Annotated in this window: 62 protein-coding genes and 2 tRNA genes (2 of these 64 cut by a window edge); 39 read left to right on the forward strand and 25 right to left on the reverse strand. The window is 53.6% G+C overall.

The window, feature by feature from the left end; all coding sequences use genetic code 11:
• The 4 genes from mnmL to mtgA form a co-directional block, all read left to right on the forward strand.
• A protein-coding gene (mnmL, locus tag RW65_RS10965) for a tRNA modification radical SAM protein MnmL/YtqA (RefSeq protein ID WP_039056777.1) crosses the window boundary here: on the forward strand, positions 1–583 show its 3' portion. Its footprint begins 344 nt before the window's first position; 583 of the gene's 927 nt are visible here — the last part of the coding sequence; its start codon lies off the left edge, out of view; the stop codon is at positions 581–583.
• A gap of 102 nt (positions 584–685) precedes the next feature.
• Positions 686–3022 carry an aerobic respiration two-component sensor histidine kinase ArcB gene (gene arcB, locus RW65_RS10970; RefSeq protein ID WP_039056778.1) on the forward strand — a complete coding sequence of 779 codons (2337 nt, stop codon included), beginning with the start codon at positions 686–688 and terminating at the stop codon, positions 3020–3022.
• Positions 3023–3248: 226 nt separating this feature from the next.
• Entirely contained in the window at positions 3249–3902 is a 654-nt protein-coding gene (gene elbB, locus RW65_RS10975; RefSeq protein ID WP_039056779.1) for an isoprenoid biosynthesis glyoxalase ElbB, read from the forward strand.
• On the forward strand, positions 3899–4630 hold the full coding sequence (gene mtgA / locus RW65_RS10980) for a monofunctional biosynthetic peptidoglycan transglycosylase (RefSeq protein ID WP_039056780.1): 732 nt from the start codon (positions 3899–3901) through the stop codon (positions 4628–4630). The genes elbB and mtgA overlap by 4 nt, the downstream gene beginning before the upstream one ends.
• Position 4631: 1 nt before the next feature.
• Here mtgA and npr read toward each other — a convergent pair whose 3' ends face one another.
• From npr to RW65_RS11035, 11 genes are all read right to left on the reverse strand, one after another.
• Positions 4632–4904 (reverse strand): PTS phosphocarrier protein NPr, encoded by a 273-nt coding sequence (gene npr / locus RW65_RS10985; protein WP_007369893.1) that lies wholly within the window; start codon positions 4902–4904, stop codon positions 4632–4634.
• A complete protein-coding gene (gene rapZ / locus RW65_RS10990; protein ID WP_039056781.1) occupies positions 4901–5755 on the reverse strand; it encodes an RNase adapter RapZ in 855 nt (284 codons plus the stop codon). Before rapZ ends, npr begins: the two co-directional genes overlap by 4 nt.
• A 45-nt stretch (positions 5756–5800) precedes the next feature.
• Entirely contained in the window at positions 5801–6292 is a 492-nt protein-coding gene (gene ptsN / locus RW65_RS10995; protein WP_039056782.1) for a PTS IIA-like nitrogen regulatory protein PtsN, read from the reverse strand.
• 80 nt (positions 6293–6372) lie between these two features.
• On the reverse strand, positions 6373–6660 hold the full coding sequence (gene hpf / locus RW65_RS11000; RefSeq protein WP_039056783.1) for a ribosome hibernation promoting factor: 288 nt from the start codon (positions 6658–6660) through the stop codon (positions 6373–6375).
• Between the two features lie 22 nt (positions 6661–6682).
• Complete coding sequence (gene rpoN, locus RW65_RS11005) at positions 6683–8116, reverse strand: RNA polymerase factor sigma-54 (protein ID WP_039056784.1); 1434 nt, start codon at positions 8114–8116, stop codon at positions 6683–6685.
• Between the two features lie 48 nt (positions 8117–8164).
• On the reverse strand, positions 8165–8890 hold the full coding sequence (gene lptB, locus RW65_RS11010; RefSeq protein ID WP_039056785.1) for an LPS export ABC transporter ATP-binding protein: 726 nt from the start codon (positions 8888–8890) through the stop codon (positions 8165–8167).
• 6 nt (positions 8891–8896) lie between these two features.
• Positions 8897–9457, reverse strand: coding sequence for a lipopolysaccharide ABC transporter substrate-binding protein LptA (lptA, locus tag RW65_RS11015; RefSeq protein ID WP_039056786.1), 561 nt, complete (start codon positions 9455–9457; stop codon positions 8897–8899).
• The gene (gene lptC / locus RW65_RS11020; protein ID WP_039056787.1) at positions 9426–10001 is read right to left on the reverse strand and encodes an LPS export ABC transporter periplasmic protein LptC; all 576 of its coding nucleotides are present in this window, start codon (positions 9999–10001) and stop codon (positions 9426–9428) included. The genes lptA and lptC overlap by 32 nt, the downstream gene beginning before the upstream one ends.
• Positions 9998–10564 (reverse strand): 3-deoxy-manno-octulosonate-8-phosphatase KdsC, encoded by a 567-nt coding sequence (gene kdsC, locus RW65_RS11025; protein ID WP_039056789.1) that lies wholly within the window; start codon positions 10562–10564, stop codon positions 9998–10000. The genes lptC and kdsC overlap by 4 nt, the downstream gene beginning before the upstream one ends.
• Positions 10565–10578: 14 nt before the next feature.
• Positions 10579–11565 (reverse strand): arabinose-5-phosphate isomerase KdsD, encoded by a 987-nt coding sequence (gene kdsD, locus RW65_RS11030; protein ID WP_039056790.1) that lies wholly within the window; start codon positions 11563–11565, stop codon positions 10579–10581.
• Between the two features lie 13 nt (positions 11566–11578).
• On the reverse strand, positions 11579–12553 hold the full coding sequence (locus RW65_RS11035; RefSeq protein ID WP_039056791.1) for a calcium/sodium antiporter: 975 nt from the start codon (positions 12551–12553) through the stop codon (positions 11579–11581).
• A 230-nt stretch (positions 12554–12783) separates the two neighbouring features.
• Between RW65_RS11035 and mlaF the strand changes: the two genes are divergently transcribed.
• The 7 genes from mlaF (at position 12784) to murA (ending at position 17580) form a co-directional block, all read left to right on the forward strand.
• The gene (gene mlaF, locus RW65_RS11040; RefSeq protein WP_039056792.1) at positions 12784–13596 is read left to right on the forward strand and encodes a phospholipid ABC transporter ATP-binding protein MlaF; all 813 of its coding nucleotides are present in this window, start codon (positions 12784–12786) and stop codon (positions 13594–13596) included.
• Positions 13597–13603: 7 nt separating this feature from the next.
• Entirely contained in the window at positions 13604–14386 is a 783-nt protein-coding gene (gene mlaE / locus RW65_RS11045; protein WP_039056793.1) for a lipid asymmetry maintenance ABC transporter permease subunit MlaE, read from the forward strand.
• A 4-nt stretch (positions 14387–14390) separates the two neighbouring features.
• Positions 14391–14942, forward strand: coding sequence for an outer membrane lipid asymmetry maintenance protein MlaD (gene mlaD / locus RW65_RS11050; RefSeq protein WP_039056794.1), 552 nt, complete (start codon positions 14391–14393; stop codon positions 14940–14942).
• A gap of 16 nt (positions 14943–14958) precedes the next feature.
• Positions 14959–15597, forward strand: coding sequence for a phospholipid-binding protein MlaC (gene mlaC / locus RW65_RS11055; protein ID WP_039056795.1), 639 nt, complete (start codon positions 14959–14961; stop codon positions 15595–15597).
• The gene (gene mlaB, locus RW65_RS11060; protein WP_039056796.1) at positions 15594–15887 is read left to right on the forward strand and encodes a lipid asymmetry maintenance protein MlaB; all 294 of its coding nucleotides are present in this window, start codon (positions 15594–15596) and stop codon (positions 15885–15887) included. The genes mlaC and mlaB overlap by 4 nt, the downstream gene beginning before the upstream one ends.
• 127 nt (positions 15888–16014) lie before the next feature.
• Positions 16015–16269 (forward strand): BolA family iron metabolism protein IbaG, encoded by a 255-nt coding sequence (gene ibaG / locus RW65_RS11065; RefSeq protein ID WP_039056797.1) that lies wholly within the window; start codon positions 16015–16017, stop codon positions 16267–16269.
• Between the two features lie 51 nt (positions 16270–16320).
• A complete protein-coding gene (gene murA / locus RW65_RS11070; protein ID WP_039056798.1) occupies positions 16321–17580 on the forward strand; it encodes a UDP-N-acetylglucosamine 1-carboxyvinyltransferase in 1260 nt (419 codons plus the stop codon).
• 85 nt (positions 17581–17665) lie between these two features.
• Here murA and sfsB read toward each other — a convergent pair whose 3' ends face one another.
• Both sfsB and ispB read right to left on the reverse strand, forming a co-directional pair.
• Entirely contained in the window at positions 17666–17947 is a 282-nt protein-coding gene (sfsB, locus tag RW65_RS11075) for a DNA-binding transcriptional regulator SfsB (RefSeq protein WP_039056799.1), read from the reverse strand.
• Between the two features lie 213 nt (positions 17948–18160).
• A complete protein-coding gene (gene ispB, locus RW65_RS11080) occupies positions 18161–19132 on the reverse strand; it encodes an octaprenyl diphosphate synthase (RefSeq protein WP_039056800.1) in 972 nt (323 codons plus the stop codon).
• 259 nt (positions 19133–19391) lie between these two features.
• On the opposite strand from ispB, the gene rplU reads away from it, so the two are divergent.
• The 4 genes from rplU (at position 19392) to cgtA (ending at position 22225) form a co-directional block, all read left to right on the forward strand.
• On the forward strand, positions 19392–19703 hold the full coding sequence (rplU, locus tag RW65_RS11085; RefSeq protein WP_003025032.1) for a 50S ribosomal protein L21: 312 nt from the start codon (positions 19392–19394) through the stop codon (positions 19701–19703).
• A gap of 19 nt (positions 19704–19722) precedes the next feature.
• Positions 19723–19980: a 50S ribosomal protein L27 gene (gene rpmA / locus RW65_RS11090; RefSeq protein ID WP_035887967.1), complete on the forward strand. Its 258-nt coding sequence runs from the start codon at positions 19723–19725 to the stop codon at positions 19978–19980.
• A gap of 94 nt (positions 19981–20074) precedes the next feature.
• On the forward strand, positions 20075–21034 hold the full coding sequence (locus tag RW65_RS11095; RefSeq protein ID WP_039056802.1) for a DMT family transporter: 960 nt from the start codon (positions 20075–20077) through the stop codon (positions 21032–21034).
• 15 nt (positions 21035–21049) lie between these two features.
• Positions 21050–22225, forward strand: coding sequence for an Obg family GTPase CgtA (gene cgtA / locus RW65_RS11100; RefSeq protein WP_039056803.1), 1176 nt, complete (start codon positions 21050–21052; stop codon positions 22223–22225).
• Positions 22226–22304: 79 nt separating this feature from the next.
• Here cgtA and dacB read toward each other — a convergent pair whose 3' ends face one another.
• A complete protein-coding gene (dacB, locus tag RW65_RS11105) occupies positions 22305–23738 on the reverse strand; it encodes a serine-type D-Ala-D-Ala carboxypeptidase (protein ID WP_039056804.1) in 1434 nt (477 codons plus the stop codon).
• A gap of 247 nt (positions 23739–23985) precedes the next feature.
• Here dacB and greA point away from each other — a divergent pair, with 247 nt between their 5' ends.
• Positions 23986–24462 carry a transcription elongation factor GreA gene (gene greA / locus RW65_RS11110; protein WP_039056805.1) on the forward strand — a complete coding sequence of 159 codons (477 nt, stop codon included), beginning with the start codon at positions 23986–23988 and terminating at the stop codon, positions 24460–24462.
• Positions 24463–24614: 152 nt separating this feature from the next.
• On the opposite strand, the gene yhbY is transcribed toward greA, so the two are convergent.
• Positions 24615–24908, reverse strand: coding sequence for a ribosome assembly RNA-binding protein YhbY (yhbY, locus tag RW65_RS11115; RefSeq protein ID WP_007369919.1), 294 nt, complete (start codon positions 24906–24908; stop codon positions 24615–24617).
• A 119-nt stretch (positions 24909–25027) separates the two neighbouring features.
• Here yhbY and rlmE point away from each other — a divergent pair, with 119 nt between their 5' ends.
• The 6 genes from rlmE (at position 25028) to RW65_RS11145 (ending at position 30623) form a co-directional block, all read left to right on the forward strand.
• Positions 25028–25654 carry a 23S rRNA (uridine(2552)-2'-O)-methyltransferase RlmE gene (rlmE, locus tag RW65_RS11120; protein WP_039056806.1) on the forward strand — a complete coding sequence of 209 codons (627 nt, stop codon included), beginning with the start codon at positions 25028–25030 and terminating at the stop codon, positions 25652–25654.
• Between the two features lie 102 nt (positions 25655–25756).
• Positions 25757–27688, forward strand: a complete 1932-nt coding sequence (ftsH, locus tag RW65_RS11125; RefSeq protein WP_039056807.1) for an ATP-dependent zinc metalloprotease FtsH — start codon at positions 25757–25759, stop codon at positions 27686–27688.
• A 98-nt stretch (positions 27689–27786) separates the two neighbouring features.
• Positions 27787–28635, forward strand: coding sequence for a dihydropteroate synthase (folP, locus tag RW65_RS11130; RefSeq protein ID WP_039056808.1), 849 nt, complete (start codon positions 27787–27789; stop codon positions 28633–28635).
• The gene (gene glmM, locus RW65_RS11135; RefSeq protein WP_039056809.1) at positions 28628–29968 is read left to right on the forward strand and encodes a phosphoglucosamine mutase; all 1341 of its coding nucleotides are present in this window, start codon (positions 28628–28630) and stop codon (positions 29966–29968) included. Before folP ends, glmM begins: the two co-directional genes overlap by 8 nt.
• Before the next feature lie 223 nt (positions 29969–30191).
• Positions 30192–30524: a preprotein translocase subunit SecG gene (gene secG / locus RW65_RS11140; RefSeq protein ID WP_039056810.1), complete on the forward strand. Its 333-nt coding sequence runs from the start codon at positions 30192–30194 to the stop codon at positions 30522–30524.
• 12 nt (positions 30525–30536) lie between these two features.
• Positions 30537–30623 (forward strand) — tRNA-Leu (locus RW65_RS11145).
• A gap of 292 nt (positions 30624–30915) precedes the next feature.
• On the opposite strand, the gene argG is transcribed toward RW65_RS11145, so the two are convergent.
• Positions 30916–32262 (reverse strand): argininosuccinate synthase, encoded by a 1347-nt coding sequence (argG, locus tag RW65_RS11150; protein WP_039056811.1) that lies wholly within the window; start codon positions 32260–32262, stop codon positions 30916–30918.
• 377 nt (positions 32263–32639) lie between these two features.
• On the opposite strand from argG, the gene RW65_RS11155 reads away from it, so the two are divergent.
• From RW65_RS11155 to mtr, 12 genes are all read left to right on the forward strand, one after another.
• Positions 32640–32716 (forward strand) — tRNA-Met (locus RW65_RS11155).
• A gap of 208 nt (positions 32717–32924) precedes the next feature.
• Positions 32925–33377: a ribosome maturation factor RimP gene (gene rimP, locus RW65_RS11160; protein ID WP_039056812.1), complete on the forward strand. Its 453-nt coding sequence runs from the start codon at positions 32925–32927 to the stop codon at positions 33375–33377.
• A gap of 29 nt (positions 33378–33406) precedes the next feature.
• The gene (gene nusA / locus RW65_RS11165) at positions 33407–34894 is read left to right on the forward strand and encodes a transcription termination factor NusA (RefSeq protein ID WP_039056813.1); all 1488 of its coding nucleotides are present in this window, start codon (positions 33407–33409) and stop codon (positions 34892–34894) included.
• Positions 34895–34918: 24 nt separating this feature from the next.
• On the forward strand, positions 34919–37633 hold the full coding sequence (gene infB / locus RW65_RS11170; protein WP_039056814.1) for a translation initiation factor IF-2: 2715 nt from the start codon (positions 34919–34921) through the stop codon (positions 37631–37633).
• 134 nt (positions 37634–37767) lie between these two features.
• Positions 37768–38169, forward strand: a complete 402-nt coding sequence (gene rbfA, locus RW65_RS11175) for a 30S ribosome-binding factor RbfA (protein WP_039056815.1) — start codon at positions 37768–37770, stop codon at positions 38167–38169.
• Complete coding sequence (gene truB, locus RW65_RS11180; RefSeq protein ID WP_039056816.1) at positions 38169–39116, forward strand: tRNA pseudouridine(55) synthase TruB; 948 nt, start codon at positions 38169–38171, stop codon at positions 39114–39116. The genes rbfA and truB overlap by 1 nt, the downstream gene beginning before the upstream one ends.
• Positions 39117–39262: 146 nt before the next feature.
• Complete coding sequence (gene rpsO, locus RW65_RS11185) at positions 39263–39532, forward strand: 30S ribosomal protein S15 (protein ID WP_003861789.1); 270 nt, start codon at positions 39263–39265, stop codon at positions 39530–39532.
• A gap of 242 nt (positions 39533–39774) precedes the next feature.
• Positions 39775–41910 carry a polyribonucleotide nucleotidyltransferase gene (gene pnp, locus RW65_RS11190; RefSeq protein WP_039056817.1) on the forward strand — a complete coding sequence of 712 codons (2136 nt, stop codon included), beginning with the start codon at positions 39775–39777 and terminating at the stop codon, positions 41908–41910.
• 108 nt (positions 41911–42018) lie between these two features.
• Entirely contained in the window at positions 42019–42903 is an 885-nt protein-coding gene (gene nlpI, locus RW65_RS11195; protein WP_039056818.1) for a lipoprotein NlpI, read from the forward strand.
• Between the two features lie 107 nt (positions 42904–43010).
• A complete protein-coding gene (gene yrbN / locus RW65_RS23225; RefSeq protein ID WP_097400725.1) occupies positions 43011–43091 on the forward strand; it encodes a protein YrbN in 81 nt (26 codons plus the stop codon).
• Positions 43084–45009, forward strand: a complete 1926-nt coding sequence (locus tag RW65_RS11200; RefSeq protein WP_039056819.1) for a DEAD/DEAH family ATP-dependent RNA helicase — start codon at positions 43084–43086, stop codon at positions 45007–45009. Before yrbN ends, RW65_RS11200 begins: the two co-directional genes overlap by 8 nt.
• A gap of 141 nt (positions 45010–45150) precedes the next feature.
• Positions 45151–46395, forward strand: a complete 1245-nt coding sequence (gene mtr, locus RW65_RS11205; protein WP_039056820.1) for a tryptophan permease — start codon at positions 45151–45153, stop codon at positions 46393–46395.
• A gap of 41 nt (positions 46396–46436) precedes the next feature.
• On the opposite strand, the gene RW65_RS11210 is transcribed toward mtr, so the two are convergent.
• From RW65_RS11210 to ubiU, 3 genes are all read right to left on the reverse strand, one after another.
• Complete coding sequence (locus RW65_RS11210; protein ID WP_039056821.1) at positions 46437–47444, reverse strand: luciferase-like monooxygenase; 1008 nt, start codon at positions 47442–47444, stop codon at positions 46437–46439.
• 141 nt (positions 47445–47585) lie between these two features.
• Positions 47586–48464, reverse strand: coding sequence for a U32 family peptidase (locus tag RW65_RS11215; protein ID WP_039056822.1), 879 nt, complete (start codon positions 48462–48464; stop codon positions 47586–47588).
• Between the two features lie 7 nt (positions 48465–48471).
• A complete protein-coding gene (ubiU, locus tag RW65_RS11220) occupies positions 48472–49467 on the reverse strand; it encodes a ubiquinone anaerobic biosynthesis protein UbiU (RefSeq protein WP_039056823.1) in 996 nt (331 codons plus the stop codon).
• 240 nt (positions 49468–49707) lie between these two features.
• On the opposite strand from ubiU, the gene ubiT reads away from it, so the two are divergent.
• Together ubiT and RW65_RS11230 are read left to right on the forward strand one after the other, a co-directional pair.
• Positions 49708–50232, forward strand: a complete 525-nt coding sequence (gene ubiT, locus RW65_RS11225; RefSeq protein ID WP_039056824.1) for a ubiquinone anaerobic biosynthesis accessory factor UbiT — start codon at positions 49708–49710, stop codon at positions 50230–50232.
• Positions 50226–50729 (forward strand): GNAT family N-acetyltransferase, encoded by a 504-nt coding sequence (locus RW65_RS11230; RefSeq protein ID WP_039056825.1) that lies wholly within the window; start codon positions 50226–50228, stop codon positions 50727–50729. The genes ubiT and RW65_RS11230 overlap by 7 nt, the downstream gene beginning before the upstream one ends.
• Here RW65_RS11230 and RW65_RS11235 read toward each other — a convergent pair.
• Entirely contained in the window at positions 50716–51057 is a 342-nt protein-coding gene (locus RW65_RS11235; RefSeq protein WP_082022437.1) for a GIY-YIG nuclease family protein, read from the reverse strand. The genes RW65_RS11230 and RW65_RS11235 overlap by 14 nt on opposite strands.
• Before the next feature lie 14 nt (positions 51058–51071).
• On the opposite strand from RW65_RS11235, the gene RW65_RS11240 reads away from it, so the two are divergent.
• Complete coding sequence (locus RW65_RS11240; RefSeq protein WP_039056827.1) at positions 51072–51509, forward strand: YhbP family protein; 438 nt, start codon at positions 51072–51074, stop codon at positions 51507–51509.
• Here RW65_RS11240 and RW65_RS11245 read toward each other — a convergent pair.
• Positions 51495–52013 carry a type 1 glutamine amidotransferase domain-containing protein gene (locus RW65_RS11245; protein WP_039056828.1) on the reverse strand — a complete coding sequence of 173 codons (519 nt, stop codon included), beginning with the start codon at positions 52011–52013 and terminating at the stop codon, positions 51495–51497. The two genes, RW65_RS11240 and RW65_RS11245, sit on opposite strands and share 15 nt — an antisense overlap.
• Positions 52014–52132: 119 nt before the next feature.
• Between RW65_RS11245 and RW65_RS11250 the strand changes: the two genes are divergently transcribed.
• A complete protein-coding gene (locus RW65_RS11250; protein WP_039056829.1) occupies positions 52133–52786 on the forward strand; it encodes an NAD(P)H-binding protein in 654 nt (217 codons plus the stop codon).
• A 51-nt stretch (positions 52787–52837) separates the two neighbouring features.
• Positions 52838–53875, forward strand: a complete 1038-nt coding sequence (locus RW65_RS11255) for a permease (protein WP_039056830.1) — start codon at positions 52838–52840, stop codon at positions 53873–53875.
• Between the two features lie 59 nt (positions 53876–53934).
• Here the strand turns inward: RW65_RS11255 and dolP are convergent, their stop codons facing one another.
• The 4 genes in view from dolP to RW65_RS11275 are tightly spaced (at most 22 nt apart) and all read right to left on the reverse strand, a layout consistent with a single transcriptional unit that may run on beyond the window.
• On the reverse strand, positions 53935–54510 hold the full coding sequence (dolP, locus tag RW65_RS11260; RefSeq protein ID WP_039056831.1) for a division/outer membrane stress-associated lipid-binding lipoprotein: 576 nt from the start codon (positions 54508–54510) through the stop codon (positions 53935–53937).
• A gap of 9 nt (positions 54511–54519) precedes the next feature.
• A complete protein-coding gene (diaA, locus tag RW65_RS11265; RefSeq protein WP_039056832.1) occupies positions 54520–55110 on the reverse strand; it encodes a DnaA initiator-associating protein DiaA in 591 nt (196 codons plus the stop codon).
• A 22-nt stretch (positions 55111–55132) separates the two neighbouring features.
• Positions 55133–55528: a YraN family protein gene (locus tag RW65_RS11270; protein WP_039056833.1), complete on the reverse strand. Its 396-nt coding sequence runs from the start codon at positions 55526–55528 to the stop codon at positions 55133–55135.
• On the reverse strand, positions 55486–55709 hold the final stretch of the coding sequence (locus tag RW65_RS11275; RefSeq protein WP_039056835.1) for a penicillin-binding protein activator. Its footprint extends 1906 nt past the window's final position; only the last 224 of its 2130 coding nucleotides appear in the window; the start codon falls outside the window, past its right edge; it ends in the stop codon at positions 55486–55488. Before RW65_RS11275 ends, RW65_RS11270 begins: the two co-directional genes overlap by 43 nt.

Consider the following 55709-nt stretch of genomic DNA (forward strand, 5'->3'; position numbering starts at 1 on the left):
CGGCACGCGACCGGATTGCGTTCCGCCAGCGGTGCTGGATCTGCTCAGTGAATACCGCGAGCAGGGCTACGAAGTGTGGCTGGAGCTGGGGCTACAAACCGCCCACGATAAAACCCTGCATCGCATTAATCGCGGGCACGATTTCGCCTGTTACCAACAGACGGCACAGCAAGCCCGTCAACGCGGTCTGAAAGTGTGCACGCACCTGATTGTCGGCTTGCCCGGCGAGGAGCAAACCGCATGCCTTGAGACGATACAGCGCGTTGTAGAGTCTGGCGTTGACGGCATCAAGCTTCATCCGCTGCATATTGTTACCGGCAGTATTATGGCGAAGGCCTGGCAAGCGGGGCGGCTGAACGGCATCGAACTGGACCAGTACACCGTTATTGCCGGGGAGATGATCCGCCATACGCCGCCGGAAGTGATTTTTCATCGCGTATCCGCCAGCGCACGCCGCCCGACCCTGCTGGCACCGCTATGGTGTGAAAACCGCTGGACCGGCATGGTCGAGCTGGATCGCTATCTTTCAGCGCAGGGGGCGCAAGGTTCAGCCCTGGGACGCAGCTGGCAATTACCGCTCTGAAGAAACCGCTGAAAGGCTAATTATCCCAGCATTTTTCGCACAAGCTTCAACGCCTTGCTCAGAATTGAGTATTATTGAGCGGACTTGTTCGAGGAAACCTCTATGAAGCAAATCCGTTTACTGGCGCAATATTATGTCGACCTGATGATGAAGCTGGGCCTTGTGCGCTTCTCCTTACTGCTTGCGCTGGCGCTGGTGGTTCTGGCGATCGTAGTGCAGATGGCCGTTACCATGGTGTTACAAGGGCAGGTGGAGCGCATTGATGTGATCCGTTCCATCTTTTTTGGCCTGCTTATCACGCCCTGGGCGGTTTATTTTCTCTCGGTGGTGGTTGAACAGCTCGAAGAGTCGCGCCAGCGCTTGTCGCGTCTGGTGGAAAAACTGGAAGAGATGCGCGAGCGCGATCTGAAGCTTAACGTGAAGCTGAAAGATAATATTACGCAGCTTAACCAGGAGATTAGCGACCGTGAGAAAGCGGAAGCGGAGCGCCAGGCCACCTTTGAACAGTTAAAAATAGAGATGCAGGAGCGCGAGCAGACGCAAATCCAGCTCGAACAACAATCCTCTTTTCTGCGCTCCTTCCTCGACGCCTCGCCGGATCTGGTGTTTTACCGTAACGAAGATAAAGAGTTCTCCGGCTGTAACCGGGCAATGGAGCTGCTGACCGGTAAGAGCGAGAAGCAGCTTATCCATCTCAAGCCTCAGGATGTCTATTCGCCGGAGGCGGCGGAGAAAGTGAACGAGACCGATGAAAAGGTCTTTCGCCACAACGTTTCGTTGACCTACGAACAGTGGCTCGATTACCCGGACGGGCGCAAAGCCTGTTTTGAAATCCGCAAAGTGCCCTATTACGATCGCGTCGGTAAACGCCACGGGCTGATGGGCTTTGGCCGCGATATCACCGAGCGCAAACGCTATCAGGATGCGCTGGAGCGCGCCAGCCGGGATAAAACCACCTTTATCTCCACCATTAGCCATGAACTGCGTACGCCGCTAAACGGCATCGTTGGGCTGAGCCGTATTCTGCTCGACACCGAGTTAACGGATGAGCAAGAAAAATACCTGAAAACCATCCACGTTTCTGCCGTCACTCTTGGCAATATCTTCAACGATATTATCGATATGGATAAGATGGAGCGGCGTAAAGTGCAGCTGGATAATCAGCCTGTCGACTTCACGGGCTTCCTGGCCGATCTGGAGAACCTTTCGGCGCTACAGGCGCACCAGAAAGGGCTGCGCTTTATCCTCGAACCGGCGCGGCCGCTGCCGCATCAGGTAATTACTGACGGTACGCGCCTGCGACAGATCTTGTGGAACCTTATCAGCAACGCCGTCAAATTTACCCGTGAAGGGCAGGTGGTGGTGCGCGTGCGTTACGGCAAAGACGAGATGCTCCACTTCGAAGTGCAGGATTCCGGCATCGGTATTCCTCGCGATGAACAGGACAAAATCTTCGCCATGTATTACCAGGTGAAAGATAGCCATGGCGGTAAACCGGCGACGGGTACCGGGATTGGCCTTGCGGTTTCACGCCGGCTGGCAAAAAACATGGGCGGCGATATTACGGTGAGCAGCGAACCCGGCGCGGGCTCGTTGTTTACGCTGACCATTCACGCGCCGGCGGTAGCGGAAGAGGTTGAAGACGCGTTTGAAGATGATGATATGCCGCTTCCGGCACTGCATGTGCTGTTGGTGGAAGATATCGAACTGAACGTTATTGTCGCCCGTTCGGTGCTGGAAAAACTGGGCAGCAGCGTCGATGTGGCCATGACCGGCACCGCCGCGCTGGAGATGTTTACGCCGGGAGAATATGACCTCGTGTTGCTGGATATTCAGTTGCCCGACATGACCGGGCTGGATATCTCGCGCGAGTTGACCACTCGCTACGCGCGTGAAGATCTCCCCCCGCTGGTGGCGTTGACCGCCAACGTGCTGAAAGACAAGCAGGAATATCTCGATGCGGGCATGGATGATGTATTAAGTAAACCGCTGGCGGTCCCGGCATTAACTGCCATGATTAAAAAGTTCTGGGATGCGAGTGAAGAGGAGGAGGAATCCGTGACAACCATCGACAACAGTAAAGCGCAAGCGCTGCTTGATACCGCCATGCTTGAGCAATATATCGATCTGGTCGGGCCGAAGCTGATCACCGATGGGCTTGAGGTATTTGAAAAGATGATGCCGGGCTATTTGAGCGTGCTCGAATCAAACCTGACCGCGCGCGATCAAAAAGGGATCGTGGAAGAGGGCCATAAAATCAAGGGCGCGGCAGGCTCTGTCGGGCTGCGCCATTTACAACAGTTGGGACAGCAGATTCAATCTCCCGACCTTCCTGCGTGGTGGGATAACGTCGGCGATTGGGTTGAAGAGATGAAGCAGGAGTGGCGTAACGATGTGGCGGTATTAAAAGCCTGGGTAGCGGACGCTGGAAAAAAATGACCCCGGATAAACCGGGGTGCGCGAATACTGCGCCAACACCAGGGAAACTGTGGCTGCGCCGTAATAATTGTTTTTTGCCAGGGCGTAGCTTCAAAAATTCGACCACACGCACATAAGATAGCAAATCTTAAAGAGATTGTTACATCAATCAGTGAAATGTGTGAAGCAAGACTCCCTTATCGAAATTTTTAATTATTGTCAGTAAGTTGCATAAAGGATGAGCAAAATGAAAAAAGTCGGGGTTATCTTAAGCGGCGCGGGCGTTTATGACGGAAGTGAAATTCATGAGGCGGTGATTACGCTATTAGCGATTGCCCGCCATGGCGCGCTGGCCGTTTGTTTTGCCCCTGACAAGCCGCAGAGCGATGTCATCAATCATCTAACGGGCGAGCCCCTCAACGAGCGCCGTAATGTGCTTTATGAGTCTGCCCGTATCGCCCGCGGCCATGTACAGCCGCTGGGGAGCGCATCAGCCAACGATCTGGATGCACTGATTGTGCCGGGTGGTTTTGGCGCAGCAAAAAACCTGAGTAATTTCGCCGACAAGGGCAGTGACTGTCACGTTGACGAAGAGTTGAAGAAACTGGTGCTGGAGATGCACCAGGCCGGTAAACCTCTCGGTTTTATGTGCATCGCACCGGCGATGTTGCCAAAAATTTTCGATTTCCCGCTGCGTCTGACTATCGGTACCGATATTGATACAGCCGACGTGCTGGAAGAGATGGGGGCGCAACATGTACCTTGTCCGGTCGACGATATCGTGATCGATGAAGAGCACAAAGTGGTGACCACGCCCGCGTATATGCTGGCTGAGGATATCGCTCAGGCGGCGACGGGGATTGAAAAGCTGGTGGCGCGCGTTATGGTGCTGGCTGAATGAGAAAAGGGTTTCGCGGCCCGCTGAAGGCCACGCTTAAGCGTATTTTCCTGCGCACGATTTTGGGGCTGGCAATTTTTTGGGGTGGCAGCATTGTGCTGTTCAGTTTTCTGCCGGTGCCATTTTCTGCGGTGATGGTGGAGCGCCAGCTTGGGGCGTGGTTGAGCGGTGACTTTAGCTATGTTGCGCACTCAGACTGGGTCAGCATGGATGATATCTCACCGTGGATGGCCCTTGCGGTGGTGGCAGCGGAAGATCAGCGTTTTCCCGATCACTGGGGGCTGGATGTCAGCGCCATTCAGAAAGCGCTTTCCCACAACGAACGCCATGAAAATCGGATTCGCGGTGCATCGACCCTTTCGCAGCAGACGGTAAAAAATCTACTGTTATGGGACGGTAAAAGCTGGCTGCGTAAAGGGCTGGAAGCCGGGTTGACGCTTGGGATGGAAACGGTATGGACCAAGCGGCGCATCCTGACGGTATATCTGAATATCGCGGAGTTTGGTGATGGGGTATTTGGTGTCGAAGAGGCTTCGCAGCGCTATTTTCATAAACCGGCGAGCCGTTTAACCATGTCGGAAGCGGCGCTGCTGGCGGCGGTGTTGCCAAACCCGATTCGTTTTCAGGCCGCCGCGCCGTCTGGCTATGTACGTAGCCGCCAGGCGTGGATCTCACGCCAGATGCGGCAACTCGGCGGGGAAGGGTTTTTAGAGCGCAACAACCTGCGCTGAGTTAATCTTCGTCAAACCCGGCGTTAAACAAGGCAATCACCGCGGCCAGCGCCTCTTCTTCCTGCGGGCCGCTGGCTTCTACTTCAATTTGCCGCCCTTTTGCCGAATCCAGCATTAGCAACGCAATCACGCTGCTGGCTTCTGCCTCGGTGCCTTCATCGTTGCGCAGCAGCACTTCCGCATCGAAGCCTTGTACCAGTTCAAACAGTTTCATCGCCGGGCGCGCATGCATTCCCAGCTTGTTGGTGATCTCAACGGTTTGTTTTACGGTCATGTTTTGCGTTTTTCCAGCGTACGGTGACGGGATTGAACATTTTTACCGCGCGAGCGGAAATAATCCGCTAACTGTTCGGCGACGTAAACGGAGCGGTGTTTACCCCCGGTACAACCAATCGCCACCGTCAGGTAACTACGGTTGTTGGTCTCCAGCATCGGCAGCCACAGCTCGAGGTAGCTGCGCGTCTGGTAGATAAAGTTGTGCACTTCCGTATGCCGGTCGAGGAACGCGGCAACGGGTTTGTCGAGGCCGGTCATCGGACGCAGTTTCGGATCCCAGTGCGGGTTCGGTAAGAAACGCACGTCAAACACGTAATCCGCATCGATAGGAATACCGTGTTTGAAACCAAAGGATTCGAAAACCATGGTCAGCTCGCGCTCACGCTTGCCGAGCAAACGCGTACGCAGCATTTCCGCCAGTTCATGCACGGACATTTCCGAGGTGTCGACAATCAGATCGGCGCGGGAGCGCAGCGGCTCCAGCAGATTGCTCTCTGCATCGATTGCGCTTTCAAGGGAGAGGTTTTTGCTGGACAGCGGATGCAGCCGACGCGTATCGCTATAGCGGCGAATCAGCGTGTTACGATCGGCATCGAGAAACAATAGCTGCGGAGAAAAACTATCCGGCAGATTGCTCATCGCCTGTTCAAAAATTTCCGGCGACTCCGGCATATTACGTACATCAATACTGACGGCGGCGGAGGTCTGGCGTTCGGCAAGTGTTTGCGCCAGCTCCGGCAATAGCACAACCGGCAGGTTGTCTACGCAGTAAAAACCCATATCCTCCAGGGCGCGCAGGGCGACGGATTTCCCTGAACCCGAACGACCACTGACGATCATCAGGACCATGAACCAGTTCTCCTCAGTCCGACTGATAAAAGGGCTTCCTTCCCGTTACGCATCGTCGCTTTCGCCTTCCGTCTGCGTGATGAGCTGATACAGCTCTTCATCACTTTGCGCGCTGCGCAGGCGCCGACAAATGGTCTTGTCCGCCAGACGCTTAGCGACCAGCGAGAGCGTATGCAGATGCGTTTTGGTTTGATCCGCCGGCACTAACAGTGCAAACAGCAGGTCGACAGGCTGATTATCGATAGCGTCGAAGGCAATGGGCGTTTCGAGCTGCACGAAAACGCCAACGGCGCGAAGCGTGTCTTCTTCAAGCTTGCCATGAGGAATAGCGATACCGTTACCAATGCCGGTACTGCCCATTTTCTCACGCGTAAGAATCGCTTCAAAGACGACTTGTGGCGGTAAGCCTAACTGTTTTGCCGCCAGTTCACTGATTATCTCCAGAGCGCGTTTTTTACTCTGGCAGTGAACGCCGCTACGGGTACATTCCTGGTTAAGGACATTGCTCAATTGAAGAGCGGAATCGTTATTCATCATAATTTCACCTAAGCGACGCCAGAGCCAGCACCCTACCGGGTTACGGGAGGGTGCAACGCGCCAGACGGACGCTCGGACAATTAGTGTTGTTTCAGTTTATCTTTATGCTTCGTGAGCTGCCGCGCCAGTTTATCAATCAAACTGTCGATAGCAGCATACATATCCTGCCCTTCCGCACTGGCATGCAGTTCACCACCATTAACATGGAGTGTCGCATCCGAGGTGTGAGTCACTTTCTCCACTTTTAACACAATATAGACCTGATTGATCCTGTCGAAATAGTGTTCAAGTTTGGCGAATTTCGTGGTCACAAATTCACGCAGAGCATCGGTGATCTCAACGTTTTGTCCTGTGATGTTCAGCTGCATAGTGTCTTCCTTATCGGTTGGGTCAAACCAGCTGTTTACGCTGATTAGACGGCGGAATGGATAAAGATTCTCGATACTTCGCAACGGTACGCCGTGCCACCATGATTCCCTGATCGGAAAGCAGGGTCGTCAGTTTACTGTCGCTCAGCGGTTTTGCAGGGTTTTCTGCGGCGATTAATTTCTTCACTAGCGCGCGGATAGCCGTAGAGGAGGCTTCGCCACCGCCTTCGGTATTCACATGGCTTGAAAAGAAATACTTTAGTTCAAAAATGCCGCGAGGACTGTGCAGGTACTTCTGGGTCGTAACACGAGAGATGGTCGACTCGTGCATCTCGACGGCCTGGGCGATATCGGCCAGCACCATCGGTTTCATAAATTCTTCGCCTTGCTCAAAGAAAGCCTGCTGCTGTTCAACGATGCAGCGGCTTACGCGCAATAGTGTGTCGTTGCGGCTCTCCAGACTTTTGATCAACCACTTCGCTTCTTGCAAATTGCTGCGGATAAACTGGCTGTCGGCATCATTACGCGCGCCGCCGCCCATTGCGGCATAATGCTGGTTGATTTGCAGACGTGGAATGCTGTCGGAGTTCAGCTCGACCATCCAGTGACCGTTGTGCTTGCGCACCAGCACATCCGGAATCACATATTCTGGTTCGCTGGTCTGTATCGACTGGCCAGGACGCGGATCCAACGACTGGATCAGATTCACCGCCTCTTTCAGCACCTCTTCTTTCAGGCGCGTTACGCGCATCAGGGTACGGAAATCATGATTGGCGAGCAGATCGAGATGTTCGCGAATGATAAGCCTGGCTTCTTCGCACCATGGCGTATCTTTGACAAACTGCGAGAGCTGGATCAGCAGGCAATCGCGCAGATCGCGCGCGGCGACGCCAACGGGATCAAAACGCTGAATGCGTTTTAGCACCGCTTCGACCTCATCAAGCCCGACCTCATCGTTGCCCATGCTCTCCAGCACCTCTTCCAGCGAAACGGTAAGATAACCGGTTTCGTCAACGGCATCGACAATAGACGTTGCGATAGCACGGTCGGTGTCCGAGAAGGGCGTAAGCCCCACTTGCCACATCAGATAGTCCTGTAAAGACTGCGTGGTTTCGCCCTGGTAAACAGGCAGTTCATCATCGATATAATCGCTGCTGCTGCCGGAAGGAGTGCCTGCGGTATAGATTTCATCCCAGCTGGCATCCAGCGGCAGCTCATCCGGCATCTCTTTTTGTTCAAGCGCGTCAACGCTATCCAGACCGTCATTTTCCTCAGACGGCTGGCTTTCGACTTCTTCGTGAAGATCGGTTTGTTCCAGCAGCGGGTTACTATCCAGCGCCTGCTGAAGTTCCTGCTGCAGTTCCAACGTGGACAACTGCAGCAGACGGATGGCCTGTTGCAGTTGTGGCGTCATGGCTAGCTGTTGGCTGAGCCGTAGTTGCAAACCTTGCTTCATATTCAGAGCAGCACTCTCCGACAAAAAACGTCAATAAACCCTACCCTATCAGAGTCTGAAGTCTTCCCCAAGATACACGCGCTTAACCTGTTCGTCCTCAAGGATTTGCTGCGGGGTGCCATGGGCAATCAGATGCCCCTGGCTAACAATGTAAGCGCGCTCGCACACCGCCAGGGTTTCACGGACGTTATGGTCAGTAATCAACACGCCTAACCCGCTGTCACGCAGGTGTTCAATGATACGTTTAATATCGATAACGGAAATCGGGTCAACGCCCGCAAAGGGTTCATCAAGCAGAATGAATTTTGGATTTGCCGCCAGCGCTCGGGCAATTTCCACGCGGCGACGTTCACCGCCGGAGAGAGATTGACCCATATTGTCGCGCAGATGTTCGATATGGAACTCTTCCATCAGCTCAATGGCGCGATCTTCACGCTGCTCCGGCGTAAGATCGTCACGGATTTGCAGCACCGCCATCAGGTTGTCATAGACGCTGAGGCGGCGGAAAATCGAGGCTTCCTGCGGCAGATAACCAATCCCGCGGCGCGCGCGCGCATGCAGGGGCAGCAGGCTGATATCTTCATCATCAATAATAATATTGCCAGCGTCACGAGAGACAATGCCGACAACCATATAGAAAGTGGTGGTTTTCCCTGCGCCGTTAGGACCAAGCAGCCCGACGATTTCGCCAGAGTTGACGGTCAGACTAACATCCTCAACGACGCGGCGGCCTTTATAAGCCTTGGCGAGATTCTTTGCGGTTAATGTTGCCATAACGGATTAATTACTCTTTTTTGGCGCCGGAGCCGGGGTTTGTTTGTTGTTTTTATCCTGCAACTGCGAAGGCACCAGCACGGTGGTGACGCGTTTGCCTTTATCGCTGAATGCCTGCATTTTTTGCTCTTTCACCAGATAGGTAATTTTGTCACCGGTGATATTGCTATCCAGCTGTTCGAGATAGGCATTGCCGGTCAGCACAACGAAATCGTTTTCCAGTTCGTAATGCATCTTTGAGGAGTGGCCTTTAACGGGTTTGCCATTGTCCTGCATCTGGTAAAACGTGGCCGGATTGCCGTAACCGTCAATGATCTCTTTGCCCTGCTGGCCACCCGGGCGGGTGACCACGACTTTATCGGCATTGATTTTAATCGTTCCCTGGGTGACCACGACGTTGCCGGTGAAGGTCACGACGTTACCCTGCATATCCAGCGACTGTTGATCGGAGTCGATGTGGATTGGCTGATCCGTATCACCGGTCACGGCGAGTGCCGGAAGCGCGGCGGCCAAAAGCGTAGTGGCCAATACAAGATTAAGGCTGCGTTTGTTTGTTTTGAATTTCATAGGAGCTTCTAACCTTTTCAATCAGCTCGGCGTTTTTGCTGCGTAAATTGCCGCGCATTTTCAGGCCGGTGGAATTAAATGTTGTGCCGTATAACGTGACCTGATCGTCCGAGGCAACATCCTGTGTCACCAGGTTGATCCGGGCGTTATCCGTGGTGATTTTTCGCAGTTGGGCATCCGCCGTCAGTGCGTTGACTTCAACATGTCCATAGAGATAAAGCATTTTGTCATCGGTCAGCTTCGCTTTATCTGACTTTATCGACCAGGTGGGGATCTTATTCTCGTCGAAAGTTGTCAGTAGCGGCTGCGTGAACCAACTTACGCCTTCTGCAGAAAAGTACTCTACGTTCTGCGCAATCAATCGGTAGTTCAGTGCCCCTTCCGGGCTATAAACCACGGTATCCGTGTGTTGGCTTTTGTAAGTCGGATCGGCATTGTTGTTCGCCACCGGACCCGCGTTATCCTGAGAAGTGAGGTTGATACCTATCAATATCAAGGCGGCTAGCGCCAGTAAAATGATCGCCCAACGTCTGGTTTTACTCATAGCGATTGCCCTTTGGCCTCATCCAGCTTGCCCTGCGCCAGCAGCAACAAATCACAGACTTCACGCACCGCGCCTCGTCCGCCATCAATATGCGTAACGTAATCGACACGAGATAGCAGTAACGGGTGAGCATCTGCGACGGCGACGCTTAAACCGATTTCCGCCATCACTGGCCAGTCGATCAAATCATCACCAATATAAGCCACCTGATCCGGCGTGAGCGCAAGCTTTGCCAGTAACTCACGGTAAGCGAGCAGCTTATCCGACTGACCCTGATACAAATGCTTAATCTTCAGGGTCTCGCAGCGATCTTCCACTAGTTTAGCCTTTCGGCCGGTAATGATGGCAACTTCAATGTCGGAAGTGAGTGCACAGCGAATTCCATAGCCATCGCGTACGTTGAACGCCTTTAGCTCTTCGCCGTTGTTGCCCATATAGATGAGCCCATCGGAGAGCACGCCGTCCACGTCGAGAATCAACAGGCGTATTTTTTCCGCTTTTGCCATAACTTGCGTGCTTACCGGCCCATAACAGGTAGCAAGCGACGCGCCAGCATTACTCATTCTTATGTCCTTCTTTACACTACGCCAGCGCGCAGGAGATCATGCATATGTAACACACCGAGTAACTGGTCGCCATCAGCAACCAGTACGGAAGTAATGTGGCGGGATTGCATCAGATTAAGCGCATCCACCGCCAGCGTGTTGGGACGTACGCGCACGCCGCCGGGGGTCATCACATCGGCAATGCCCATCTGGCGGACATCGCCGCCCATATCAAACACGCGGCGCAGGTCACCGTCGGTGAAGATGCCTTCAATCTTCATCAGGTCGTCGCAGATCACCGTCATGCCCAGATTTTTACGCGTAATTTCCAGCAACGCATCGCGCAGGCTGGCCTCTTTGCTGACATGAGGGATCTCGTCGCCAGTGTGCATGATGTCATTTACGCGTAACAATAGTTTGCGTCCCAGTGCGCCGCCTGGGTGGGATAAGGCAAAATCTTCTGCGGTAAAACCGCGCGCTTTCAACAGCGCCACCGCCAGTGCATCACCCATCACCAGCGCGGCCGTGGTGCTGGAAGTGGGTGCCAGACCCAGCGGACACGCCTCTTTTGGAACCTTGACGCACAGATGAATATCGGCGGCGCGCGCCATAGTGCTTTCAGGACGGCTGGTCAGGCAAATAAGCGAGACTTTCAATCGTTTCAGCACCGGGATGAGCGCGAGGATTTCGTTGGATTCACCGGAGTTGGACAGGGCAATCACCACATCCTGCGGGCTGACCATGCCCAGATCGCCATGGGCCGCTTCGCCTGGATGAACGAAGAAAGAGGGGGTGCCGGTGCTGGCAAAGGTGGCCGCCATCTTTCTACCGATGTGACCCGATTTGCCCATGCCCATCACCACCACTTTCCCGGCGCAATAGAATATTTTTTCGCACGCCTGAGTGAAGTCATCATTGATGTACTGATCCAGCTCAGCGAGGCCTTCACGTTCAATCTCCAGGACATCTTTACCTGCTTGTTGAAAGTCAAAACCCGACTGCAACTCTATTTGCGACATAATGCGTATCCGATTATCCAGTCAAAAGCGGCGACAGCCAGTAGAGCAGCGCCAGCCACACGATAAATCCACCCAGTAACAGTGCGCCAATACCTTTGCTGATTTGCTTACGCCGCCAGCAAATAAGGGCGAAAAGGGCACTGACCAGCACCATCACACCATAATCGCGCGTAAAGGCGAGTGGGTTAAAATCCCCCGGCGCTATCAGCGCTGGCAAACCCAACACCAGCGCAATATTAAAGATGTTGGAACCGATGATATTACCAATGGCGATATCATCTTCACCCTTGCGCGCGCCTGCTATCGCCGTCGCCAGCTCGGGCAGGCCGGTGCCAATCGCAATCACCGTCAGGCCGATGGTGAGCTCGCTGATAGCAAAGTAATTGGCTACCACCGTTGCGTTATCCACCACCATGCGTGTCGACATCGGCATAATGATAAGCGCAATGCCCAGCCAGAGAAACGCCACAGAGAGGCTACCCTCACGGGGCAGTTCGGCCAACTGCTCACGGGTCAGGCTATCGTTACCCTGGCGTTCGGCCAGGCGGGCGATTTTAACAATGAACACCAGCCATAGCACGGCTAATAACAGTAAAAAAATGCCGTCAAAGCGGCTGAGCTGCCCATTGTACAGCACAACGCCCGCCAGTAGACTGGCCACTAAGGTTAGTGGCAATTCGCGACGCAGAATATCGGAATTCACGGTAAATGGGTGCAAAAGGGCGGCAGCCCCGAGAATCAGCAAAATATTGGTAATGTTTGAGCCGATTGCGGTGCCAATAGCCAGATCCAACTGGCCGTGCATCGACGCCGCAACGGAGGTGATTATCTCAGGCAGCGATGTGCCAATGCTCACCACGGTCATACCGATGAGTAACGGCGGCACGCCTAATGTTCGACAGAGAATCGAAGCAGCAAATACCAAACGATCGGCACTGTAGACCACCAAAAGTAAACCAATTATTAATAGCGCCGTCGCTAAAAGCATCTAACGTCCTTTCTTCAGGTATACTTCCGCCGGCCCGCAGGCTGCTATGCCGGGTAAAACCGGAAATTGGGCGTAGCGTAATGATTCCTAATTTTGACTTTATGCGGCTCAAAAGTAAAACAAATGCCTGCTTTCGCTAATCCCGGTAGGTAATATTCTGTAAAAATGTTCGGTTCGTGATGTTATCAAGCGTCATGCTTGTGGCCGACGAGGCTTATAAGGAAGAGAAGATGAGCCAGACTTTGGCGAATTTGGTCGATGTTCGTGGCGTCAGTTTCTCCCGCGGCAGCCGCCCAATTTTTGACAATATTTCACTAACGGTGCCACGCGGTAAAATTACCGCCATTATGGGGCCGTCCGGAATCGGTAAAACGACGCTGCTGCGTTTGATTGGTGGGCAGATCCCGCCCGATCGCGGTGAGATTTTATTCGATGGCGAAAACATACCGGCGATGAACCGTTCGCGTCTGTTTACCGTGCGCAAAAGAATGAGCATGCTGTTTCAGTCTGGCGCGTTGTTTACCGACCTGAACGTTTTTGACAATGTGGCCTATCCTCTGCGTGAACACACCTCTCTTCCTGAACCGTTGTTGCGCAGCACGGTGATGATGAAGCTGGAAGCGGTTGGGCTACGCGGCGCGGCGAATTTAATGCCGTCAGAGCTTTCAGGCGGTATGGCGCGGCGTGCGGCGCTGGCGCGCGCCATTGCCCTTGAGCCCGATCTCATTATGTTCGATGAGCCCTTTGTCGGACAGGATCCCATTACTATGGGCGTTCTGGTGAAGCTGATTTCTGAACTTAACAGCGCGCTCGGCGTCACCTGTATCGTTGTCTCCCACGATGTTCCGGAGGTGCTGAGCATTGCGGATTATGCCTATATTGTGGCCGACAGGAAAATTGTCGCGCACGGTAGCGCACAAGGGCTGCAGGAGAATTGCGATCCGCGCGTGCGTCAGTTCCTTGATGGTATTGCCGATGGTCCCGTTCCGTTCCGCTATCCTGCGGGCGATTATCAGTCCGACTTATTAGAATCAGGGAGTTAAGACGCACATGCTGTTAAATGCACTGGCATCCCTTGGGCATCGCGGTATCAAAACCATCGCGACGTTCGGACGCGCCGGTTTGATGCTCTTCAATGCGGTGGTGGGCAAGCCCGAATTCCGCAAACATACGCCGCTGCTGATTCGCCAGCTTTATAATGTTGGCGTGTTGTCGATGCTCATTATTATTGTTTCTGGCGTCTTTATTGGTATGGTGCTCGGCCTGCAGGGTTATCTGGTGCTGACCACCTACAGCGCGGAAACCAGCCTCGGTATGCTGGTAGCGCTGTCGCTGCTGCGCGAACTTGGGCCGGTTGTCGCCGCGCTGTTATTCGCCGGTCGCGCGGGCTCCGCACTGACCGCTGAAATTGGCTTAATGCGTGCCACCGAGCAGCTTTCCAGTCTTGAAATGATGGCGGTTGACCCACTGCGACGCGTTATTGCGCCGCGTTTTTGGGCCGGCGTCATCTCGCTGCCGCTGTTGACCATTATCTTTGTTGCCGTTGGTATTTGGGGCGGCTCGCTGGTGGGCGTTAACTGGAAAGGGATTGATAGCGGCTTTTTTTGGACTGCCATGCAAAATGCCGTCAACTGGCGGATGGATTTAGTTAACTGTCTGATTAAAAGCGTGGTGTTTGCTATCACGGTAACCTGGATTGCCTTGTTCAACGGCTACGATGCGATCCCGACTTCCGCCGGGATCAGCCGGGCGACAACACGCACCGTTGTGCACTCTTCGCTGGCCGTGCTTGGCCTTGATTTTGTGCTCACTGCACTGATGTTTGGGAATTGAGTTCATGCAAACGAAAAAAAGTGAAATTTGGGTCGGTATTTTCCTTCTGCTGGCGATGCTGGCAGCGCTCTTTATCTGCCTGAAAGCGGCGGATGTCGCCTCAATGCGTACTGAGCCGACTTATCGCATCTATGCCACCTTTGACAATATCGGCGGCCTGAAAGCGCGTTCGCCGGTGCGGATTGGCGGTGTGGTGATTGGCCGGGTTGCTGATATCTCTCTCGATCCGAAAACGTATCTGCCGCGTGTCGCGCTGGATATAGAAGAACGCTATAACCAGATCCCGGACACCAGTTCGCTGGCCATTCGCACTTCCGGGCTATTGGGTGAACAATTTTTGGCATTAAACGTTGGCTTTGACGATCCTGAGATGGGAACTTCTATGCTTAAAGAAGGGAGCACCATTCAGGACACGAAATCCGCCATGGTGCTTGAGGATCTTATCGGACAATTCCTTTACAACAGTAAAGGCAGCGACAATAAGAATTCAGGCGATGCGGCAAAGCACAACGAAGGAAATACTCAAGCCATACCGTCTGCTGACCAGACGAATTAATGAGGAGAAGTGACGCATGTTTAAACGTCTGTTAATGGTTGCCCTGTTGGTGATTGCGCCGTTGGGCGCCGCTGTAGCTGCAGACCAAAGTAACCCTTATGCCGCCATGAAAGACGCGGCTCAGAAAACCTTCGATCGGCTCAAAAATGAGCAGCCAAAAATCCACGCCAACCCGGATTATCTGCGTGATGTGGTAGATCAAGAACTGCTGCCCTACGTGCAGGTGAAATACGCCGGTGCGCTGGTGCTGGGACGCTATTATAAAGAAGCGACGCCTGCGCAGCGCGAAGCCTATTTCGCTGCGTTTCGTGAATACCTGAAACAGGCCTATGGCCAGGCGTTGGCCATGTATCACGGTCAGACTTACCAGATTGCCCCTGAGCAGCCGCTGGGTGATGCGACGATTGTGCCGATCCGCGTGACCATCGTCGATGCTAATGGCCGTCCGCCGGTACGCCTGGATTTTCAGTGGCGTAAAAACACGCAGAGCGGTAGCTGGCAGGCCTATGACATGATTGCCGAAGGTGTCAGCATGATCACCACGAAACAGAACGAGTGGAGCGATCTGTTGCGCACCAAAGGGATCGACGGTTTAACCGCCGAACTGCAAACTATCTCTCGGCAGAAAATTACCCTCGACGAGAAAAAGAAATGACAACCCGCTTAAGCTGGTCGCGCGACGGGGAACACCTGAAACTACTGGGTGAACTCGATCAGGATATTATCAATCCGCTTTGGAATGCACGCGTGGAGGCGATGAGCGGCGTGAGCTGTATTGACTTACACGACGTGACTCGCGTTGATACCGCTGGCATCGCGCTGTTGATTCACCTTATCGCGCAGGGAAAAAAGCAGGGCAACCAGGTTGTGCTTACGGGGGTGAGCGATAATGTGTCCACCCTTGCAGCACTCTATAATTTGCCGCAGGATCTCTTGCCGCACTAATTTTTTCAATGCGTTACTACTTAAAGCCCCGTCCTTAAAAATGATGGGGCTTTTTTGCTTGTTTAAGCCTGCGTGACTTTCCTCTAATATGTGTGACTGTTTTCACTATTAGATGATATTTACACCCATGGAAAATCATGAAATTCAGACGGTGCTGATGAACGCACTCTCTCTCCAGGAAGCCCACGTCACTGGCGATGGCAGTCACTTTCAGGTTGTCGCTGTGGGTGAGATTTTTGACGGTATGAGTCGGGTCAAAAAGCAACAGACCATTTATGCACCGCTGATGGAATACATCGCCGATAACCGCATTCATGCCCTGTCGATCAAAGCTTACACTCCGGCGGAGTGGGCACGGGATCGCAAACTCAACGGCTTTTGAGCGCAGGGGTAAACCCACTGCGCGTGTGAATTCTTAACAGAGATCAGATTAATGGATAAGTTTCGTGTACAGGGGCCGACGCGTCTCCAGGGCGAAGTGACAATTTCAGGCGCGAAAAACGCCGCGCTGCCCATTCTTTTTGCCGCCTTGCTGGCAGAGGAACCGGTTGAAATTCGTAACGTTCCGAAACTGAAAGATATTGATACCACCATCAAGCTGCTTAGCCAGCTGGGTATGAAGGTGGAGCGTAACGGATCCGTATGGATCGATGCCAGTAACGTTGATGTTTTCTGCGCCCCTTACGACCTGGTAAAAACCATGCGCGCCTCTATTTGGGCGCTGGGGCCGCTGGTTGCCCGTTTTGGTGAAGGACAAGTTTCCTTGCCCGGCGGCTGTGCTATCGGCGCGCGTCCAGTGGATCTGCATATTACCGGCCTTGAACAACTGGGCGCAGAGATCAAGCTGGAAGAAGGGTATGTCAAAGCCTCCGTTAACGGGCGCTTGAAAGGCGCGCATATCGTGATGGATAAAGTGAGCGTTGGCGCGACGGTGACCATTATGTCCGCCGCGACGCTGGCTGAAGGCACGACCATTATCGAAAACGCCGCTCGTGAGCCTGAAATCGTTGATACGGCGAACTTCCTTAATACGCTGGGTGCGAAAATCAGCGGTATGGGAACCGATCGTATTACCATTGAAGGGGTTAAGCGTCTGGGCGGCGGTGTTTACCGCGTGCTGCCGGATCGTATTGAAACCGGAACCTTCCTCGTTGCGGCGACGATCTCTGGCGGAAAAATTGTCTGCCGTAACGCCCAGCCGGATACGCTGGATGCGGTGCTGGCTAAACTGCGCGATGCGGGTGCCGATATTGAAGTGGGTGAAGACTGGATTAGCCTGGATATGCACGGCAAGCGTCCTAAAGCCGTAAACGTGCGTACGGCACCGCATCCTGGTTTCCCAACCGACATGCAGGCACAGTTCACCCTGTTGAACCTGGTAGCGGAAGGAACGGGGATTATCACCGAAACCATTTTCGAAAACCGCTTTATGCATATCCCTGAACTAATTCGTATGGGGGCGCATGCCGAGATCGAAAGCAATACGGCGATCTGCCATGGCGTAGAGAAACTCTCCGGCGCACAGGTGATGGCAACGGATTTACGCGCATCTGCAAGCCTGGTGCTGGCGGGATGCATTGCGGAAGGAACCACCATCGTCGATCGTATTTATCATATTGACCGTGGCTATGAAGGTATTGAAGATAAACTCAGCGCGCTAGGTGCCAATATCGAGCGCGTAAAAGGCGAATAAGCCTGGGTGTTTAATCGCATAAAGGGAGCCTCGGCTCCCTTTTTCTATCATCCGCTTTAGCAAGTGAAGGGAGTTGTTCTTTTCATTAACGCTGATTTTCCTCCCTTTTTTTCCTGATAAGCTTCGTTTTATCGATAAATTCATGGGTGACAGGATCATAATAGCGCGACGGCCAGATAACCCAGGGATCGGTGCCCAGCGCACGGGCAATGATCAATTCACCTTTCGGCCAGGAGCGAGTCAATGCGTTAGCGAGGGTGGATGAACTTAGCCCGTTTTTTCGTGATTCTGCGGCCAGCGATGTCCCTTTTTTACGCAGCCCGGCAATGATATCCGCCTGGTGCCAGTCCAATAATTTTTTTTCCATAACATCTCCCTGGTAGAAATAGGTGTCAAATTTTACGTCAACAACGCTATTAACTATACGCATCCAGGAGCGTTTGTTCTTAAATGCTCATGTGATATTTTGCGTTTTAGGATTTTGCCAGGGATTGATATTACAGGATATTTTTCTTAAATTTGCTGTTTTGTTAGAGCTTATTGGAACTTTCCCGCGGCATTGCGCGGGAAGCTGGAAAGATTAACGATCGCGCTGAACGGCGATATGAGCAAGACCGATCAATGCTTCCCGCCACGGTGAATCCGGCAGCACTTGTAGAGCGGCAATCGCTTTATCGGCTTCTTCTTCCGCACGGCTTCGCGTCCATTCGAGAGAGCCGCAAGCCGCCATTGCTTCCAGAACAGGTTCCAGAAGATGCCGCCCGTTTCCTTGCTCAATCGCTTCACGGATCATCTGCGCTTGCTCGGGGGTGCCATTATGCATGGCATGCAACAAAGGCAGCGTGGGTTTGCCCTCGTTCAGGTCATCGCCGGTGTTTTTGCCCAGCGTTTCGCCGTCTGCGCTGTAATCCAGTAGATCATCGATAAGCTGGAAGGCGGTGCCCAGATAGCGGCCATAATCCTGCAACGCTTTTTCCTGCGCTTCGCTACAGCCCGCCAGCAGGCCGGAGCACTGCGCCGCTGCTTCAAACAGGCGAGCGGTTTTGCTGTAAATGACACGCATATAATTTTCTTCAGTGATGTCTGGGTCGTTGACGTTCATCAACTGCAAAACTTCACCTTCAGCAATGACGTTTACCGCCGATGACATCACTTCCAGCACTTTCAGCGAGCCGAGACTGGTCATCATCTGAAACGCGCGGGTATAGATAAAATCCCCGACCAGTACACTGGCGGCATTGCCAAACGCCGCGTTAGCGGTCGCTTTACCGCGGCGCATGTCGGATTCATCTACGACGTCGTCGTGAAGAAGTGTGGCGGTATGAATAAATTCGATTAGGGCGGCAATGGTGACATGGGAATGGCCTTCATAGCCAACAGCACGCGCTGCCAGTACGGCAATCATCGGACGGATGCGTTTGCCGCCGCCGCTTACGATGTAATAACCCAACTGATTGATCAACTGAACATCCGAGTTGAGTTGTTGCAGAATCGTCGCGTTTACACCCGCCATATCCTGCGCGGTTAACTCATTGATTTTTTCTAAATTCATCGCAAAAGCCGGGCTTCGAGTCCTGTTTACCACATAGAAAAATGGGATAACAAAGGGTTACGGGTTAGAATAGTATTGTTGATTGTACTGAAAAAATGCGCCAGATAAACGTTACCTTACGCGTTGTGTTTTTTTTCTGCATGGAGTGACGATCACTCTTGTCAAAGGGCTGCAACTTGCGTAATATTCGCGCCCTATTATGAATATTTTTAGCGCACTCTGAATTGATCAGGATAGGTGCGTGGAAGCGGAGTTTTATATGTACGCGGTTTTCCAAAGTGGTGGTAAACAACACCGAGTAAGCGAAGGTCAGACCGTTCGCCTGGAAAAGCTGGACATCGCAACTGGCGAATCTGTTGAATTCGCTGAAGTGCTGATGATCGCAAACGGTGAAGAAGTCAAAATCGGCGTTCCTTTCGTTGATGGCGGCGTAATCAAAGCTGAAGTTGTTGCTCACGGTCGTGGCGAGAAAGTTAAAATCGTTAAGTTTCGTCGTCGTAAACACTATCGTAAGCAGCAAGGCCACCGTCAGTGGTTCACTGATGTGAAAATTACTGGCATCAGCGCCTAAGACCTGAGGAGTAGATTAAATGGCACATAAAAAGGCTGGCGGCTCAACTCGTAACGGTCGCGATTCAGAAGCTAAACGTCTGGGCGTTAAACGCTTCGGCGGTGAAGCAGTTCTCGCAGGTAGCATCATCGTTCGTCAACGTGGTACCAAATTCCACGCTGGCCCGAACGTAGGTTGCGGCCGTGACCACACTCTGTTCGCTTTGACTGACGGTAAAGTTAAGTTCGAAGTTAAAGGCCCGAAAAACCGTAAATTCATCAGCATCGTTGCTGAATAAGTTTTTCGCGTCCCGGTAACGGAAGAAAGCCCCGCAACACGTTGCGGGGCTTTTTACATTAGAAGTCCGGAAAATTGTGGCAGGGCATACGGGTATGAAACAGCAGGCAGGCATCGGCATTGTGCTGGCGCTCACCACGGCGATGTGCTGGGGAGCGTTACCTATCGCAATGAAGCAGGTGCTGGAAGTGATGGAACCGCCAACGGTGGTTTTTTATCGCTTTCTGATGGCGACTATCGGCCTTGGTATGATTCTCGGTTGGAAAAGAAAGCTGCCCTCGCTGCATATCTTTCGCAAGCCGCGCTGGTTGGTTTTATTGGCTATTGCCACCGGCGGGTTGTTCGGCAATTTCATTCTTTTCAGTTCGTCTCTGCAATATGTCAGCCCGACGGCATCGCAGGTCATCGGCCAACTTTCCCCGGTCGGTATGATGATTGCCAGCGTCGTTATTCTGAAAGAGAAAATGCGCGGCACGCAGATTATCGGTGCGGTGATGCTGATCTGCGGCCTGCTGTTGTTTTTTAATACCAGCCTGGTGGAAATTTTTACCCGGTTAACGGATTACACCTGGGGCGTGATTTTTGGCGTCGGTGCAGCGACGGTGTGGGTGAGTTACGGCGTTGCGCAAAAAGTATTATTGCGGCGATTGGCCTCTCAGCAGATCCTCTTTTTGCTGTACACTTTGTGTACGATTGCGTTATTGCCGTTGGCGAAGCCCGCCGTGCTGTTTCAGTTGAGCGACTGGCAGCTGGCCTGCTTAATCTTTTGTGGATTAAATACGCTGGTGGGATATGGCGCGCTGGCGGAAGCGATGGCCCGCTGGCAGGCGGCGCAGGTGAGCGCATTAATCACGCTGACGCCGCTCTTTACGCTATTTTTTTCAGATCTATTATCAATGGCCTGGCCCGATGTTTTCGCCAGACCGATGTTAAACCTTGTCGGTTATCTCGGTGCGTTTGTCGTGGTTGCGGGCGCGATGTTTTCCGCGATTGGTCATCGTCTTATCAGACGCAATCGCGAAGTGGTCGCCACTGTGCCCCGCTCAGGCGAATGAGTTACGGAGAGTAAAATGAAGTTTGTAGATGAAGCTACGATTCTGGTTGTAGCAGGCGATGGCGGTAACGGCTGTGTCAGTTTCCGCCGTGAAAAGTATATCCCGCGAGGCGGCCCTGACGGCGGCGACGGCGGCGACGGCGGCGATGTCTGGCTGGAAGCGGACGAAAACCTTAACACTCTGATTGATTACCGCTTTGAAAAATCTTTCCGTGCGGAGCGCGGTCAGAATGGCCAGAGCCGCGACTGTACCGGGAAACGCGGAAAAGATATTACCGTGAAAGTCCCTGTCGGTACCCGCGTTATCGACCAGGGCACCGGCGAAACTATGGGCGATATGACTAAACACGGTCAGCGTCTGATGGTCGCAAAAGGTGGCTGGCACGGTTTGGGCAACACCCGCTTTAAATCCTCGGTTAACCGTACCCCGCGGCAGAAAACCATGGGTACGCCGGGCGATAAGCGTGATTTGCAGCTGGAGCTGATGCTGCTGGCTGACGTCGGCATGCTGGGGATGCCGAATGCCGGTAAATCGACATTTATTCGCGCGGTCTCAGCGGCAAAACCAAAAGTGGCGGATTATCCGTTTACGACGCTGGTACCAAGCCTTGGCGTTGTCCGTATGGATAACGAAAAGAGCTTTGTGGTTGCCGATATTCCGGGGTTGATCGAAGGCGCGGCTGATGGCGCAGGCCTTGGGATCCGCTTCCTGAAACATCTGGAACGCTGCCGCGTACTGCTGCACCTGATCGATATCGATCCGATCGATGGTTCCGATCCGGCGGAAAACGCCCGCGTTATTGTTGGCGAACTGGAAAAATACAGCGAGAAACTGGCTGCTAAGCCGCGCTGGCTGGTGTTCAACAAGATCGATTTGATGGACAAAGCTGAGGCAGAAGCGAAAGCGAAAGCGATTGCCGAGGCGTTGGGCTGGGAAGATAAGTTCTACCTGATCTCCGCCGCCAGCCAGCAGGGCGTAAAAGACCTGTGCTGGGACGTGATGACCTTTATCATCGAAAACCCCATTTCGCAGGCGCAGGAAGAGCAGCAGCCTGAGAAAGTCGAATTCATGTGGGATGATTATCATCGTCAGCAGCTTGAAGAAGCTGAAGTGGTTGAAGACGATGAAGAGTGGGATGACGACTGGGACGAAGACGACGAAGAAGGCGTTGAGTTCATCTATAAGCGCTAATCGCTGCGATTTCTCTGCATAAACGGGGAAATATTGTTTATAAAATGCCGGGTCAGCTGATGCTACCCGGCATTTTTTATTAGTTGTTCTGATAGATGTCTTTGTACAAACGGCTTTCGAAACGTACCAGCGGAATACGGCGATTACGCTGATCCGCCGGTTCAACGGCGTAGCCGGAAAGATATTGCACAAAAGCCATGCGCTGACCGCTGGCGGTAGTGATAAAGCCTGCCAGGTTATAAACACCCTGCAGCGAGCCGGTTTTTGCCGAAACTTTGCCGTCGACGCCCGCTTCGTGCAGACCTGCGCGATACTGCAGGGAGCCATCGTAGCCTGCCAGCGGCAGCATGGAGATAAAATTGAGCTCGGTATCGTGCTGGGCAATGTATTGCAGTACCTGAATCATCGTTGCCGGTGCCAGAAGGTTATGCCGGGACAGGCCAGAACCATCGGCGATGATCGTATTGCCAAGATCGATTCCCGCCTGTTGACGCAGGATCTGCCGTACCGCATCGGAGCCTGCTCGCCAGGTTCCCGGTACGCCAAAACGCGCATGACCAATCATACGAAACACGGTATCTGCGATCATATTGTCTGACTTTTTCAGCATCTGCTTCAACAGGTCGTGGAGCGGTGCCGACTGCTTACTGGCGATCACCGTACCCGCCTGGTTTTCCTGGGTTTGACGCAACAGCGTGCCGCTGTAGGAGATACCGGCAGTATTCAGTTCTGCTTTCAGAATCGCCCCTGCGTAGCTCGCGCCATCCTGAATGGCAAAGGCCAGCGGCAGCGGATCGGCACGCTGTGGCAGGCAGCCGGTTAAGGTAAAGCGGTTTAAATCGCCGGGCACCACATCCAGTTCGCAATACTGCGCCTCGGAAGATCCGCGGGCCAGCGTGCGCACCTGGCTGAACATATTTACCGGGTAATAGTTCGCGATACGGATATAAGCGAGATCGCCGGGTTTTTGCGCGCTATAGAGCGAAATAGAGAAGCAGTTGCGATCGACAATCGCGGCGGCAGGCGGCGCGCTAAAGCACTGGGTCATATCGTTCCACGGCCAGCCTGGCGCTTTATCATGGCTGGCAAAAATGGAGGTATCAATAAGCACATTGCCCTCGATTTTCTGCACGCCTGACTTTTTCAGCGCGGCAACCATATTGCGAATATCCTGACGTTTTAACGTCGGATCGCCGCCAAATCGTGCAATTAAGTCACCTTTCAGGCTACCGTTTTCGACAGTGCCTTTACTTTCCAGCGTGGTGGTAAAGCGAAAGTCCGGCCCCAGTTGCAGCAGCGCAGCCAACGCGGTAATCACTTTCTGCGTACTGGCCGGCAAAGCCATCTGTTTACCGTGATAATCGATCTCAGGTGCCGGCGCACCCACTTTCTGCACCATGAGCGCCAGGTTCGTACCATCCGGCAGTTGGTTGATGTATTCATCAACATTCGCGGCCTGAGCGTTCAGGGCTATACTTGTGGTCAATCCGATGATAAAGCTGGAAAATCGCATAATCTCGCGCTAGGAAGCTGAAAACAAGCCGTCATACTACGGCGCAACGACCCGGAAAGTAAACGATGACCCTTAGTGAACTTCCGGGTAAAATACGTATCAAATTGAAAAATTGCGCTGACCTGGGGCTTTGTCTCCGGGTCAGTTTTCTTTTGCTTCTGCCCGGCGGCATTTGCCCGTTTACGGGGGAGGTCGTTCAGATGGGGTGGGTTACCGCTCCCTACAGGTATGTTTAAGAGGTATAACAATGCAAGCTATTCCGATGACCCTACGTGGTGCCGAAAAACTGCGCGAAGAACTGGAGTTTCTGAAATCCGTTCGTCGTCCTGAAATCATCGCTGCTATTGCCGACGCCCGCGAGCATGGCGATCTGAAAGAGAACGCGGAATATCATGCAGCGCGCGAGCAGCAAGGTTTCTGCGAAGGCCGTATCAAAGATATCGAAGCGAAACTCTCTAATGCGCAGGTTATCGACATCTCTAAACTGCCAAAAAGCGGCCGGGTGATTTTTGGTTCTACCGTCACCGTTTTGAACCTCGATAACGACGAAGAGCAGACTTACCGTATTGTTGGCGATGATGAAGCCGACTTTAAACAGAACCTCATTTCCGTCAACTCGCCCATCGCTCGCGGCCTGGTGGGAAAAGAACAGGATGATGTGGTGGTGATTCGCACCCCCGGCGGCGACGTGGAATACGAAATTATCAAAGTTGAATATCTTTGATGGCGGTTGCTGCATTCATTGTTGACGATTTGTAAAGAAAAGAAAAAGGCCGCGTTGCGGCCTTTTATGAATTCCGGGAGCGTGGCATTTTGCACCTCTGCTGGCGGAAACCCCTCGTTTTACACAGATTTTGTGTTCAATTCAGGATATCCTTAGCGTGGCAGCGAAATTTTACGCTCCGCGGTTGGGCGATAAAGTACCAGCGTTTTACCGATGACCTGTACGTTACAGGCGCCGGTTTCGCGAACGATAGCTTCCACAATCAAGGTCTTAGTTTCTCTGTCTTCAGAGGCGATCTTCACCTTGATAAGTTCATGGTGCTCTAACGCTTGTTCAATCTCGGCCAGTACCCCTTCGGTCAAACCATTATTGCCAAGCATAACTACCGGCTTGAGCGGATGTGCCAGACCTTTCAGGTGCTGTTTTTGTTTAGTACTCAGATTCATCGTATATTTTGCTTACGTTGGGATTGAAAACGGGTCATTCTACCGCCATCTCCACTGTATCGCCAAATTGCGTGTCGAAATTTTCTCGATGCCGTCGATGAACCCGGATGGAAAGTTAAATGACAGGTAAAAAGCGTTCTGCCAGCTCAAGCCGCTGGCTTCAGGAACACTTTAGCGATAAATATGTTCAACAGGCGCAGAAAAAAGGGTTGCGTTCCCGTGCCTGGTTTAAACTTGATGAAATACAGCAAAGTGACAAACTCTTTAAGCCGGGTATGACCGTTGTCGATCTGGGCGCAGCGCCCGGCGGATGGTCGCAGTATGCGGTCACGCAGATTGGTGGAAACGGACGCATTATCGCATGCGATCTTTTACCGATGGATCCAATCGTTGGTGTGGACTTCCTTCAGGGCGATTTTCGTGATGAATTAGTTCTGAAAGCGTTACTGGAGCGTGTTGGCGACAGTAAAGTTCAGGTTGTCATGTCCGATATGGCGCCGAATATGAGCGGCACGCCGGCGGTTGATATACCCCGTTCCATGTATCTGGTGGAACTGGCGCTTGAAATGTGCCGTGATGTGCTGGCACCGGGCGGTAGTTTTTTAGTGAAAGTGTTCCAGGGCGAAGGTTTCGATGAGTACCTCACGGAAATTCGTTCTATGTTTACGAAGGTTAAAGTGCGTAAACCGGACTCTTCGCGTGCACGTTCACGTGAAGTGTATATTGTAGCGACCGGGCGAAAATGATACCCCGTCGATTTCGGCCTTTGGTTTGAAAGAGATGGGATATGTTGTATCCTGACGCTGTTTTTAACACAGTTGTAATATGAGGTTAATCCCTTGAGTGACATGGCGAAAAACCTAATTCTCTGGCTGGTCATTGCCGTCGTGCTGATGTCAGTATTCCAGAGCTTTGGGCCCAGCGAGTCGAATAGCCGTAAGGTGGATTACTCTACCTTCCTGCAAGAGGTAAACCAGGACCAGGTTCGCGAAGCGCGTATCAATGGACGTGAGATCAACGTTACCAAGAAAGATAGTAACCGTTATACGACTTACATCCCGGTCAGCGATCCCAAACTGCTCGACAACCTGCTGACGAAAGGCGTCAAGGTTGTAGGCGAGCCGCCGGAAGAGCCGAGCCTGCTGGCGAATATCTTCATCTCCTGGTTCCCGATGCTGCTGCTGATTGGGGTCTGGATCTTCTTTATGCGCCAAATGCAGGGCGGCGGTGGCAAAGGTGCCATGTCGTTCGGCAAGAGCAAGGCGCGTATGCTCACGGAAGATCAGATCAAAACCACTTTCGCTGATGTTGCGGGTTGTGACGAAGCAAAAGAAGAAGTTGCCGAACTGGTTGAGTATCTGCGTGAGCCGAGCCGTTTCCAGAAGCTGGGCGGTAAAATCCCGAAAGGCGTGCTGATGGTGGGTCCTCCGGGTACCGGTAAAACGCTGCTGGCGAAAGCAATCGCCGGTGAAGCGAAGGTGCCTTTCTTCACCATTTCCGGTTCTGACTTTGTTGAAATGTTCGTCGGTGTCGGTGCGTCTCGCGTACGTGACATGTTCGAGCAGGCCAAGAAAGCCGCGCCGTGCATTATCTTTATCGATGAAATCGACGCCGTAGGTCGCCAGCGTGGCGCTGGTCTTGGCGGCGGTCACGATGAACGTGAACAGACGCTTAACCAGATGTTGGTTGAAATGGATGGTTTCGAAGGTAACGAAGGCATTATCGTTATCGCGGCGACTAACCGTCCCGACGTGCTGGATCCAGCGCTGCTGCGTCCAGGCCGCTTTGACCGACAGGTCGTTGTTGGTCTGCCGGACGTGCGTGGTCGTGAGCAGATCCTGAAAGTGCATATGCGTCGCGTTCCGCTGTCGCCGGATATCGATGCTGCAATCATTGCGCGCGGTACGCCGGGCTTCTCCGGTGCCGATTTGGCCAACCTGGTCAACGAAGCTGCGCTGTTTGCTGCTCGCGGTAACAAACGCGTCGTATCGATGGTTGAGTTTGAAAAAGCGAAAGACAAAATCATGATGGGCGCTGAGCGCCGCTCCATGGTGATGACGGAAGCACAGAAAGAATCCACCGCCTATCACGAAGCAGGTCACGCGATTATCGGTCGCCTGGTACCGGAACACGATCCGGTGCATAAAGTGACGATTATTCCCCGCGGCCGTGCATTGGGCGTGACATTCTTCCTGCCGGAAGGCGATGCGATTAGCGCCAGCCGTCAGAAACTCGAAAGCCAGATCTCAACGCTGTATGGCGGTCGTCTGGCAGAAGAGATTATCTACGGTACAGAACATGTTTCTACCGGCGCGTCGAACGATATCAAAGTCGCGACCAACCTGGCGCGTAACATGGTTACCCAGTGGGGCTTCTCGGAAAAATTAGGTCCGCTGCTGTATGCCGAAGAAGAGGGCGAAGTGTTCCTTGGTCGTTCGGTGGCAAAAGCGAAACATATGTCCGATGAAACCGCGCGTATCATCGACCAGGAAGTGAAAGCGCTGATTGAACGTAACTACAATCGTGCACGCCAACTGCTCAATGAGAACATGGACATTCTTCATGCGATGAAAGATGCGTTGATGAAGTATGAAACCATCGATGCGCCGCAGATTGATGACCTGATGTCTCGTCGTGATGTTCGTCCCCCAGCAGGTTGGGAAGAACCTGGCGCGAATAATTCTGACAGCAATGGTACGCCTCGCGCGCCGCGTCCGGTTGATGAACCGCGTACGCCGAACCCGGGCAATACGATGTCAGAACAGCTGAGCGACAAATAAGCCTTCGCTGTTGAAGATTTGCTATTAATAGAAACCCCGGGGCTTGCTCCGGGGTTTTTCTTTAATTTATTACGGCCTTAACCTCAGGGAAATTAGTCATGAAACTCCATGCCCAGGGCTCATTACTTGATCTGTCTCATCCCCATGTTATGGGGATCCTCAATGTCACACCGGACTCTTTTTCCGATGGCGGCGCGCATAACACATTGATCGAAGCGGTAAAGCACGCGAACCTGATGATTAATGCCGGGGCGACAATTATCGATATCGGTGGCGAATCAACGCGCCCTGGCGCTGCGGATGTCAGCGTAGAAGAGGAGCTTCAACGGGTCATTCCGGTGGTTGAAGCTATCGCGCAGCGTTTCGAGGTTTGGATTTCCGTCGATACGTCTAAACCTGAGGTGATCCGCGAATCGGCGCGAGTAGGCGCGCATATTATTAACGATATCCGTTCCTTAACCGAACCGGGCGCGCTGGAAGCTGCGGCGCAAACCGGGCTGCCGGTTTGCCTGATGCATATGCAGGGACAACCTAAAACCATGCAGGAAGCGCCAAAATATGATGACGTTTTCGCTGACGTGAACCGCTTTTTTAGCGAGCAGATAGCGCGTTGCGAACGGGCTGGTATCGCAAAAGAGAAATTGCTGCTCGACCCGGGATTCGGTTTCGGTAAAAATCTCTCCCATAATTATACTTTGCTTGCCCGCCTGGCTGAGTTGCACCATTTTGGCTTACCCTTATTGGTCGGCATGTCGCGTAAAACGATGATAGGTCAACTTCTTAATGTCGGTCCGTCCGAACGATTAAGCGGTAGCCTGGCTTGTGCAGTAATTGCGGCTATGCAGGGTGCGCAGATTATTCGTGTTCATGATGTAAAAGAAACTATAGAAGCGATGCGGGTCGTAGAAGCCACGCTGTCAGCGAAGGAAAACAAACGCTATGAGTAGTCGTAAATATTTTGGTACCGACGGTATTCGCGGCCGCGTCGGCGACGCGCCTATCACTCCAGAATTCGTGCTCAAACTGGGCTGGGCTGCGGGCAAAGTACTGGCGCGCCACGGTTCACGTAAAATCATCATCGGCAAAGACACCCGTATTTCAGGTTATATGCTGGAATCCGCCCTCGAAGCAGGGCTTGCGGCAGCCGGGCTTTCTGCCTCCTTCACCGGACCAATGCCGACGCCTGCGGTCGCCTATCTCACACGAACCTTCCGGGCCGAAGCTGGCATCGTCATCTCCGCTTCCCATAACCCGTTCTATGACAACGGCATCAAATTTTTCTCCATCGACGGCACGAAACTACCGGATGCGGTAGAAGAAGCGATTGAAGCCGAGATGGAAAAAGAGCTGACCTGCGTGGATTCAGCAGAACTCGGTAAAGCCAGCCGTATTGTGGATGCCGCAGGACGCTATATTGAGTTTTGCAAAGCCACCTTCCCGAATGAGCTCAGCCTTAACGGGTTAAAAATCGTCGTCGACTGCGCCAATGGTGCGACGTACCACATTGCGCCGAACGTTTTTCGCGAGCTAGGCGCGAAGGTAATCGCTATGGGCTGTGAGCCAGATGGCGTAAACATTAATGAAAAATGTGGCGCTACGGACGTGGCTGCGCTGCAGCAACGCGTTTTGGCCGAGAAAGCCGACCTCGGCGTTGCCTTTGATGGCGATGGCGATCGCGTCATTATGGTCGACAATGAAGGCAATAAGGTCGATGGCGATCAGATCATGTATATCATCGCCCGCGAAGGGTTGCGCCAGGGGCAGCTGCGCGGCGGCGCGGTGGGCACGTTGATGAGCAATATGGGCCTTGAGTTAGCATTGAAGCAGCTGGGGATTCCCTTTGCTCGTGCGAAAGTGGGCGACCGCTACGTGCTGGAAAAAATGCAGGAAAAAGGCTGGCGTATCGGTGCGGAAAACTCTGGCCACGTCATCCTGCTGGATAAAACCACCACCGGCGACGGTATTGTGGCGGGTCTGCAAGTTGTGGCGGCAATGGTGCGTAACCATATGTCGCTGCATGATTTATGCAGCGGGATGAAGATGTTCCCGCAGGTGCTGGTGAATGTGCGCTTTACGGCAGGCATCGGCGATCCGCTGGAAGATGAGACGGTAAAAGCAGTGATGGCCGAAGTAGAAGCGACGCTGGGTAGCCGTGGGCGTGTGCTGTTGCGTAAATCCGGCACCGAGCCATTAATCCGCGTCATGGTAGAAGGCGAAGATGAAGCTCAGGTCACTGCGCTGGCAAATCGCATTGCCGATGCGGTTAAAGCCGTAAAATAGTGCGTTAAGTACCTAAAAAGGCGGCTTTTGCCGCCTTTTTAACCGTCCAGTAGCGTGTTTTGCTGTTTTTTTCCTCACTTGATAAAATGCGCTGAAATTGCCCTTGCGAAGGTCATTCGCTTTGGTTAGTATTCACACCCGCTTCAGTGGGAAAGCAAGAAACATCCCGCTTATATTGGTTTGAAGCATTGGCTGCGGCAAAACCGCAAGGAACAGGTTGATTATGTACGAAGCTCTTTTAGTTATTTTCCTTATTGTAGCGCTGGCTCTTGTGGGTCTGATTATGCTGCAGCAAGGTAAAGGCGCTGATATGGGAGCCTCCTTTGGCGCTGGCGCGTCCGGTACGCTGTTTGGTTCAAGTGGTTCTGGTAACTTCATGACCCGTGCAACAGCTGTGCTGGCAACACTGTTCTTTATTATTAGCCTTGTGCTGGGCAACATTAACAGCAATAAAACCAATAAAGGAAGCGAGTGGGATAACCTGAGCGCACCGGCGAAGAGTGAACAAACTCAGCCAGCAGCTCCGGCGCAGCCAAGCAGCGATATCCCGCACTAAGCAGTAAGTCGTGCCGAGGTGGTGGAATTGGTAGACACGCTACCTTGAGGTGGTAGTGCCCGATTGGGCTTACGGGTTCAAGTCCCGTCCTCGGTACCAATATTCCGAAAAAAAGACATCGTAAGATGTCTTTTTTTTTGCCTGTTATTTATGACGTCCACCACATCTCCCCGCGCATTGGCTCATTTTTTATCGCCACTGAAACTAAAGTAGTAGCTTTTGCTGGGTGACAGCCTGCCGTTGGCGCTATGACTGTTATCGACTGCGTAATCGTGGCGTAAAAGATTAGCCGCTGCGGGTGCGTCGAATAATGGGGAACGGTGAAAAGCGTGAAACGACAGGAAAGGGAGAATATCCGTACCTGCATGCAGGTACGGATGGGTAAAGCGGGTTACTTTTTCTCGTTGTGTTCAAGGTTTTCAACCTGCGGCAGGCCAGTGCCCGCGGAGGTTGAAAGTAAACCCGTTTGCATATAGTTAACCAGCTTCTCGCGGGTATCGGTAATATCCAGATTACGCATGGTCAGCTGGCCGATACGATCGTCCGGAGAGAAGACGGACTCGCCTTTTTCCATCGTCAGACGCTCTGCTTTATAGGTCAGATTGTCGGAAACGGTATTGAGGATTGAGTAATCGTTGCCGCGACGCAGTTCCAGCGTGACTTCACCGGTAATAGCACTCGCCACCCAACGTTGCAGTGAGTCGCGCAGCATCAGCGCTTGCGGATCGAACCAACGGCCCTGATAGAGCAAACGACCAAGCTGACGACCATGAGCGTGATATTGTTCGATGGTGTCTTCGTTATGAATCCCCGTCAGCAGACGCTCGTAAGCGATATGCAGCAACGCCATCCCCGGCGCTTCATAAATACCGCGGCTTTTCGCTTCGATAATACGGTTTTCAATCTGGTCGCTCATTCCCAAACCGTGACGGCCGCCGATACGGTTGGCTTCCAGCATCAGTTCAACATCATCCGCGAAGGTTTGACCATTCAGCGCCACCGGGTGACCGCGCTCAAAACGTACGGTGACTTCTTCCGCCTGGATTTTGACGTTCTCATCCCAGAACTTCACGCCCATAATTGGGTTAACGATTTTCACGCTGGAGTTAAGAAATTCCAGATCCTTCGCTTCGTGCGTCGCGCCCAGCATATTGGAGTCTGTGGAATAGGCTTTTTCCGCCGACATTTTATAGTCAAAGCCGGAAGCAACCATAAATTCGGACATTTCCTGACGACCGCCCAGCTCATCAATAAAATCGGTATCCAGCCACGGCTTATAGATTTGCAGCTCGGCGTTGGTCAGCAGGCCGTAGCGATAAAAACGCTCAATATCGTTGCCTTTATAGGTGCTGCCGTCGCCCCAGATATTTACACCGTCCTCTTTCATCGCCGCGACCAGCATCGTACCGGTCACTGCCCGGCCCAGCGGCGTGGTATTGAAATAGGTCAAACCACCGGTGGTGTTATGAAAAGCGCCGCACTGAATGGCCGCTATGCCTTCGGCGACCAGCTGTTTACGGCAGTCGATCAGGCGGGCATTTTCCGCACCGTACTCTTTTGCACGACGGGGAATCGCGTCATAGTCATCCTCGTCTGGCTGGCCCAGATTCGCCGTGTAGGCATAAGGAACTGCGCCTTTTTGGCGCATCCACAGCAGCGCTGCGCTAGTGTCCAGGCCGCCGGAGAAAGCGATGCCGATACGTTGCCCGGTGGGAAGATGCTTGAGAATCGTCGTCATAAAAAAATCCCTGCTTGATAGACCGATGGTGAAAGACTTAACAGCCACGCCATGCTTACTGTGCCATCCGACCAAACAATTAGTGAATGGTTATGCAAAATAAATGAGTTTTCATTTAATCATCTTTTAGCGATAACGAAAAGAGAAGAGTGCAATTTTCATTGCGTGAGTGAGGTCTAAAGCTGAATACCTGAGTAAAATAATACGCAATTAAATTGCATACGTCAGGGCGCACAGGAAGCTAAGCTTCCGTGGTTGACAGAACGGTATGTTTTTCAATATACTGCAGGTCGATTTTACGTCCCGTCTCTCGGTACCAAATCCCAGCATTATTTGCAAATTTGCACTCAAGCGAGTAAAATTTGCCACGTTTCAGGCGCGGGGTGGAGCAGCCTGGTAGCTCGTCGGGCTCATAACCCGAAGGTCGTCGGTTCAAATCCGGCCCCCGCAACCACTTTCCCTAAGTGTTCTTTTTCAAATATACTATGAGGACTTAACGCCTTCGTAGCTGGATTTGAAAAAAATACTTTGGAAGGTTTCTCCAGGCCGCAGTTGCGGCTATAGGGTTCAGTTATTCAAAGCCCCGATTTATCGGGGTTTTTTGTTATCTGAGTACGAAATAACTGGGCTTTACGCCCTTTTTTTATGTCTTGGGGGTGGACTTGTCCACATTAGAGCAAAAATTAACAGACATGATTACGGCGCCGGTTGAAGCACTGGGCTATGAACTGGTCGGCATCGAGTTTGTGCGCGGGCGCACATCTACACTGCGCATCTATATTGATAGTGAAGATGGCATCAACGTTGATGATTGCGCTGATGTCAGCCACCAGGTCAGTGCGGTACTGGACGTAGAAGATCCGATTACCGTGGCTTACAACCTGGAAGTTTCCTCACCAGGTCTTGAGCGTCCTCTGTTTACGGCTGAGCACTATGCACGCTTTAAGGGCGACGAAGTTTCGCTGGTTCTGCGTATGGCGGTTCAGAATCGCCGTAAGTGGCAGGGCATCATTAAAGAGGTGGATGGCGAGATGATCACCGTTACGGTCGAAGGTAAAGATGAAGTGTTCGCATTGAGTAATATTCAAAAAGCGAACCTGGTCCCCCACTTTTAACAGTCTGAATTTGAGGTGAAAGGCCCCCGATGAACAAAGAAATTTTGGCTGTTGTTGAAGCTGTTTCTAACGAAAAGTCGCTTCCGCGTGAAAAAATCTTTGAAGCGCTGGAAAGTGCTCTGGCTACGGCAACCAAGAAAAAATACGAACAAGAGATTGATGTTCGCGTAAGCATCGATCGTAAAAGCGGTGATTTTGACACATTCCGTCGCTGGCTGATTGTTGAAGAAGTGACTCAGCCAACGCGTGAAATCACGCTCGAAGCAGCGCGTTACGAAGATGAAAGCCTGAACCTTGACGATTTTGTTGAAGATCAGATCGAATCCGTAACCTTTGACCGTATCACCACCCAGACCGCGAAGCAGGTTATCGTACAGAAAGTACGTGAAGCTGAGCGCGCGATGGTGGTCGATCAGTTCCGCGAGCATGAAGGCGAAATCATCACCGGCGTGGTGAAGAAAGTAAACCGCGACAACATTACTCTGGATCTCGGCAGCAATGCTGAAGCCGTGATTCTGCGTGAAGATATGCTGCCGCGCGAAAACTTCCGTCCCGGCGACCGTATCCGCGGCGTGCTGTACGCCGTGCGTCCTGAAGCGCGCGGTGCGCAACTGTTCGTGACCCGTTCCAAACCGGAAATGCTGATCGAACTGTTCCGCATTGAGGTTCCGGAAATCGGCGAAGAAGTGATTGAGATTAAAGCCGCCGCCCGCGATCCGGGTTCTCGCGCTAAAATCGCCGTGAAGACCAACGACAAGCGTATCGATCCGGTCGGCGCGTGCGTGGGTATGCGCGGTGCGCGCGTACAGGCGGTTTCGACTGAACTCGGCGGTGAGCGCATTGACATCGTGTTGTGGGATGATAACCCGGCACAGTTCGTCATTAATGCGATGGCACCGGCTGACGTTGCTTCTATCGTGGTGGATGAAGACAAGCACACCATGGATATTGCAGTGGAATCAGGCAACCTGGCGCAGGCGATCGGTCGTAATGGCCAGAACGTGCGCCTCGCATCTCAGCTGAGCGGTTGGGAACTCAACGTGATGACCGTTGAGGATCTGCAGTCCAAGCATCAGGCTGAGGCTCATGCGGCGATTGATACCTTTACCCGTTACCTGGACATTGACGAAGATTTTGCCACCGTTCTGGTCGAAGAAGGTTTCTCTACGCTGGAAGAACTGGCCTATGTGCCAATCAAAGAGCTGCTGGAAATCGATGGTCTGGATGAAGATACCGTCGAAGCCCTGCGCGATCGTGCAAAAAACGCGCTGACCACTCTGGCGCTGGCGCAGGAAGAAAGCCTCGGTAATAAACAACCGGCTGAAGACCTGCTTAACCTGGAAGGTCTGGATCGCGCACTGGCTTTCAAACTGGCTGCTCGTGGTGTTTGTACGCTGGAAGACCTCGCTGAGCAAGGCGTCGATGACCTGAGTGATATCGAAGGGTTAACTGACGAAAAAGCGGGTGAGCTCATCATGGCCGCACGTAATATTTGCTGGTTTGGTGACGAAGCGTAATAAACTGTAGCAGGAAGGAACAGCATGACAGATGTAACCGTAAAAACGCTGGCCGATGAGATTCAAACCTCTGTGGACCGCCTGGTACAGCAATTTGCTGATGCAGGGATCCGCAAGTCCGCTGAAGACTCAGTGACGGCACAAGAAAAGCAGACGCTGTTAGCGCATTTGAACCGTGAACACGGTTCTACGCCTGACAAGCTGACACTGCAGCGCAAAACGCGCAGCACATTAAATATTCAGGGCACCGGTGGTAAAAGTAAGTCGGTGCAGATCGAAGTCCGTAAAAAACGCACCTTTGTAAAACGCGATCCACAAGAGGCTGAACGTCTCGCTGCGGAAGAAGAGGCGATGCGTGAAGCGGAAGAGAAGGCCCGTCGTGAAGCAGAGGAAGCCGCTGAGCGCGAAGCCGAGGAAAAAGCGAAACGTGAAGCCGAAGCCCGAGCAAAACGTGAAGCTGAAGAAAAGGCTAAACGCGATAATGCTGAAAATGCAAAACGCGGAGCTGCGGAAAATAGCAAAGTGAGCAATCAACAATCTGACGAAATGACCAGGACAGCCCAGGCGGAAAAAGCCCGTCGTGAATCCGAAGCGCAAGAACTGAAGCGCAAAGCGGAAGAAGAGGCTCGTCGTAAACTGGAAGAAAGCGCGCGTCGCGTAGCGGAAGAAGCTCGTCGTATGGCAGAACAGAATGAAAACGGCTGGGTAGCACCCGTCGTGGAAGAAGAAACGACCGGCGATTATCACGTCACCACATCCCAGCATGCACGCCAGGCTGAAGATGACAACGATCGTGAAGTTGAAGGCGGTCGCGGTCGCGGTCGTACGGCAAAAGCTGCCGCACGCCCGAAAAAAGGCAATAAACACTCTGAAAGCAAAGCTGACCGTGAAGAAGCGCGTGCAGCGGTTCGCGGTGGTAAAGGCGGCCGTCAGCGCAAAGGTTCTGCTCTGCAACAGGGCTTCCAGAAGCCTGCTCAGGCGGTTAACCGTGACGTTATCATCGGCGAAACCCTGACCGTTGGCGAACTGGCGAACAAGATGGCGGTAAAAGGCTCTCAGGTCATCAAAGCGATGATGAAGCTGGGCGCAATGGCCACCATCAACCAGGTTATCGACCAGGAAACGGCACAGCTGGTTGCTGAAGAGATGGGCCACAAAGTTATCCTGCGTCGTGAAAACGAGCTGGAAGAAGCGGTAATGAGCGACCGTGACACCGGCGCTGCGGCTGAACCGCGCGCACCGGTAGTGACCATTATGGGTCACGTTGACCACGGTAAAACCTCTCTGCTTGACTACATTCGTTCGACGAAAGTGGCCTCTGGCGAAGCGGGCGGCATTACCCAGCACATTGGTGCTTACCACGTTGAAACCGACAACGGCATGATCACCTTCCTGGATACCCCTGGCCACGCCGCGTTTACCGCAATGCGTGCCCGTGGTGCTCAGGCAACGGATATCGTGGTTCTGGTAGTGGCAGCGGACGATGGCGTGATGCCGCAGACTATCGAAGCTATTCAGCACGCGAAAGCGGCGAAGGTGCCGGTAGTGGTCGCCGTGAACAAAATCGATAAACCAGAAGCCGATCCGGATCGTGTTAAAAACGAACTGTCCCAGTACGGCATCATTCCGGAAGAGTGGGGCGGCGAAAGCCAGTTCGTTCACGTTTCCGCGAAAGCCGGTACCGGTATCGACGAACTGCTGGACGCGATTCTGCTGCAGGCCGAAGTTCTGGAACTGAACGCTGTGCGTAACGGTATGGCGAGCGGCGTGGTTATCGAATCCTTCCTTGATAAAGGTCGTGGTCCGGTGGCTTCCGTGCTGGTTCGTGAAGGTACGCTGCATAAAGGCGATATCGTTCTCTGTGGCTTCGAATATGGCCGCGTGCGTGCGATGCGTGACGAATTAGGTCGCGAAGTGACCGAAGCAGGCCCGTCTATTCCGGTTGAAATCCTCGGTCTGTCCGGCGTGCCGGCTGCAGGCGACGAAGCAACCGTCGTTCGTGACGAGAAGAAAGCTCGTGAAGTTGCACTGTATCGTCAGGGCAAATTCCGCGAAGTTAAACTGGCGCGTCAGCAGAAATCCAAACTGGAAAACATGTTTGCTAACATGACCGAAGGCGAAGTTCACGAAGTGAACATCGTACTGAAGGCCGACGTTCAGGGTTCTGTCGAAGCGATCTCCGATTCTCTGCTGAAACTGTCTACTGAAGAAGTGAAAGTGAAGATCGTGGGTTCCGGCGTAGGTGGTATCACCGAAACCGACGCGACGCTGGCTGCCGCATCCAACGCGATTCTGGTTGGCTTTAACGTACGTGCCGACGCTTCTGCGCGTCGCGTGATCGAAGCGGAAGGTCTGGATCTGCGTTATTACTCCGTCATCTATAACCTGATTGACGAAGTGAAAGCGGCAATGAGCGGCATGCTCTCTCCGGAACTGAAACAGCAGATCATCGGTCTGGCAGAAGTTCGCGATGTGTTCAAATCGCCGAAATTCGGTGCGATCGCGGGCTGTATGGTTACCGAAGGTGTGGTTAAACGCCACAACCCGATCCGCGTACTGCGCGACAACGTGGTTATCTATGAAGGCGAGCTGGAATCACTGCGCCGCTTCAAAGATGACGTCAACGAAGTCCGTAACGGCATGGAATGTGGTATCGGCGTGAAAAACTACAATGATGTCCGTACTGGCGACATGATTGAAGTCTTCGAAATCATCGAGATCCAACGTTCTATCGAGTAATTCGCGCGCTTATTCGGGTCGCTGTCAGGCCCAAATAGCAGGTGAATGAAGATTGCTGGCCGGGTTCGCTTGTGCGCCTCCCGGCAAGAAATATCAAAAGGGGCTACGGCCCCTTTTTAGTCTGGAGAATTATTATGGCGAAAGAATTTGGTCGCCCGCAGCGCGTATCTCAGGAACTGCAAAAAGAGATTGCGATTATCCTGCAGCGCGAAATTAAAGACCCGCGTCTGGGTATGATGACCACCGTTTCCGGTGTTGAAGTCTCCCGCGATCTGGCCTATGCCAAAGTGTTTGTCACTTTCCTCAACGATAAAGATGAAGCCTCCGTGAAAGCGGGCATCAAAGCGTTGCAGGATGCATCAGGTTTTATTCGCAGCCTGCTGGGTAAAGCGATGCGTTTGCGTATTGTGCCGGAACTGACCTTCTTCTATGACAATTCATTGGTAGAAGGGATGCGTATGTCTAACCTGGTGACCAGCGTGGTGAAGCACGATGACGAACGTCGTGTCAATCCGGACGACAGCAAGGAGGACTAATGAGTCGTCCTCGTCGTCGCGGTCGCGACGTGCATGGCGTGCTGCTGCTGGATAAACAGCAGGGCGCGTCGAGCAACGATGTATTGCAGAAGGTAAAACGCCTGTATAACGCCAATCGCGCCGGACACACCGGTGCGCTGGATCCGCTGGCCACCGGCATGCTGCCGATTTGTCTTGGGGAAGCGACAAAGTTCTCCCAATATTTGCTGGATTCAGACAAGCGTTATCGGGTTATTGCCCGTCTTGGGCAGCGTACCGATACCTCCGATGCGGATGGCCAGGTTGTCGAAGAGCGTCCGGTGACGTTTAGCGCCGATCAACTGGCCAGCGCGCTGCAGAGTTTTCGCGGCGAAACGCAGCAAGTACCGTCGATGTATTCCGCCCTTAAGTATCAGGGAAAGAAGCTCTACGAGTATGCGCGCCAGGGCATTGACGTGCCGCGTGAAGCACGGCCGATCACCGTCTATGAACTGCTGTTTATCCGCCATCAAGGCGATGAACTTGAGCTGGAAATTCACTGTTCGAAAGGCACTTACATTCGCACTATCATTGATGATCTGGGCGAGAAGTTGGGCTGCGGCGCACATGTTATCTACCTGCGCCGCCTGGCAGTGAGTAAGTACCCCGTTGAACGAATGGTGACCCTTGAACAACTGCGCGAGCTGGTTGAGCAGGCCGAGCAACAGGATATCCCGGCGGCACAGCTGCTGGATCCGTTACTGATGCCGATGGACAGCCCGGCGTCGGATTTCCCGGTGGTTAATATTCCGTCGGTTGTCGCGGCGTATTTCAAAAATGGCCAGCCGGTACGCGCCTCTGCGGTACCGAAATCGGGACTTGTTCGCGTGACGGAAGGCGAAGAGGCGAAATTTATCGGCATGGGTGAAATGGATGATGAAGGGCGCGTTGCGCCGCGTCGTCTGGTCGTCGAGTATCCTGCGCAATAACGGGCTTACCTTGCGGGAAACCGCGACTGCGAGTAGAATATTGCCGCTTGACGCCGGGCTATGTTGTTAACATCTCCCGGCGTTAATCCTGAGGCCGCTGAATTAGAGATTGGCGACCTTTCATTTTTTTATCACTGGAGTTCAAAATGTCTCTAAGCGTTGAAGCTAAAGCAAAAATCGTTTCCGAGTTTGGTCGTGGTACTAACGACAGCGGTTCTACCGAAGTTCAGGTTGCACTGCTGACTGCTCAGATCAACCACCTGCAGGGCCACTTTGCAGAGCACAAAAAAGATCACCACAGCCGTCGTGGTCTGCTGCGTATGGTTTCTCAGCGTCGTAAACTGCTCGACTACCTGAAACGTAAAGACGTTGCACGCTACACCGCGCTCATCGAGCGTCTGGGTCTGCGTCGCTAAGTCTGGCGAGTTTCAAGAAGGGGCCTACAAGGCCCCTTTTTTCAACCAGGCGGCAGCAATGTGCATTAAACTAATGTATTGTTGCCAGATATGATCTTCACTGCAGAGGTTCGCGCGGCTAATGAGAGGCTTTATCCGCAGGGGCGGGTTAGGGTTGTCATTAGTCGCGAGGATGCATGAAGATTCGGTTCATGGTCAGCATGCCTTCGGGATGCTGACTTTCATTAAGAAAGGACAGAACTTTGCTGAATCCGATCGTTCGTAAATTCCAGTATGGTCAACATACCGTCACGCTGGAAACCGGTATGATGGCGCGTCAGGCTACTGCTGCCGTAATGGTAAGCATGGATGACACCGCCGTGTTTGTGACCGTTGTAGGTCAGAAAAAAGCTAAACCCGGCCAGGACTTCTTCCCCCTGACCGTTAACTATCAAGAGCGTACCTACGCTGCAGGTAAAATCCCGGGTGGTTTCTTCCGTCGTGAAGGCCGTCCGAGCGAAGGCGAAACCCTGATCGCGCGTCTGATTGACCGCCCGGTTCGCCCGCTGTTCCCGGAAGGTTTCGTGAACGAAGTGCAGGTTATCGCTACCGTCGTTTCCGTTAACCCGCAGGTTAACCCTGATATCGTGGCGATGATCGGTGCTTCTGCCGCTCTCTCCCTGTCTGGTATTCCGTTCAACGGCCCAATTGGTGCCGCACGCGTGGGTTACATCAACGACCAGTACGTACTGAACCCGACCCAGGAAGAGCTGAAAAACAGTAAGCTGGACCTGGTTGTTGCCGGTACCGAAGCGGCCGTGCTGATGGTGGAATCCGAAGCGGAACTGCTGAGTGAAGATCAGATGCTGGGCGCCGTGGTGTTTGGCCACGACCAGCAGCAGATTGTTATCCAGAACATCAACGATCTGGTCAAAGAAGCGGGTAAACCGCGTTGGGACTGGCAGCCGGAAGCGGTAAACGAAGCGCTGAACGCGCGCGTTGCTGCGCTGGCAGAATCACGTCTGAGCGATGCTTACCGCATTACTGACAAACAAGAGCGTTATGCTCAGGTTGACGTGATCAAATCTGAAACCATCGCAACGCTGGTGGCCGAAGATGAAAGCCTGGATGCTAACGAGCTGGGCGAAATTCTGCACGCTATCGAGAAAAATGTTGTTCGTAGCCGCGTACTGGCTGGCGAACCGCGTATCGATGGTCGCGAAAAAGATATGATCCGTGGTCTGGACGTTCGTACCGGCGTGCTGCCGCGTACTCACGGTTCCGCACTGTTCACCCGTGGTGAAACTCAGGCGCTGGTTACCGCAACGCTGGGTACCGCACGCGATGCGCAGAACATCGACGAACTGATGGGCGAACGCACTGACTCCTTCCTGTTCCATTACAACTTCCCTCCGTACTCCGTAGGGGAAACCGGAATGGTAGGTTCGCCGAAACGCCGTGAAATTGGTCATGGTCGCCTGGCGAAACGCGGCGTGCTGGCAGTAATGCCGGATGCAGAAAAATTCCCGTACACCGTACGTGTGGTTTCTGAAATCACCGAATCTAACGGTTCTTCTTCCATGGCTTCCGTTTGCGGCGCGTCTCTGGCGCTGATGGATGCGGGCGTTCCGGTGAAAGCCGCCGTTGCGGGTATCGCGATGGGCCTGGTGAAAGAAGGCGACAACTTTGTCGTTCTGTCTGACATTCTGGGCGACGAAGATCACCTGGGTGATATGGACTTCAAAGTAGCGGGTTCCCGCGAAGGTATCTCTGCCCTGCAGATGGATATCAAAATTGAAGGCATCACCAAAGAGATCATGCAGGTTGCGCTGAATCAGGCGAAAGGCGCCCGTCTGCATATCCTGGGCGTTATGGAGCAGGCGATTAACGCGCCGCGTGGCGATATCTCTGAATTCGCACCGCGTATCCATACCATCAAAATCAACCCGGACAAGATCAAAGACGTTATCGGTAAAGGCGGCTCCGTTATTCGTGCGCTGACCGAAGAAACCGGCACCACCATTGAGATCGAAGACGACGGTACCGTGAAAATCGCTGCGACCGATGGCGATAAAGCGAAACATGCGATCCGTCGAATTGAAGAGATCACTGCTGAGATCGAAGTGGGCCGTATCTATAGCGGTAAAGTGACCCGTATCGTAGACTTTGGCGCATTTGTTGCCATCGGCGGCGGTAAAGAAGGTCTGGTGCATATTTCTCAGATCGCGGATAAACGCGTTGAGAAAGTGACCGATTACCTGCAGATGGGCCAGGAAGTTCCGGTGAAAGTCCTGGAAGTCGATCGTCAGGGCCGTATCCGTCTGAGCATTAAAGAAGCGACTGAGCAAACTCAGCCTGCTGAAGCGTCAGAAGCGCCACAAGCAGAGCAGGGCGAGTAAGGTTGCCTTTGCCCTCCGCGTAAGCGGAGGGCTTATTAGCAGGCAGGACGCCATGTTTGCAGCCGGGGGACAGGACGTTCATCCAATTGTTGTCTTCGGGAGTGGGAAATGAAGCCTTTTTTGCGCTGGTGTTTCGTTGCGACAGCTTTAACGCTGGCAGGATGCAGCAACTCTGCCTGGCGTAAGAGCGAAGTCCTCGCGGTGCCATTGCAACCGACTTTGCAGCAGGAAGTGATTCTGGCACGCATGGAACAAATTCTTGCCAGTCGGGCTTTAACCGATGATGAACGCGCACAGCTTTTATATGAGCGCGGAGTATTGTATGATAGCCTCGGTTTGAGAGCTTTAGCGCGAAATGATTTTTCACAAGCGCTGGCAATCCGACCTGATATGCCGGAAGTATTCAACTACTTAGGCATTTATTTAACGCAGGCAGGCAATTTTGATGCTGCCTATGAAGCGTTTGATTCTGTACTTGAGCTTGATCCAACTTACAACTACGCGCACTTGAATCGCGGGATCGCATTACATTACGGCGGTCGCGACAAGTTAGCGCAAGATGATCTGCTAGCGTTTTATCAAGACGATCCTAATGATCCTTTCCGTAGCCTGTGGCTTTACATCGTTGAGCGTAAGCTTGATGAGAAGCGGGCGAAAGAAGCGTTAAAACAGCGCTTCGATAAATCGGACAAGGAACAGTGGGGATGGAACATTGTCGAGTTCTACCTCGGCGACATTAGCGAAGCAACGCTGATGGATCGCCTGAAGGCAGACGCAACGGATAACACCTCGCTCGCTGAGCATCTCAGTGAAACCAACTTCTATTTAGGTAAGTACTACCTAAGTCTGGGGGATAAGGACAGCGCCACGGCACTGTTCAAACTAACGGTTGCTAACAACGTCCATAATTTTGTTGAGCACCGTTACGCATTGTTGGAATTAGCGCTCTTGGGCCAGGAACATAACGACCTGGCAGAATCGGACCAGCAATAGCTGACGAACATATCAGCCCGTAATCTTTTTTTGATTGCAATCACCTTCGCGGGTGAGGGCTTCATTGTTCGTTAATCAACCTACTTTGAGCCGGTTCACACTTTTCAATGAAAATTGCTAATTTTTTTCACGATGAGTTATGTAGACTGGCCGCCAATGACATAGAGGCACTTGTACTACATGGCTGAATTCGAAACCACTTTTGCAGATCTGGGCCTGAAGGCTCCTATCCTTGAAGCTCTTAACGATCTCGGTTACGAAAAACCATCTCCGATCCAGGCTGAGTGCATTCCGCACCTGCTTTCTGGTCGTGACGTACTGGGCATGGCCCAGACTGGTAGCGGTAAAACCGCGGCGTTTTCTCTGCCGCTGTTACATAACATTGATTCGGAACTGCGTGCGCCGCAGATCCTTGTGCTTGCACCGACCCGCGAACTGGCGGTTCAGGTTGCTGAAGCAATGACAGATTTCTCTAAACATATGCGTGGCGTAAACGTTGTGGCCCTGTACGGTGGCCAGCGTTATGACGTGCAGTTACGTGCTCTGCGTCAGGGGCCTCAGATCGTCGTCGGTACGCCGGGTCGTCTGCTGGATCACCTGAAACGCGGTACGCTGGATCTCTCTCGCCTGAGCGGTCTGGTGCTGGATGAAGCCGACGAAATGCTGCGCATGGGCTTTATCGAAGACGTAGAAACCATTATGGCGCAGATCCCGGAAGGTCATCAGACTGCTCTGTTCTCTGCCACCATGCCGGAAGCGATTCGTCGTATCACCCGTCGCTTTATGAAAGAGCCGCAGGAAGTCCGCATTCAATCAAGCGTGACAACCCGTCCGGACATCAGCCAGAGCTACTGGACTGTATTCGGCATGCGCAAAAACGAAGCGCTGGTTCGTTTCCTTGAAGCGGAAGATTTTGACGCGGCGATCATCTTCGTTCGTACCAAAAATGCAACGCTGGAAGTGGCAGAAGCGCTGGAGCGCAGCGGCTATAACAGTGCCGCGCTGAACGGCGATATGAACCAGGCTCTGCGTGAGCAGACGCTGGAGCGTTTGAAAGACGGTCGTCTGGATATCCTGATTGCAACGGACGTTGCGGCTCGTGGTCTGGACGTTGAACGTATCAGCCTGGTCGTGAACTACGATATCCCGATGGATTCCGAATCCTACGTTCACCGTATCGGCCGTACCGGTCGTGCGGGTCGCGCTGGCCGCGCGCTGCTGTTCGTTGAGAACCGCGAGCGTCGTCTGCTGCGTAACATCGAACGTACAATGAAACTGACTATTCCGGAAGTAGAACTGCCGAACGCAGAACTGCTGGGCCAACGCCGTCTGGAAAAATTCGCCGCTAAAGTTCAGCAGCAGCTGGAAAGCAGCGATCTGGATCAGTACCGCGCGCTGCTGGCAAAAATCCAGCCTTCTGCTGAAGAAGAGATGGATATTGAAACGCTGGCCGCTGCACTGCTGAAAATGGCGCAGGGCGAACGTCCGCTGATTCTGCCGCCGGATGCGCCGATGCGTCCGCGTCGCGAATTCCGCGAGCGTGATGAGCGTTTCGAACGTCGTGACCGCAACGATCGCGGTGACCGTAACGATCGTGGTCCGCGTGCCGAGCGCGCTGGCGAAGAGCGTCCGCGTCGCGAACGTCGTGACGTTGGCGAAATGGAACTGTACCGCATTGAAGTTGGCCGTGATGACGGCGTTGAAGTGCGTCATATCGTTGGCGCTATCGCTAACGAAGGCGACATCAGCAGCCGTTACATTGGTAACATCAAGCTGTTCGCGTCCCACTCCACTATCGAGCTGCCGAAAGGCATGCCGGGCGAAGTTCTGCAGCACTTCACCCGCACGCGTATTCTGAACAAACCGATGAATATGCAGCTGCTGGGCGATGCACAGCCGCGTGAGCGTAGCGAACGTCGCGGTGGTGGCGCAGGTGCCGGTGCCGGCGGTGAACGTCGCGGTGGTTTCGGTGGCGAACGTCGTGAAGGTGGTCGTGGCGAAGGTCGTCGTTTTAGCGGCGAGCGTCAGGAAGGTCGTAGCTTCGGTGGCGAACGTCGCGCACCGCGCCGCGACGATAGCGCTCCGCGTCGCCGTAACGATGCCTAATCTGCGTCACGCACTGTAAAGAAATAGATACAGCCCCGATCGAAAAGATTGGGGCTTTTTTTATCCGTAATGTACTCCTGTACTGGTACAATGCAGCAGCCTGAACAAACCGGCATAGACCCTCACAGGAGAATTATTCAGATGTCGACACTGACAACCACACAAGCGTCCCCTTCGCTGTTCGGCGGAGTGGTGATTATCGGCGGCACAATAATCGGCGCAGGAATGTTTTCCCTGCCGGTAGTGATGTCCGGTGCGTGGTTCTTCTGGTCGCTGCTGGCGCTCGTTTTTACCTGGTTTTGCATGCTGCATTCCGGATTAATGATCCTCGAAGCAAACCTGAATTACCGTAGCGGCGCAAGCTTCGATACCATTACTAAAGACCTGCTCGGTAAAGGCTGGAACCTGGTCAACGGTGTTTCAATTGCCTTCGTGCTCTATATCCTCACTTATGCGTATATTTCGGCCAGCGGCTCGATTTTGCATCATACCTTTGCCGAGCTATCGCTGGATGTTTCGCCGCGGCTGGCAGGGCTTGCTTTCGCGCTGCTGGTGGCCTTTATTGTCTGGCTCTCGACCCATGCCGTCAGCAGGATGACCGCGATTGTGCTGGGCGCAAAAATCATTACCTTCTTTCTGACCTTTGGCAGCCTGTTAGGCCATGTCGAGCCCGCGACGCTGTTTAACGTGGCGCAACCAGAGACGTCGTATACGCCCTATCTGTTAATGACATTGCCGTTCTGTCTGGCGTCTTTTGGTTATCACGGCAACGTTCCTAGTCTGGTGAAGTATTACGGTAAAGATCCGCGCACCATTATTCGCTGCCTGGTCTACGGTACGCTGCTGGCGCTCGGGCTGTATGTTATTTGGCTGCTGGTGACAATGGGCAACATCCCGCGCGCGGAGTTTATTGGCATCGCTGAGAAGGGCGGCAATATAGATGTGCTGGTGCAGGCTCTTGGCGGCGTGCTGAACAGCCGCAGTCTGGATCTGCTGCTGGTGGTATTCTCGAATTTTGCCGTGGCCAGCTCCTTCCTCGGCGTTACGTTGGGGCTGTTTGATTACCTGGCCGATCTGTGCAAATTCGATGATGCCCCGTTAGGGCGCTTTAAAACCGCACTGCTGACCTTTGTGCCGCCGATTATCGGTGGTCTGCTGTGGCCGAACGGTTTTCTCTACGCTATAGGATATGCCGGGCTGGCGGCAACGATATGGGCGGCGATTGTACCGGCGCTGCTGGCGAGAGAATCACGCAAGCGCTTTGGCAGCCCAGCGTTTCGTGTGTGGGGCGGCAAGCCCATGATCGTGCTGATCCTGCTGTTCGGCATCGGTAACGCCGTGGTACATCTGCTGTCGAGCTTTGATCTTCTGCCTGTGTACCGCTAACTTTTTCGCCCCCCTTCGGCTTGAAGAGGGGCGAGACTTACCTAACCGAACAGTTCCTCTTTCACTTGCATCGCCAGCTCAAACGAGTAGAGCCGTGCCTGCTGATCGAAAATTTGCCCGTTAACCATCATTTCATCGGCCTCGGTTTCCCGCAGAATAGATTGCAGGCCGTGACTCACTTTCGCTTTATCACCCACCAGCGACATGCTCAGCGCCTGTTGTACGCCGTACTGTTCCGACGGTGACCAGAACTGATCCATATTCGGGATCGGTGGCGGCAGCTGCGCGGTCTCGCCGCGGCGAAGCTTCACAAACGCCTGCTGCATGGAGGTAAAGAGGAATTCCGCATCGCGATTGCTGTCGGCGGCGACAATATTGATACACACCATGGCATAGGGTTTTTCCAGCCGCGCCGAGGGCTTGAAGTGGGTGCGATAGAGATGCAACGCCTGCAGCAGCATATCCGGTGCGAAGTGTGACGCGAAGGCAAACGGCAAGCCCAGCTGCGCCGCCAACTGGGCGCTATAAAGGCTAGAGCCTAATAGCCAGACGGGGATCTTTTCCCCGTAGCCCGGTACCGGACGCACGTGCGGGTTAGGATCGCGGGCGTCGAACCAGTCCACCAGCTCAGCGACATCACGCGGGAAATTGTCGATATCGCCGCTCATATGGCGACGCAGTGCCATCATCGTGCGCTGGTCGCTCCCCGGCGCGCGGCCAAGGCCCAAATCGATGCGTCCGGGATAGAGGGTATTCAGGGTGCCGAACTGTTCGGCAATCACCAGCGGCGAGTGGTTTGGCAGCATCACGCCGCCGGAACCTAAATGCAGCGTTTGCGTATTAGCCGCAAGGTAGCCAATCAGCACCGAGGTCGCCGCGCTGGCAATACCGGTCATATTGTGGTGTTCCGCCAGCCAGTAGCGATGATAGCCACGCTTTTCGGCGAGCTGCGCCAGTTCAAGGGAGTGGCTAAACGCCTCGCGGGCGCTGGAGTTTTGCGGAATGGGCGCGAGATCGAGCACCGAGAACGGAATCGTTTTATCAGACATAAAAGCTCACTTTGCTACAGCATGGTCATCAGATTGAAGGTCTTCTTCCAGCCTGGCGCAATGTTGGGCACCCGGCCAGAAAAGCTGCAACTTTCATACTGCAATAACTTGTGACAAAAGCTGTTAACAAAGTGAGCTTTTTTATTGCTCCAGCACCAGGCCCGGCAGCCTGCGCCAGTAGCCGTTACAGTCGCTGTTAGACGCCAGCGCCAGCGGCGCATTGCCCGCTTCATTCGCCCGGAACGCATCAAGCATGGTAAAGGTGTCATTGCCCAGCGGCGACAGGCGCACCATATCCACCATGCCTTCCATTGACGTCAGTTCATTGCCCAGGTTGTAGACATAGCCGCTCATCGTCTGAATACCGTTCAGCACGAAAACCTGCTGATCTTCCTGCGACAGTACGCTGCGCCCGTTCGGGTACTTAATGCAGCAGGTTTCGCACTCATCTTTTGGCCGGTCTTCCGAACGCGCGGTAAAGCAGCGAGCCGAGTAAGCCAGCGGCAGATGGCCGTAGCTTAAGACTTCCACTTCAAATTGCTGGCGAATACCTAATGATTCACATTGGTCGAGCAAGTTTTTCAGCCAGTCGCGGGAGAGTTCGACGGGCATACACCAGCGCACCATGCCCTGCTTGAGCAGTAAACGCAGCGTCACCGCGTTGTAACAGTTAAGCGCATGCCCGGCCACGAACGGCAGTTTACGCTCGGCGCACATATTCACCACGCCCAAATCGCTGGCTTCCAGCAGAAACTCACCGTTATCAACATAACGCTTCAGCTCATTTAATTCGGAAGAGGCCTGCACCAGCGCCAGCGTAGAAAGCACAACCTGCTTGCCGCTGCCCGCCAGCTGTTTGGCCATCTCCAGCCAGTCGCCGGCTTTGGTCGCGCGGCGTTTGCTGCAGACGGCTTCGCCCAGATAAATCACATCGGCGCTGCTGTTGGCCGCCTGGCGGTAAAAATCTTCCAGCGTCTCTTTTGACCAGTAGTACAGCACCGGCCCTAATGAATATTTCATGATTGTCCTACTGCCATTTGCGGTGATATGCGCCAAGGGTGGTTTGCGTCCCTTCCGACATCGCGCCAAGGGTTTCCATCCACGCCGACTGCGGTATAAAGTCCTGCGGCGAAGCCATGCAGCGATCAATTGCCTGGCGCCACACTTTCGCTACCTGGCTGACGTAGGCCGGGCTGCGCTGGCGTCCCTCGATTTTTACCGACGCAATATTTGCCGCCAGCAGCTCCGGCAGCAGTTCCAGCGTATTGAGGCTGGTGGGTTCCTCCAGCGCGTGATAGCGCGCGCCATCTACCAGATAGCGGCCTTTACAGAGGGTTGGGTACCCGGCGTTTTCACCATCTGCATAGCGATCAATCAGCACTTCATTGAGCCTCGATTCCAGCCCCTGCGCTGTTTGCTGCCAGCGTACGAAACGCGCCGGCGAGCAGGCACCAACGGTATTGGGCGATTCGCCCGTCAGGTAAGATGAGAGATAGCAGCGGCCTTCGGCCATAATGCACAGGCTACCGAAAGCGAATACTTCCAGCGGCACCGGTGTGACGCGCGCCAGCTGTTTGACCTGGTGAATAGATAACACGCGCGGCAATACCACGCGCGCAACGTCGAAATGACGATGATAAAAACGGATCGCCTCTTCATTGGTGGCCGAGGCCTGCACTGATACGTGGCGCTCGATATGCGGGTAGCGTTCGGCGGCATATTCCAGCATCGCCAAATCCGCCAGGATCAGCGCGTCAGCGCCAATCTGCGCCGCCATATCCACGGCGCGCTCCCAGCGTTGGTAACCATCAGGGTGGGCAAAGGTATTGATGGCGATATGCAGCTTGCGGCGATGCTGATGGACAAAGTTCACCGCTTCCTGAAGCTTCTTCTCGGTAAAGTTCAGCCCGGCGAAATGGCGCGCGTTTGTATCATCTTTCAGGCCGATATAGACAGCGTCGGCGCCGTTTTCAATGGCCGCCTTTAGCGCCGGAAGGTTTCCGGCAGGGCAGAGCAACTCCATAGTGTATCCTGCAATCAGGGGCGCTATGGCCCGGATGTACCCCGTGGGGTCACCAAATTGTTAATGAGGTGGGATTTTAGTTAACCTGCCCGCGACAATTTTTGATTTGAGGCAGTTAAATGCGTATTGATGGCGCCAATAATCCCCGCGGGTTTATTAGCGAATAGTTGATTTGTACCGCTATGCCATGCGGCGATTGTGTCAAAATAATCGCCATTACCATTTCAGGGAGTAAAGCTCGTGTTGGATAAATTGCGCTCACGTCTTGTTCATTTAGGCCCGTCGTTACTGAGTGTACCGGTTAAGCTGACCCCATTTGCCCTTAAACGTCAGGTGCTCGAACAGGTGCTGCGTTGGCAATTCCAGCAGGCGCTGGCGGACGGAGAACTTGAGTTTCTTGAAGGCCGCTGGTTAAGTATCCAGGTTCGGGATATCGGTCTTACGTGGTATACCTCTGTAGACGATGGACAGATGATCGTGCGTGAATCTGCCGATGCGGATGTCAGCTTCAGCGCAGACGCCAGCGATTTGTTGATGATCGCCGCGCGTAAGCAGGATCCCGACACGCTGTTTTTCCAGCGTCGCCTGGTGATTGAAGGCGATACGGAACTTGGGCTGTACGTGAAAAACCTGATGGACGCCATTGAACTGGAGCAGATGCCAAAACCCCTGCGGGTAATGCTGCTGCAGCTGGCGGAATTTGTTGAGGCTGGCCTGCAAACGCCGCCTGCAACGACACAACCTTCTGTAGGTGAGCCATGCTGATTAGAGTAGAAATTCCCATTGATGCACCCGGTATCGACGCGCTGCTGCGCCGAAGTTTTGGCGGCGAAGCGGAAGCGTCGCTGGTGCACGATCTGCGCGAAGACGGGCTGATCACGCTGGGATGTGTTGCGACGGATGATGAAGGCCAGGTCGTCGGCTACGTGGCGTTTAGCCCGGTGTCTGTCGCCGGTGAAGACCGGCAATGGGTGGCGCTTGCGCCGCTGGCGGTAGATGAACAGTACCGTGGGCAGGGCATTGCGCGCCAGCTGGTCTACGAAGGGCTGGATTCACTGAATGAATTTGGCTATGCAGCCGTCGTTACCCTGGGCGAACCGGCATTTTATCACCGCCTTGGGTTTGAAAAAGCGGCACAGTTCGATCTGCGTTGCCGCTGGCCGGCAAGCGAAGAGGCATTTGTTGTCCGCCCGCTGGCGGATGATGCCCTTAACGGCGCGAACGGTCTGGTCGAATACAGCGACCATTTCAATCGCTTTTAACGGCCACCGCGAGCAGGCTTTCCCGCAGCGCCTCGAACGAGCCATCCCCGGCGACGAGGCGCTCTTTCTGGCGTTTGGTAAGCTGCTTGATGCGGTACTCCAGCCGTAGCGCCAGCGATCTGTCGCCCACTTCCGCCGAGAAAACGAGCGCTAACGCGCTTTTTCCGCGCAACGCTTTCGCCCCTTTCCCGCACTGATGCTGCGTAAAACGTCGCACAACATCGGTCGTAATGCCGGTGTAGAGCATATTGTCACTGGTGCGAATAAGGTACAGAAACCAGGGCGTCATGGCGGTATTCAGTATGTTAAGGTGAACGCAAAATAGCATGAGGAAGGAAAAAAATGGAGACTCTTGCCGCCATTAATCGCTGGCTGGCGAAGCAGCATGTTGTCACCTGGTGCGTGGCGAACGAGGGCGAATTGTGGTGCGCTAACGCCTTTTACTTTTATGATCCGCAGGCCGTTGCTTTTTATGTTCTCAGCGAAGATAAAACCCGCCATGCACAGATGACGGGTTTGCAAGCCCCGGTAGCCGGTACCGTTAACGGTCAGCCTAAAAGCGTCGCGCTGATTCGCGGTGTACAGTTTAGCGGCGAGATCCGCCGCCTTGACGAGGCAGAGAGCGCGACGCCGCGTGAGCGTTATTACCGCCGCTTCCCGGTCGCCCGCGCGTTAGCAGCCCCAATGTGGGAAATCCGCCTTCATGAAATCAAATTTACCGATAACACGCTCGGCTTTGGTAAAAAACTGCACTGGCTGCGCGACTCAGGCACCCAGTAAGCGCAGCGCTTCGCGGTTAAATGCAGGCAAATCTTCCGGGGTGCGGCTGGTCACTAGCTGATCTCTGTCGACCACCACTTCTTGATCGTAGAATTCACCCCCGGCATTTTTCACATCCACCACAATAGGTTTCACCGCCGTGAGTTTACGCCCGCGGATGGCATCGGCGCTGATCAGCAGCTGTGGACCGTGGCAAATGGCGAACACGGGTTTTCCGGCGTCGATAAATTCACGGGTGAAGGTGACAAACCGATCGTCACCGCGCAGTGAGTCGGGCGAATGGCCTCCCGGTAGCAGCAGCGCATCGAACTCTTCCGGGCTGACTTCATCAATGGCTTTATCAATCACCACTTCTGCTTCGCCTTTTTTGCCGTGAATGGTTTTCCCGGCCTCTTTCTCAATCGTCACGACCTCGTGCCCGGCTTTGCGAAACTCGTGGGCCGGAGAGGTGAATTCTGAATCTTCAAACTCGTCGGTGATCAAGACAGCAATTCTCTTGCTCATACTTCCTCCGTTTTTTGGCTTCAGAAAGGGAGTTATGCATACTGATAACTCGCCAGCTTATTAAGCCTGGTTCAGTAGGCTAACATTGCAAGACAGATTCATCTGCAAAGGGGAAAGCGATGCAACGTGTATTAATCACCGGTGCCACGGGCCTTGTCGGCGGGCATCTGTTGCGCCTGCTGAGTAGCGACTCGCGTGTTGATGCCATTGTCGCACCCACGCGCCGCCCGCTGCAGGGTATCCCGGGCGTGGTCAACCCGCACGATCCACAACTGAGCGACGCGCTGGCGCTGGTCACGGATCCTATTGATACGGTTTTTTGCTGCCTGGGCACGACGCGGCGGGAAGCGGGTAGCCAGGAGGCCTTTATTCTTGCCGATTACCAGCTGGTGGTCGATACGGCGCTGGTCGGCCTGCGACTTGGGGCGACGCAGATGCTGGTGGTCAGCTCAATGGGAGCCAGTTCACGTTCGCCCTTTTTCTACAACCGCGTGAAAGGGGAGATGGAAAATGCGCTGATCGCTCAACAGTGGCCCTCGCTGACTATCGTCCGTCCGTCAATGCTGCTGGGCGAACGGGAAAAAAAGCGCGCCAATGAATCGTTGCTGGCTCCGCTTTTTCGTCTGTTGCCGGGCAACCTGAAGTCGATCTCCGCGTTCGATGTCGCCCGGGCAATGCAGGCGTTGGCATTCTCGCCAACCAAGGAGGCTCTACGTATCGTGAAATCCGCGCAATTACGTGCTATAGCCGCCGATAACACATTGGCAAAATAGCGATCGCGGCGTACTATGCCCGGGCTTATAAATATATCCCCGGGACGTGTTATGACTGGTCAGTCTTCACCTCAGGCGGCAGCCCCCACCCAGTGGTGGAAGCCCGCACTGTTTTTTCTTGTTGTCATTGTTGGTCTTTGGTACGTGAAATGGCAGCCTTATTACGGTAAAGCCTTCACCGCCGCCGAAACCCACAGCATCGGTAAATCCATCCTTGCATCAGCAGATTCCAGCCCGTTTCAGGCGGCGCTTGATTATGCCATGGTCTATTTTCTCGCCGTCTGGAAAGCCGCCGTTCTTGGCGTACTCCTCGGCTCGCTCATTCAGGTTCTTATCCCGCGCGACTGGCTACTGCGTACCCTCGGGCAACAGCGCTTTAGCGGTACGCTATTGGGTACGCTGTTCGCCCTTCCTGGCATGATGTGCTCCTGCTGTGCTGCGCCGGTAACGGCGGGTATGCGGCGTCAACGCGTCTCGATGGGCGGTGCGCTGGCGTTCTGGATGGGCAATCCGCTGCTGAACCCGGCGACGCTGGTGTTTATGGGGTTTGTGCTTGGTTGGCACTTTGTGCTTATACGTCTCGTTGCCGGCCTGGTTACCGTGCTCGGCGTCGCCATGCTGGTACAAACGCTGGTCAAAGAGACGCCTGTAGAGGCTGAACCGGTGGATATCGCGCTACCGGAGCCACAGGGCAGCTTTATGACGCGCTGGGGCCAGGCCTTGTGGCAGCTGTTCTGGAGCACCATTCCGGTGTATATCCTTGCGGTACTGGTGTTAGGCGCGGCCCGCGTTTGGTTGTTCCCCCATGCCGATGGCGCGGTAGATAACACTGTCTTGTGGGTGATTGCGATGGCGATTGTCGGCTGCCTGTTTGTTATCCCAACGGCGGCAGAAATTCCGATTGTGCAAACCATGATGCTCGCAGGAATGGGCATCGCCCCCGCGCTGGCGCTGCTGATTACGCTGCCGGCCGTCAGCCTGCCTTCTCTTATCATGCTGCGTAAATCATTCCCGGCAAAGGCGCTGTGGCTCACCGGTGGTCTGGTGGCACTGTGCGGGATGGTTACCGGGCTGACTGCGCTGCTGTAGACCAGATTCTGTGCGAAAAAAAGCCCGGTGCATTGACCGGGCTTTTTCGTAACTGCGTATTATTTGAGAAGCGTAAAGGCTGTCGTCACGTGTTTGACCCCGCTGACGCGGCTGGCGATATCCGCCGCGGCCCGACCTTCACGATCGGTAACCAGCCCCATCAGGAACACTTCACCGTTTTCGGTTGTCACTTTTACGTTGGAGGATTTCACCTGGTCGCTGCTCAACAGCTGGGAGCGCACTTTGGTGGTTATCCAGGTATCGGAAGAGGCGGTACCCAGACCAATCGGCTGGCCCTGGCGAATCTCGTTAAAGACTTCCGTCGCACCTTCCACGCCCACGGCAATCTGTTTTGCGCGTGATGCGAGATCGGTGTTCGGTGCCTGGCCGGTCAGCAAGACTTTCCCTTGATAAGCGGTGACATTAATACGCGCTTCTTTTTTGATTTGTTCATCTTTCGACAGCGCGCTGCTCACGCGCAGTTCCAGCGTGCCGTCATCCACCTGAGTACCTACGGTTCGCGGATCCGTCGCGGCCTTTGTGCCCACGGCTGCGGAACCGACCACCACAGCACCAACACAACCCTGTAGCAGCAGCGCGGAAATAAGGACCGCGAGGGGCGTAAATGCCTTCATGTATTCTCCTTAATCATCCTGGTGAGGAAAAAGCGTGTTATCAATCAGATCGCATAAGCAATTTACCGTCAGCATGTGCATCTCATGGATACGTGCGCTGCGATGGGAAGGAATACGAATTTCGACATCCTGCGGCCCCAATAAACCTGCCAGCTCGCCGCCGTCGTAGCCGGTTAACGCGATGATAGACATATCACGCGTTACCGCCGCTTCAACGGCTTTAACGATATCGCGGCTGTTACCCCGCGTTGAAATAGCCAGCAGGATATCGCCGTTATGGCCGAGGGCCCGAACCTGCTTGGCATAAATCTCTTCTTGCAGACGGTCATTTGCTATCGCCGTTAAGACCACATTATCGGTATTAAGTGCAATGGCGGGTAAACTTGGGCGTTCTGTTTCAAAACGATTAATCATGCTGGCAGCAAAATGCTGTGCGTTGGCGGCAGAGGTTCCGTTGCCACAACAAAGGATTTTGTTGCCATTCAGCAGGGCGTGAACCATCGTCATGGCTGCTCGGGAAATGGCATCGGGCAGCGCTTCTGCTGCCGCAATTTGGGTTTGAATGCTTTCCGTAAAGCAGACTTTAATTCGTTCGAGCACGGGAATCCCTATTGTTGAGCAATCATGAGTGGTCGTTAAACGCGTTGGTTATCCACTCAACATCATTTTCGGTGAAGGCTACCACATCAAACCGGCAATCCACAGTATCAAAACTCCCATTGTGCCGGGCCAGCCACAAACGGGCGGTGTACAGCAGTTTGGCTTGTTTCGCGCGTGTGACGCTGCTCGCAGCGCCGCCAAAGCGGGCCGACTTGCGATAGCGCACTTCGATAAACACGGTGGTTTTGCCATGTTGCATTATCAGGTCAATCTCGCCGCCGCGCTCACGCACATTGGCGGCGATAAAGCGCAGTCCTTTGCTCTCCAGCAAGCGACGCGCTTTTGCTTCCCACGCGTCGCCGGTCTGCTTACGGCTTAATTCGCCGGGACGATTTGTCCCTGTTGGTATTTGAGCCATGACAACTTCCTGTTGATCACGCAGTCCTGAGTGGCGGTGAGATCGCCGGTATTGCCGTTGAGTTCGAAGCCCGGCACCTGACGCATTTGCGAAAAGTTATTCGCCAGCGACCAGGCATCCGCGCCCATCGCATATAGACGCGCCAGCGAATAGTCGTTATTCACGCTGCGGAGGGCCTGCT

Origin of the sequence: Enterobacter sp. Bisph1, assembly GCF_000814905.1 — a bacterium.
Lineage (GTDB): Bacteria > Pseudomonadota > Gammaproteobacteria > Enterobacterales > Enterobacteriaceae > Kosakonia.

Excerpts from the sequence above, each read along its gene's own strand:
- RW65_RS11250 (WP_039056829.1), top strand. The coding sequence starts at position 52,133 with ATGCAACGTGTATTAATCACCGGTGCCACGGGCCTTGTCGGCGGGCAT.
- yrbN (WP_097400725.1), top strand. The coding sequence starts at position 43,011 with ATGAAAATTGCTAATTTTTTTCACGATGAGTTATGTAGACTGGCCGCC.
- kdsD (WP_039056790.1), bottom strand. The coding sequence starts at position 11,565 with ATGTCGCAAATAGAGTTGCAGTCGGGTTTTGACTTTCAACAAGCAGGT.
- RW65_RS11255 (WP_039056830.1), top strand. The coding sequence starts at position 52,838 with ATGACTGGTCAGTCTTCACCTCAGGCGGCAGCCCCCACCCAGTGGTGG.
- rapZ (WP_039056781.1), bottom strand. The coding sequence starts at position 5,755 with ATGGTCCTGATGATCGTCAGTGGTCGTTCGGGTTCAGGGAAATCCGTC.
- nusA (WP_039056813.1), top strand. The coding sequence starts at position 33,407 with ATGAACAAAGAAATTTTGGCTGTTGTTGAAGCTGTTTCTAACGAAAAG.
- rpsO (WP_003861789.1), top strand. The coding sequence starts at position 39,263 with ATGTCTCTAAGCGTTGAAGCTAAAGCAAAAATCGTTTCCGAGTTTGGT.
- glmM (WP_039056809.1), top strand. The coding sequence starts at position 28,628 with ATGAGTAGTCGTAAATATTTTGGTACCGACGGTATTCGCGGCCGCGTC.
- RW65_RS11240 (WP_039056827.1), top strand. The coding sequence starts at position 51,072 with ATGGAGACTCTTGCCGCCATTAATCGCTGGCTGGCGAAGCAGCATGTT.
- dolP (WP_039056831.1), bottom strand. The coding sequence starts at position 54,510 with ATGAAGGCATTTACGCCCCTCGCGGTCCTTATTTCCGCGCTGCTGCTA.
- rbfA (WP_039056815.1), top strand. The coding sequence starts at position 37,768 with ATGGCGAAAGAATTTGGTCGCCCGCAGCGCGTATCTCAGGAACTGCAA.
- mlaE (WP_039056793.1), top strand. The coding sequence starts at position 13,604 with ATGCTGTTAAATGCACTGGCATCCCTTGGGCATCGCGGTATCAAAACC.
- RW65_RS11035 (WP_039056791.1), bottom strand. The coding sequence starts at position 12,553 with ATGCTTTTAGCGACGGCGCTATTAATAATTGGTTTACTTTTGGTGGTC.
- sfsB (WP_039056799.1), bottom strand. The coding sequence starts at position 17,947 with ATGGAAAAAAAATTATTGGACTGGCACCAGGCGGATATCATTGCCGGG.
- ibaG (WP_039056797.1), top strand. The coding sequence starts at position 16,015 with ATGGAAAATCATGAAATTCAGACGGTGCTGATGAACGCACTCTCTCTC.
- mtgA (WP_039056780.1), top strand. The coding sequence starts at position 3,899 with ATGAGAAAAGGGTTTCGCGGCCCGCTGAAGGCCACGCTTAAGCGTATT.
- RW65_RS11230 (WP_039056825.1), top strand. The coding sequence starts at position 50,226 with ATGCTGATTAGAGTAGAAATTCCCATTGATGCACCCGGTATCGACGCG.
- lptA (WP_039056786.1), bottom strand. The coding sequence starts at position 9,457 with ATGAAATTCAAAACAAACAAACGCAGCCTTAATCTTGTATTGGCCACT.
- RW65_RS11210 (WP_039056821.1), bottom strand. The coding sequence starts at position 47,444 with ATGTCTGATAAAACGATTCCGTTCTCGGTGCTCGATCTCGCGCCCATT.
- ftsH (WP_039056807.1), top strand. The coding sequence starts at position 25,757 with ATGGCGAAAAACCTAATTCTCTGGCTGGTCATTGCCGTCGTGCTGATG.
- RW65_RS11235 (WP_082022437.1), bottom strand. The coding sequence starts at position 51,057 with ATGCTATTTTGCGTTCACCTTAACATACTGAATACCGCCATGACGCCC.
- ispB (WP_039056800.1), bottom strand. The coding sequence starts at position 19,132 with ATGAATTTAGAAAAAATCAATGAGTTAACCGCGCAGGATATGGCGGGT.
- rpmA (WP_035887967.1), top strand. The coding sequence starts at position 19,723 with ATGGCACATAAAAAGGCTGGCGGCTCAACTCGTAACGGTCGCGATTCA.
- npr (WP_007369893.1), bottom strand. The coding sequence starts at position 4,904 with ATGACCGTAAAACAAACCGTTGAGATCACCAACAAGCTGGGAATGCAT.
- ubiU (WP_039056823.1), bottom strand. The coding sequence starts at position 49,467 with ATGGAGTTGCTCTGCCCTGCCGGAAACCTTCCGGCGCTAAAGGCGGCC.
- RW65_RS11200 (WP_039056819.1), top strand. The coding sequence starts at position 43,084 with ATGGCTGAATTCGAAACCACTTTTGCAGATCTGGGCCTGAAGGCTCCT.
- rlmE (WP_039056806.1), top strand. The coding sequence starts at position 25,028 with ATGACAGGTAAAAAGCGTTCTGCCAGCTCAAGCCGCTGGCTTCAGGAA.
- mlaF (WP_039056792.1), top strand. The coding sequence starts at position 12,784 with ATGAGCCAGACTTTGGCGAATTTGGTCGATGTTCGTGGCGTCAGTTTC.
- elbB (WP_039056779.1), top strand. The coding sequence starts at position 3,249 with ATGAAAAAAGTCGGGGTTATCTTAAGCGGCGCGGGCGTTTATGACGGA.
- lptC (WP_039056787.1), bottom strand. The coding sequence starts at position 10,001 with ATGAGTAAAACCAGACGTTGGGCGATCATTTTACTGGCGCTAGCCGCC.
- kdsC (WP_039056789.1), bottom strand. The coding sequence starts at position 10,564 with ATGAGTAATGCTGGCGCGTCGCTTGCTACCTGTTATGGGCCGGTAAGC.
- mlaB (WP_039056796.1), top strand. The coding sequence starts at position 15,594 with ATGACAACCCGCTTAAGCTGGTCGCGCGACGGGGAACACCTGAAACTA.
- argG (WP_039056811.1), bottom strand. The coding sequence starts at position 32,262 with ATGACGACGATTCTCAAGCATCTTCCCACCGGGCAACGTATCGGCATC.
- RW65_RS11245 (WP_039056828.1), bottom strand. The coding sequence starts at position 52,013 with ATGAGCAAGAGAATTGCTGTCTTGATCACCGACGAGTTTGAAGATTCA.
- arcB (WP_039056778.1), top strand. The coding sequence starts at position 686 with ATGAAGCAAATCCGTTTACTGGCGCAATATTATGTCGACCTGATGATG.
- cgtA (WP_039056803.1), top strand. The coding sequence starts at position 21,050 with ATGAAGTTTGTAGATGAAGCTACGATTCTGGTTGTAGCAGGCGATGGC.
- mtr (WP_039056820.1), top strand. The coding sequence starts at position 45,151 with ATGTCGACACTGACAACCACACAAGCGTCCCCTTCGCTGTTCGGCGGA.
- lptB (WP_039056785.1), bottom strand. The coding sequence starts at position 8,890 with ATGGCAACATTAACCGCAAAGAATCTCGCCAAGGCTTATAAAGGCCGC.
- murA (WP_039056798.1), top strand. The coding sequence starts at position 16,321 with ATGGATAAGTTTCGTGTACAGGGGCCGACGCGTCTCCAGGGCGAAGTG.
- infB (WP_039056814.1), top strand. The coding sequence starts at position 34,919 with ATGACAGATGTAACCGTAAAAACGCTGGCCGATGAGATTCAAACCTCT.
- RW65_RS11095 (WP_039056802.1), top strand. The coding sequence starts at position 20,075 with ATGAAACAGCAGGCAGGCATCGGCATTGTGCTGGCGCTCACCACGGCG.
- rpoN (WP_039056784.1), bottom strand. The coding sequence starts at position 8,116 with ATGAAGCAAGGTTTGCAACTACGGCTCAGCCAACAGCTAGCCATGACG.
- greA (WP_039056805.1), top strand. The coding sequence starts at position 23,986 with ATGCAAGCTATTCCGATGACCCTACGTGGTGCCGAAAAACTGCGCGAA.
- RW65_RS11215 (WP_039056822.1), bottom strand. The coding sequence starts at position 48,464 with ATGAAATATTCATTAGGGCCGGTGCTGTACTACTGGTCAAAAGAGACG.
- secG (WP_039056810.1), top strand. The coding sequence starts at position 30,192 with ATGTACGAAGCTCTTTTAGTTATTTTCCTTATTGTAGCGCTGGCTCTT.
- folP (WP_039056808.1), top strand. The coding sequence starts at position 27,787 with ATGAAACTCCATGCCCAGGGCTCATTACTTGATCTGTCTCATCCCCAT.
- ptsN (WP_039056782.1), bottom strand. The coding sequence starts at position 6,292 with ATGATGAATAACGATTCCGCTCTTCAATTGAGCAATGTCCTTAACCAG.
- dacB (WP_039056804.1), bottom strand. The coding sequence starts at position 23,738 with ATGCGATTTTCCAGCTTTATCATCGGATTGACCACAAGTATAGCCCTG.
- rplU (WP_003025032.1), top strand. The coding sequence starts at position 19,392 with ATGTACGCGGTTTTCCAAAGTGGTGGTAAACAACACCGAGTAAGCGAA.
- yhbY (WP_007369919.1), bottom strand. The coding sequence starts at position 24,908 with ATGAATCTGAGTACTAAACAAAAACAGCACCTGAAAGGTCTGGCACAT.
- hpf (WP_039056783.1), bottom strand. The coding sequence starts at position 6,660 with ATGCAGCTGAACATCACAGGACAAAACGTTGAGATCACCGATGCTCTG.
- truB (WP_039056816.1), top strand. The coding sequence starts at position 38,169 with ATGAGTCGTCCTCGTCGTCGCGGTCGCGACGTGCATGGCGTGCTGCTG.
- RW65_RS11270 (WP_039056833.1), bottom strand. The coding sequence starts at position 55,528 with ATGGCTCAAATACCAACAGGGACAAATCGTCCCGGCGAATTAAGCCGT.
- nlpI (WP_039056818.1), top strand. The coding sequence starts at position 42,019 with ATGAAGCCTTTTTTGCGCTGGTGTTTCGTTGCGACAGCTTTAACGCTG.
- mlaC (WP_039056795.1), top strand. The coding sequence starts at position 14,959 with ATGTTTAAACGTCTGTTAATGGTTGCCCTGTTGGTGATTGCGCCGTTG.
- mlaD (WP_039056794.1), top strand. The coding sequence starts at position 14,391 with ATGCAAACGAAAAAAAGTGAAATTTGGGTCGGTATTTTCCTTCTGCTG.